We start from the raw sequence: 56,866 nt of genomic DNA on the forward strand, positions 1-56,866 counted from the left end.
CGTCATCGGCCATGCTCAATGGCATGCACAACGACGAGTACTTTCGGATCTCTAGCCCGGGCCGAGGGCACGCCGGCCCAGGCCAAGGTCGCACATCGGGCGGGGCGGATCGCCTGCGCTCGCTGCTCGCCGCGCAGGACTACTTCGTCGCCACCGCCACGGAGCTGTCCGCCGCGGCGAGCTCCCCCACCGAGGCCGCAGCGCTTGCGCTGATAATTGAGCAGGCCCACCGGCGCGCTTCCTACCTGCAGATCCTCGCCGCCCAAGGTGCCCGGAAGACCCTCGCGCATGAGCTGCCCCTCGAAACCCTGGAGCAGCTCTCCGCGGCGATCACCTCACCGGCCCCGTTCCTCGCAGGTGAGGTGGAGCTCCCGGCGGATCCCGCGACCACACCGACCGGACGGCTGCCCCATAAGGACACCGCCGACCTGCTGCAACACTTGTTGGGGACCGGCTACTTCGAGGCCCGCGATCGCGTCAAGGCCGCGGACGCGCTCCTCCCCCAGACGGATGTCAACGGGATCGGCCGCGCGGCGCGCTATCCGCAGCTTTCAGCCGATGCCCAGGCAGGGACGATCGATCCCAGGCATGCAATGCAGGCCGCGAGAAAGCTCGACAAGGCCGCGCCCGTCATCCGAAAACAGCCCGATCCCGCGCAGCTGTCCCGCATCCTGGAGTCCCAGGTCCTGGAGTCATTGCACACCCAGGGTCCGCAATCCACCGGCAAGTTGATCACCGCCTGGCAACGCACCCTCGAGGAGTCCGCCCCCGGCGAGCCCGATGCCGAAGAGATCGGCGCCAAGACCGGGATCTTCCTCACCCGGCGCACGGAACACTTCTCGTACTTCAGCCTCTGCATGCTCAATGTCGAGGCTGAAATCTTCCTGTCGCACTTCGCGAACGCCGACAACCCCCGCACCGCCGCCGGCAACCGCGAGGCTCTTGCCCGCGACGCTGCCAACCGCGCCGGGACTCCGGCGGCAAACGGCTCCGACAACGTTGGGGAGGACGACGACGCACCCCGCCTCCCCGCTTGGGCAGCCGACCCGACGACCCCGGTTGGCGAACGCCCCCGCGCCGCCTACACGGACCTCGGCATGGCGGCGGGCCAAGGACATACGTCGGCATCTTCAGCGCAGGGCCCACGGGCCGCAGAGCCCTCCGTTGACTGGCAACCGAACTCTCCGGGAGGCGACGGGCTCACACCGGCTCGGCGCCGCCTGCAGTCAATCCTCAACGTCCTGCGAAGAGTCGGGGAAAGCACCGGGAAGAACTGCAAGGGCCTTGCCCGGTCCACCTTGGTGGTCCATTGCCAACTCGAAACCCTCCTGGGTCTGGCCGAGCGGGCCGGCATCACTTCCCACGGACTGGATGTCAGTCCGGGCGAGCTCAGGCGACTGCTGTGCGATGCCGGCGTATTGCCCATCGTTTTCAACAGCAAAAGCCAGATCCTCGATCTTGGTCGCGAACAGCGCTACGTGCCCGAACACATTCGAGAAGCGGTTCTGGCCAGGGACGGCGGTTGCCTGGTTCCGGGATGCACGGTGCCGCCCGAACACTGCGAAATCTGCCATATAGATGCGTGGGAAGACGGCGGGGTCACCAGTGCAGAAAACTCCGGTCCGGCCTGCAGCGCCCACCACCATGATTTCCATTCCGGAAAGCTGGGTCTGGTCCGGGACGGCAATGGCTTGCCGGCGGTCTTGTTGCCCAAATATCTCGACCCAGAACAACTTCCGAGACGCAACGACCATTGGCAACGGAGACGGCAAACCATACCCACATTGTTCTAGGCGGCTCGACTGCTATGCCCCAGATCGGACGTGCATGGTTAACGCAAGAAAGGCCCTGCAGATCCGAAAATCCGCAGGGCCTTCATTGTGGAGATGGGGAGAATTGAACTCCCGTCCGATGTGGTGTTGCCAGGTCTTCTCCGGGCGCAGTTTGCGTTGGAATTTCTCTGCCCCAGTCGTCATGCAAACAAGCGGCTGGTCCGGGCACAGTTACCTAAATTATGCGAGTTGTTCCGGTAACACTAACTTCCCGCAGTGGCTATCTAAATGACGTAAGGAACAGGGGCGATAGCATCCCCTGGCTTACGGACTGTCTGGCTGCTTAGGCAGCGAGAGCGAAGTCAGTGCGCTTTGAGTCGGCACTTATTGTTTTGCAAAGAGCGTTTACGAGATAACTTTGCATCCTCGGCCCGCTTCACATGTCGCGACTCACACCGTCGAAACCGATCATCCCCGTATTTTGTTGTCAACGGGCAACTTGCGTCACCCCAACCACACGGATTAACCGCGTGCATCTAGTCTAACGCACAATCGCCCCACGTCTATTCCCCGTCGGCTTCCGCCCAATCGGTGCAGGCAGACGGTGAATTTCGGCCTAGGCAGCGAGCAGTTACTCGCGCGCTCCTCGATTGCGTTCCCGCATGGTGCGCAGGGCCTCGCGGTTGTCCTGCTTCTCACGCAGGCTCTGGCGCTTGTCGTATTCCTTCTTGCCGCGCGCCACACCGATTTCGATCTTGGCGCGCCCGTTCTTGAAATACAGGCTCAGCGGAACGATTGTGAGACCGGATTCGTTGATCTTGCGTTCGATCTTCAGTAGCTCCTGGCGATGCAGGAGCAGCTTGCGACGCCGTCTTGCTGCGTGGTTTGTCCACGAGCCATTGAGGTATTCCGGAATGTAGACGTTCTCCACGTACAACTCATTGCGGTAGAACTGGCCGAATCCATCAACCAGCGATGCCTTGCCCTCACGTAGGGACTTCACCTCGGTGCCGCTAAGCACCATTCCGGCTTCGTAGGTATCGAGAATCTCGAAATCATGTCGGGCCTTGCGGTTGCTGGCAACAATCTTCTGTTCCGGGTCTTTTTTAGACACGTGGTCAACTCCTCTCCGCGAGTGGTTTCGCCACTTGGCGAGCTTATAGCTTACCGCTAGAGAAGTCCCAATGGGTTGACGGCCGCACCGTTGACAATGGTTTCAAAGTGCATGTGGCAACCGGTGGAGTTGCCCGTCGTGCCGACATACCCGATCAACTGGCCCTGATTCACGTTCTGGCCGACTCCGACCACGACGCGTTGCATGTGGTGGTAGTTTGTGGCCAGTGCCCTGCCCTTGACCACGCCATGGCTGATGGTGACCTTGTTTCCGGAGCTTCCGCCCCAACCGGCCATCCAGACTTCGCCGTCCGCGGCGGCAAACACCGGCGAGCCGCATTGACCGCCGAAGCCCCAGTCGACCCCGGCGTGTACGTAGCCACCCCGCCCGCCGTAGTCGATGGTTCCGGCGGGGGTTGGCCGCCAGCCAAAGCCCGAGGTCTGCCGTCCACCGGAAACCGGCTTGACAAGGCCCCAGGAACTGCGCTCCGGCACGGCCTGCGGCGCAGGGGCTACATACTTGGGCTTGACGTACGTGTTCTTTTTCTTCTGGCGCGCGGCTTCTTCCCTGGCTTCCTTCGCCCGGGCCGCTTCCTCACGTTCCCACTTGGCCTTCGCTTCAGCAATACGCTTGCGCTCGGCCTCCGCCGCCTTGCGCTTGCGCTCGGCTTCCTCGCGGATCAAGCGCTCTTGACGTTCCTTGATCTGCCCGTTGATCTTTACCTGGTTCGCTTCCTCGGCGCGCAGTTTCTGCTGGATACGCGGACGCTGGGCCAGCAGTTCGGCGCTCAAGGCATCGGTCTGGGAGATGATCCCATCGAGCTGCTTCTTCTTGGACTCGGCATCATCTCGGGCAACTTGCTCACGCGCCAGTGCCGCATCGGCGGCGGCCTTGAGATCGGTGATCTCGGCTTCCACCGCAGCCAGTCGCAATTTCGCATTGGCGTCTGTCGCCGACTGTTCTGACAAGGCATCGAGAGCGGCATTCTGTGACCGCATGGCCTGGTCGGCAAGATCCATGCCGGCCGCCAGATTGCCGTCGGATGTGGCGTTCAACAGGAGGGAAAGATCGGAGGAAACACCTCCGCGCTTATAGGCTTCCGTTGCTATCTGCCCGATGATTTCCTTGGAATCCTCGAGCTTCGCCTTGCCCTCGGCAATCTTCACGTTTAGCTGGTCGCGCGTTTCGCGGGCCGCCTGGACCCTTCGGGCAAGATCGGCTGCCTCATCGGCTGCCCGGCGCACCCTGCCCTGGGCATCGGCCAAGGCTTGTTCTGCACCGGGAAGCTGTGCCTGCAACCCACGAAGCTTGGCATCGGTGACCTTGATGTCGTCGTCCAGGACCTCCAGGTCCTCGGATAGGTGGTCGATGTTCTGTTCAACCTGAACCTTGCGGTCATCTAGCTCATCGGCGTGGGCGCCTACGCCTCCGGAAACCAAGAGTGCGATCGACAACGCACCCACCGTTCCCGAACGCGCCATTCGGCACCATACTGCTTTGGCTAACATAAATGTCCTTTGAGTCTTCGGTGGTGAACTGAATCTTTCATAAGTAAGTGACGCACTAAACCTTCAAGTACCGCCGTAAGGTTACCAACGACGATACACCAGCCAAAACCACACCCAGCAGAATCAGCCACGGCGCGACCAGGAAAACTTCTCCAGTGGATATGAAGGCCGTGTCCTTGTATTCAAGGGCAAGCTTGTCATCGATGAGGAACCTCACCGCCGCCCACAGGACGCCGCAGGCTAGCAGCGCACCGATCAGTGCCGAGATGACGCCCTCCAAGACGAATGGCAATTGGAGCGATGACTTCGACGCGCCGACCAGGCGCATGATGCCTGTTTCGCGGCGGCGCAAATAGGCCGACAAACGAATCGTCGTGCCAACCAACAACACCGCACACAGGATCATGACCCCGGCAATACCGATGGCAACGAAGGAAGCGATGTTGATGATGGAGAAGATCTTTTCGAGCAGCTCCCGCTGGTCAACCACCACGTCGACGCCGTCCATCGACGAGAAGAGTTCCTTGATGATCTGGTATTTTTCCGGATCAACCAGGGAAACCCGGAACGATTCCGGAAGTTGGTCAGCGGTCACGGTTTCACTCATCGAAGAGTTCTCGAACTGTTCCCGGAAATGGGTGAGGGCTTGGTCCTTCGATTCATATTCGAAGTTGTCCACGTACGGCTTGACTGCCGCCGAACCGAGCATTGAATCGATTTCGCCACGTTGGTCGGCCGTTACCGCGCCCTCTGCGCAATTGGTGCCTTCGTTGTGTTCACCGCATAGGTAAATGGCTACCTGGACCTTGTCGTACCAGTAGCCCTTCATTTGCGTGATCTGCATCTGCATGAGTGCAGCGGTGCCCACGAACGTCAACGATATGAACGTAACCAAGACGACTGAAACCACCATGGAGAGGTTTCGGCGGAGGCCAGTGCCTACTTCGCCGAGAATAAATCCGAGTTTCATGGCATATCGTCCTCAGTGTCAAACGGCGCGAAGGCCTGGCTACGGTCCGAGGGTTTGTGCCAAGTGCTGTGGTCTGCCTGGCGCAATTCGCGTGTGCCGTCCTGATTGATCACGGGGATCATCGAGGTGTATTCGCCGGCGCTTTCGTCGCGCATGATTTTGCCCAGGGAAAGTTCAACGACGCGCCGACGCATCGAGTTAACGATTCCGTCATCGTGCGTGGCCATGAGGACCGTGGTGCCGTTTTGGTTGATCCGGTCCAAGACGTTCATGATTCCGACGCTCGTGGCCGGGTCAAGGTTGCCGGTCGGCTCGTCGGCGAGCAGGATTTGTGGCTTGTTGGCAATGGCACGGGCAATGGCCACACGCTGCTGTTCGCCGCCGGAAAGCTCATCCGGTTGGCGCTTTTCCTTGCCTTCCAGCCCCACGAGCTTCAATACCTCCGGGACGTGGTCACGGATTGCGCTTCGGCTCTCCCCCACTACCTGCATGGCAAAGGCAACGTTTTCAAAAACATTCTTCTGCGGCAGCAGGCGGAAATCCTGGAATACGACGCCGATGCCGCGACGCAACTTGGGTACACGCCACGAGGGAATGCGGGCAACGTTTTGCCCTGCAACGTGAACGGATCCTCCGGTGGCGACTATTTCGCGCAAGATCAGCCGGAGGAAGGTGGATTTGCCGGAGCCCGAGGCACCAACAAGAAACGCGAAGTCACCACGGTCAATTTCAATGCTTACGTCGTCGAGGCCAGGGCGCGCGTTTTCCGAGCCAAGGCGTGACTTTTGGTCATAGACCATCGTGACGTTTTCGAATCTAATCATCGCAGCTCTGCCCGCGGGATCGCCGGCGCATGATCCAGGCACGGGACTTTGTTGAAGGAAGTTGCAAAGCCAGCTCTTGCACTCTATCGGGCCGGGTGGCGCGCAGTCGGCACAAAAAGCGGGTGTGTCACGAATCTGTGAGCCAGGTGAACGCCCGCTGCGTGACAGACACCGGGTGCGGGGGCATCGCCCGGCGCGACAATCACCCGTGGGGCAGGACGTCGGGCGGAGCCTCGACCGAACTGTCGATTGGCCTCTGGTTTTTCGGTCCCGGCGATGGTCTTCGGAACTCTTGACTAGGACAGCAGCGGAGCGTCCGTAGCGTCGCGGACCTGTTCCGGCGTGACACCGGGGGCGCACTCAACCAGTCGTAGACCGGCATCTGTGACGTCTATTACTGCAAGATCCGTAATGATGCGCTGCACCACCCCGCGGCCGGTCAAGGGCAAGGTGCACTCGCGGACGATCTTTGCACTGCCGTCCTTGGCGACGTGCTCCATCAGGACGATGACACGCTTGGCTCCGTGGACAAGGTCCATGGCGCCGCCGGGGCCCTTGACCATTTTCCCGGGGATCATCCAATTGGCGAGGTCCCCGCCCTCGGAAACTTGCATTGCGCCGAGGATCGCAGCATCGATCTTGCCGCCGCGTATCATCGCAAAACTCGTGGCGGAATCGAAGTAGCTGGCGCCGGGAAGCACCGTCACGGTTTCCTTCCCCGCGTTGATCAAGTCTGGGTCGACATCCGTCTCGGCGGGATAAGGGCCGACACCAAGGATCCCGTTTTCCGATTGCAGCACCAGCGTACGGTCGGCCGGAACATAGTTTGGTACGAGCGTCGGCAGGCCGATGCCGAGATTTACATAGGCGCCATCGGGCAGTTCCAGTGCGGCCCGGGCCGCCATTTCATTGCGTGACCAAGGCATTGCCTAGCCTTCCTTAACGTGTGAGGTGTCGTTGGATCCAGCTGCGGCCGCCTGGACCGTCCGCTTTTCAATGGGCTTTTCGATGTCTGGCCCGACCTCCACCACACGGTGCACGAAGACCCCGGGCAGGTGGATGGCATCGGGGTCAAGCTCGCCGGGCTCCACCAGTTGCTCCACTTCGGCGATGCAGATCTTTCCCGCCATCGCGGCTACCGGGGAGAATTGCCGCGCGGCCTTGTTGAATACCAAATTTCCGTGGCGATCCCCGAATGCGGCGTGAACCAATGCGTAGTCGGCGACGATGGCTTCCTCCAGCACGAAGGTCCCCAGTTCTCCGCCGGGCGCGAAGTCACGCTGGTCCTTGGGTTGGGAGGCCTGCACGATCTCTCCGTTGGGGCCATATCGTTGTGGCAATCCGCCCTCGGCCACCTGGGTTCCGACGCCGGTGCGCGTGTAGAAGGCAGCAATGCCAGCCCCGCCCGCACGCAGCTTTTCGGCCAGCGTTCCCTGCGGGGTGAGTTCCAGTTCCAATTCGCCGCTGAGGTAGCGGCGCGCAAATTCCTTGTTTTCGCCGACGTAGGATGAAGTCATCTTCGATATCCGCCCAGCCCGCAGCAAGATGCCCAGCCCGTGTTCGTCGGTTCCGCAGTTGTTCGAAACCACCTTCAAATCGCCCACTCCGGTCTGCAGCAACGCCTGAATCAGTACGTTGGGGTTGCCCGAAAGCCCAAATCCCCCCACCGCGATGGACGCCGACTCGGGAATGTCCGCCACGGCCGCGCTGGCCGATTCGTAGGTCTTGTCTAGCATTCCTGCACTCCTGGGATTGCGGGTGGATGATGAGGCGAAACCACGGTCTGCCTGCACCAGGCATTTCGCATGGCGGTCTTTCGCCACCGGCCTGCGAGTACCTCGTAGCCACATCGTAGGACGTCCCGGCCAGAAATTCACCCATCGGGGCGCAACCGCTCCCCCAACGGGCCACGAAACCGCTTTCGCCCGCTGCCCACGGTACGAACGGCTAGCTGGATAATGCGCCGTCGTGTTCTGGAAATGCGGAAGGAGGTCCCGCGGGCACGTGGTGAAACGTGTCTGCGGAACCTCCCTGAGCTGCACTGCGCCCCTACGTCAACACTGGCGCTACGGGCCTGCCAGACCCAAGCTTGCGTGTGCCTAGGACTGTGGACGGCGCTGTGCAGCCCGCCACCGGATCCCGGCATCAATGAAATCGTCAAGTTCGCCGTCGAATACGGCGGAAGTGTTTCCGACCTCGTGTTCGGTGCGCAGGTCCTTGACCATTTGGTAGGGGTTAAGCACGTAGGAGCGCATTTGGTCGCCCCACGAGGCTTTAACGTCGCCTGCCATTTCCTTCTTTTGCGCATCCTGCTCGGCCTTCTTCACCAGGAGCAACCGTGACTGCAGCACGCGCAGTGCGGCAGCACGGTTCTGGATCTGCGACTTTTCGTTCTGCATCGACACCACGATGCCGGTGGGTATGTGGGTCATGCGCACGGCCGAGTCGGTGGTGTTCACGGATTGTCCACCCGGGCCCGAGGAACGATACACATCGACGCGGATCTCGTTTTCCGGGATCTCTATGGAGTCGTTCTGTTCAATCAGCGGAATGACCTCGACAGCCGCAAAGGACGTCTGGCGGCGGCCTTGGTTGTCGAAGGGCGAGATGCGCACCAGTCGGTGGGTACCGGCCTCGACCGACAACGTTCCGAACGCGTAAGGCGCGTTGATTTCGAATGTGGCGGATTTCAGGCCCGCTTCTTCGGCGTAGGACGTGTCCATGACCCGCGTCGGGTAGCCGTGCTTTTCGGCCCACCGCATATACATGCGCATAAGCATTTCGGCGAAGTCCGCGGCATCCACGCCGCCCGCCCCGGCCCGGATCGTGACGACTGCCTCACGTGAGTCGAATTCACCGGAAAGCAGGGTCACCACTTCCAGGTTGGCCAATGCCTTGCGCACCGACTTGAGCTCGGTTTCGGCCTCTTGCATGGCTTCGGCGTCACCCTCCATTTCGGCGAGCTCGACAAGCACCTCCAAGTCATCGATGCGAGTGCGGATGCTCGTGAGTCGCTCCAGCTCCGATTGGCGGTGAGAGAGCTTGGAAGTGACCACCTGCGCGGCGGCCGGATTGTCCCAAAGATCGGGAACACCGGCTTCCTCGGAGAGCATCGCAATGTCCGCACGGATGCGCGGCACATCGGAGACCTCTTCAATGGAGGCGTAGGTGGAGCGCAGTGATTTGATTTCGGCAGAAAAGTCAGTTGAAGCCATGGTAGTTTCCAGCCTACGACATTTACGGCGCCCGCTTTGCGTCGGCCCACGTTTCTGCCCGACGGATCCACGACCAACGGCTCCCCTGGAACACCCGACGCCAACCGGCGAGCGCGGATCAACGCGTCGGTCCCCGAATGCAGCTTGGGCCGGTTGCCCACCGGATTTCAGCGCGAGAGCAGCGTGCGGGCATAGGAATCGACATGGATGGACACCCCGCGCGGAACCACCCAGCCGATGATGGGCGGATGCACCACGGCGCCGAGGCGCACGTGCGCGGTCACCGCATCGGGTTCCACGCCAGCGCTGATGATGTGCAGGTTCGAAAACCCTGCACCGGCGTTGATGTCCGCGAGGTACTTTTCGGCGGCGTTCCGCACCTCGGAGGGCTGCAATCGGAGCGTGGCGACGCTCTCGCCTCCAGCCGTGAGCTCGAAGTTGTCGGCTGCCGCGGCGACGGCCCCGTCTGCCACCGACAGGAGCTTGTGTGCCTGCACGTTGACCGCCGTGGCAGCCAACACCACGCTGATGGCCAGCATCGCGATGGCGATCATCCCGATGATCAGGATCATTGTCTGCCCGGTTTCCTTGCCTGAAGAGGCAGGGGCGCCGGGCGAGGCACCGGTGGCCGCGGGGCGTGGCAGGTCTCCGCTGCTGCTAACCATATCGATCGACCCGCTGGGTTGCGTTCGAGCCCACGTTTCCGGTGCGCCAGCTCCATCCCTGAGGGAGCAGTGGAAGGACGGTCTCTATGGATACCCGGACCGTCACGGTGCTTCCCGCCGAGAGACAGGTCCCCTGGCAGCTGTAGCTAAAATTCGTGCGTCCGGGCCCGATCTGCATGTTGGCGGCCGCCCGTTGGACGGCGTCTGCGGCCCGGGCCCGGCCCTGTCCCTCGCTTTGTGCCGTCACGAATACCTTGGCGGCGTGGTCCGCCGCTCCGACCGCCGCGTAGCTCGCGGCCTGGACCTGCGCGGCACCCACGACCAGATAGACCAGTGGCACCAGGAGCAGGACCACCAGAAAGATGAATTCGATGATTGAAGACCCGGACTGTGGCCCATGTTGCTCGCGTCCGGCCTGGCGGTTGCCCGGCTTCACGTCGCCCCGCGGCAGACTAGCCATAGCGCACCGATTCCCCGTGCACCACGAACTCCCCGGCGAACGGAATCATGCCAATGAGCGGAATCCCCGCCCGAACTGTAATCCGAACACCGGGGGTTCCACCGACACTGATGGCTGTGGCCTGCACGTTGGAAGCGAAGCGGTCGCTCAGAGCCCCGCGGATGATGTCCTGGGTGCGTCCCACCCCGTCGCCGGGACCGCGGTCTGCCAACGTGCCGTATCGGGCACCTGCGGCCGCGGCGTCCATCAGGGTGTTCCTTACGTGAAGCGCGAGCGTGAGCTGCAGGATCGCCAGGAACACGGCAATGAGCAGCGCGGAGACCATCACGAATTCGGCAACAGCCGACCCTCGCTGGCCATCCCCCGCGCCGTCCCTCGGAGCCACGACGAACCCTGGCATGCCGGTAGTCTCTAGCCCAGGCCCGCAACCCGGTTGATCGCCTGGTTGAACAGCTCCTCCAGCCGGGGTCCGGCGATGGCCAGCAGAGCGGCAACCAGCAGCGCGCTCATCAAAGTGATCATTACCCACCCCGGCACGTCGCCGCGCTCGTTGCGCTTCACGCGTCCGGCCAATGCCGTGGCGCGGGCTCCTGCCCATACGCCCATGCCGAACATCAACAATCCAAACTGCCGTGCGATCCTCATGTTGCTTCTCCTTGCCGGTTTGTTCCCTCGCCGTTCGCCGACGCGAGAGCCTGCTGCTGCATGCCTGAAGTTTGTTCCGGTCCGTGCCTGGTCATGCCCGGCGGCCGGCGGACCCGGACTGACCCTATTCGGGTGCCACTGCGTATGTCGTGGTTTGCGCCTCCCGTTAGTAGTTCATGTCGATCAGCGAGAGCCCCGGGTACACCGCGAAAACGATGGTCAAAGGCAGGATGCCGAAAACTATGGGTACCATCATGCCAATTTCCTTTTTTCCCGCGGTTTCCATCAGCTCCCTCTTGGCTGCATCACGCACATCCTGGGCCTGGGCCCGCATGACCGCGGCGATAGGGGTCCCGCGTTCACTGGCCACGGTGATGGCGTCGACGAAGCGTGTCATCGCCGTGAGCTGGATCCGGTCGGACATGTCAGCAAGTGCCCCGGCCAGGGTCGAACCGGCGCGGACGTGGGCAAGCGTGAGCGCGAATTCCTCGCTCAGTGCGCCCCGGGAGGTGCGGGCCACCCGCTCGATCGACCCCACCGTGCTTTCCCCCGCGGCCACCGCCAGCGCCATGAGCTCGGCGATCGTGGGGAACTGATTCAGTATCCGCTTGCTGCGCCGGGTGGTCTGCTCCCCCAGATACCAGTCACGCAGCAGGTAGCCACCCACCGCGCAAAAGACCAGGACCACCAGCGCCAACATAGGGTTGAAGCGCCCGGCCACGATGTTCAGGCCGATCAGGGCGGCGCCGAGCAATGTCAGCCCGGCCGACCACAAGAGCTGCTGCGCCCGGAAATCCAGCACGCCGATCCGCAGTCCGGCCCGCGCAAGGCGCCGCGCCAGCGCCTCGTTGCTAGGATTCAGTCGCTGTGACATCCGGGCCACGTCGGCCAGGGCCGGGCCGACGATGCGACCGAGCGGCCCGAAGGGGGTTTGCGCCGCGAGCGGCTCGACGAGGATCCGGGAACCGTTCCTGCCTGCCCGCAGGTGCGGGGCCACGCGTTGGGCGAAGGTCACCGGGCGCATCGCCGGGATGCGGACGAGCACGAGCCATAGCCCGCTGCCCAGGCACAGCCCCAACACCAGGGACAGGATCGTGGTGGTGCTCATCGAAATACCCGTTCTTCCTCGGGCAGGCGTCCGATGCGCATCATTGCCCGATAGCAAATGAACGACACCACCAGTCCCCCGACGAGCACCAGCATCCCGGTGACCGTCGAGTAGGCGTAGACGGCCGCGGGCTGGCTGGCCAGGAGCAGCAGGATGACCCACGGGGCGGCGATGGCCAGCCGGGCCGCCGACACCGTCCAGGACTGCCGGGCCTCGAGTTCCCCGCGCGTGCGGGCCGAATCGCGCAGGAAGGAGCTGAGAGTGCCGAGCATTTCCCCCAGGTCGGTGCCCCCGACCTCGCGGGTGATGCGCAGCGCCTCGACGATCTTGTCGGCTACCGGGTCGGCCAGGCGCGCCGCGAGGCGCTCGAGGGAGTCGTTGAAGCGAGCGGTCGCCCGGTAGTCCAGCCCGAAGTCGGTAAAGGCCGGGCGCAGCGCTTCCGGCCCCTGCTGGCCCAGCTGGGTCAACGCCTCCGGCAGCGACATCCCTGCCCGGATCGCCGAGCGCAGGTGGTCGACGACGTCTGGCCACTGCTCGCGCAGGTTCGCCGCGCGCTTGGTGGCCTGGTGCGCCACGAGCACCCACGGAGCACCTGTCCCGAACCCGGCGAAGGTCAGCGCAATCAACGGCGCGCCTGTAAGGATTAGGACGATCAGCCCGACGATGACACCGGCGGTGATCGAGGCGGAAATGAATCCTCCCCGGGTGACCTTGTCCAGGCCCGCACGCAGCAACAGGATTTCGATCCGCCCGTTGGCGGCCCGGTTTCCCGCCCCCGCCACCGCGGTGAAGGAACGGTAGACCAGCAACAGACCGAAGCCGAGGGTCAGACCCAGGAAAATGCTCATGCCACCAGCCGCCCCAGCTCCGCGACGTCGATGCCGGCGTCGAGCAACTTTGGGTGCGCCAGGTCGGCGGCGGGCTGAAGTTCAAGCACTCCTTCGACGTGTTCAAACAGCGTCGTGGTCTCGATCGCACCGTTTTCCACGCGGCGCCCCAGCGCCATGATCTCCCCGACGAAGCGCCTACCCGCGGCATCGCGCCGGCAATGGACCACCAGGTCGATGCACGCGGCGACGGTTGGAACCACGAAGGCCGAGGAAATGTTTTCCCCGGCCAGCAGCGGCAGCGTGCAGATCTTCGTCAGCGCGTCGTGCGCCGAGTTGGCGTGGACCGTTGCCAGCCCGGGGATTCCGGCGTTCAGGGCGATCAGCATGTCCAGGGATTCGGCCTCCCGCACCTCTCCGATGATCAGGCGGTCCGGGCGCATGCGCAGTGCCTCCTTGACCAGCCGCCGCATGTTGATCTCGCCGTGCCCCTCCAGGTTCTGTTGCCGGGTCTGCAGGCCCACCACGTCGCGCAGGTTGATCTTGAGTTCGAAGATTTCCTCGATGGTGACCACGCGCTCGCGACTGCCGATCGAGGAGGCCAGGCAGTTGAGCATCGTCGTCTTCCCCGCCTGGGTGGCGCCTGAAACCAGCACGTTCAGCCCGGCGCCGACCGCGGTGTCCAGGTACAGCGCCGCCTGCCGGGACATCGAGCCGAGCTCCACCAAGTGGTCGAGCCGGGTGGCCCGCGCAATGAACTTGCGGATGTTCACGGCCCAGTGCCTGCGGGTGATGTCGGGGATGACCACGTGGAGTCGCGAGCCGTCGGGCAGCTGGCAGTCAACGAACGGCTGGGAAAGGTCAAGGCGCCGCCCGGACGACTTGAGCATGCGCTCGACAAGTGCCGGGATCTCGGCCTCGGGGAGCCTGATTGAGGTTAGTTCCGAGGTTCCTCCGCGGGCAGCAAAAACTTCGTTCGGGCCATTGATCCAGATTTCCTCGACGTCGGGGTCATCGATCAGCGGTTGAAGTGCGCCGAGTCCGGCTACTGCATCCATGACCCTGCGTCGGGCGATGCCCAATTCCCCCAGTGCCGGCAGAACCCCGAGCAGGGATCGTTCATCGTAGTCGCGGACGACCTCGTCAACCAGCCGCCGGACCTCGCCCACCTGCGTGGTCGGGTCAAGCCCGTGCCTGCGGATGAGTTCGCGTACCTCATCCTCGACTATCGCCAGTCCGTCAGCCATCGTGCTTCCCTACCGTGAACCGCGCCCGGTGGTCACCGGGTGAGGCGCCGTTCGCCAAGGCATGCGGGGAGGCGATGCTGGGGGTGGCCTTGCGGCGCGCCCCCGGATGGCTCGTGAGCGGCGATATCCAGTTAGTTGCTTGACGCAATACCGCGACCATACCCGCGCGCCGGGCATGCTTCAAGGTTCCTGCCAAATATGTGGATAAACGGCCAGGGCCCGCACCCGTTCCGTCCACAGCCGGGCACGGAACCGGCGCCGGTGCGCCGCCGGAAACCCTAGATTGGGAGCGGATCCGGGGTACGCCGGGGACCCCGGCAGCCGGTGATGGCCGGAGCGCTCCGGCACAGGCGCAACTACCAACGTCGGCAGTAATAAGGCGGTGCACGTGGCAGGGAAACTCTTCATCCGGCTGTCCTCCCCGGCCCTTGCCCAACCGGTGCTCCTGGAGCTGTCAGGCGCCGAGGAGATCGGAGGGGCACGGCTGGCCACTGCACTGGCCCACCATTGGCCGGGTATTGTCTGGCATCTGGCCGGGCGGGCTCTCGAGGACGTGGCCCGGCTGCCTGCCAAGGGCAGGCTATTGCTTTGCGATTCACCGGTGGATCCGGACCCGCACGACCGCCGGGTCGGCGGCGGCAACGATCCCGCCATGCTCGTGGTGATGCGCGGTCCGGATCCCGGCGGGATGCTGTCGCTGCGCCGCGGCGTCTACGCGCTGGGTCGCGGCGACGTCGATTTGTCCGTCGGTGATCTGGGGCTCTCTCGCCGACACGCCCTGCTGCGGGTGACCGACACCTCCATCGTGCTCAGTGACGAGGGATCGGCCAACGGGGTCTGGTTCGCCCAGACGCCGATCCTCGAACGGCGCCTGCTCATCGGGGATACCTTCAGCGCCGGGGAAAGCTGCTTTGCGGTGCTTCCGGCACGCGGGCTGGTTCCGGGCCCGGCACGGTGGCCATTGGATCCGGTCCCGATTGCCGAGGAGGAACCGGGAAGCCGGCTGGCGATGTTGCTGGTCGGGGCCCTTGCGCCGCTGGGCTTGGGCCTGGGACTGTTCCTGATGACGCGCAGCGTGTTCTTCCTGGCCTTCTCCGCGATTTCGCTTCTCACCGGCGGGTTGCCCGCCCTGCTGGTCCTTCGGGCCAAATCCCGTTTCCGGCGTGCCTGGGCCCGTGCCACGGCGGAAGATGCGAAACGGCGCGAGGACCTCGCCCCGCCCCTGGGCGCGGTGGCGGCCGGGCTGGCCGACGGTGTTGCAGTGAATGGGGAGGGATTCCCTGCGCTGGTCATCGGGCATGCCCGCCTTGCGGCATGGCTACGCACCGGTCCGGGCGCCGATCCGCCAGTCCCAAGGCCCGTGGGCCGAACCAACCACGAGGCCGCCGAACGTCGCATCGGCAGGCGGCGCAATGGGAAGCCATCAAGTGCCCGCGGCACCGGTTCCGACGGGCGGCCCACGGAGCCCGTGGACCTGGGGATCTTGCCCGACTCCCCGGTTCAGGTGCTCCTGCACGCCGGGGCCAACGTGTGGTTCCAGGGGCAGGAGTCCAGTTGGGGCCCGGTGCTGCGTGGCGTCCTGGTTCGATGGCTGCCGCTGCTGGGTGCGGGCTCGCTGCAGGTCGTGGTGCTGGGGCAGGCCGGATTCCTGCCGGCCGAATTCGCGATGCTTCCGGGAGTCGCGGTGCAGCCAGGTGACGCGCCGCTGGACTCCTTCACGCGCCCGACGGTCGTACTGTGCACCGAGCCGGGTGCGAGACGGCAGGCCCACCCGGCGCCGCAGGGATCCGCTGACGCAGGCTTGGCCGTGTGGTTCCACTGCGGCGGCCCGGCCCCGGCCGGCGATGGAACCGAGGTGCACATCGACTGCCAATCCCGCCGTCTGGTCCTGCAGCCTTCGGGCCGGGAGCAAAATCCATGGCTGCAGCCTGCACCACCTGCCCGCGACAATCCGCGGCGTGGCGCCACGCGCGCGGCGGGCAGGACTTCAACGCGGGGAGGCGCGTCGACGGAGTACCCGGTGCCGGCGGGCCGCCCCGGGCGGGGCGGATCCCCGGGAAACGGGGGCCGCGACCATGACCTTCCCGTGGCCCTGGAAGGGATCGGATTCGAGACCTTGGCGCGCGCTGTCCGGCGGCTGTTGCCGATGGAAACCGCAGCGGCGGATCCCGGCCGGGATCCGCTCCTCTCAGGCACGCCGCGCACAGTCCCCCGCACCGATGCCGTCATTGGCGACACAGCCGAGGGACGGCTGCGCCTGGATCTCGATGCGGACGGGCCGCACCTGCTGGTCGCCGGAACCACCGGCTCGGGAAAATCCGAGTTGCTCCGTTCCCTGGTGCTGGGATTGGCCGCGGGAACCGGACCGGATGCGCTGGCGTTCATGCTCGTCGACTTCAAGGGCGGTGCGACGCTGGCCCCGCTGTGCGGGCTGCCCCACGTCCAGAATTTCGTTTCCGACCTCGATGCCGCCGCCGGGGAACGGATCCTGGACCTGCTGGGGCACGAACTGCATCGGCGCGAGGCCTTCCTGTCGGACCATTCGGCCACCGACCACCGCGACTACCTGCGCTCACGCACCGCCACCGATCCGCCGCTGCCCAGGCTCGTGGTGCTGATCGATGAATTCCGCGTCTTTGCCACCGAGCTTCCCGAGGCGCTGGAGAAGGTGGTCCGCATCGCCACCGTTGGCCGTTCGCTGGGGATCCATCTGGTACTCAGCACGCAGCGGCCGGCCGGGACGATCAGCGCGCCGCTGCGTGCCAACATCGGATCGGTCATCGCGCTGCGCACCATCGGCGAATCGGAGTCCAACGACCTGATCGGCTCGGCCGCGGCGGCCCGGCTGGACGCGTCGACGCCGGGCATGGCGTATTTTCGGCGCGGCGGCGAAACCCCGGTGAAGTTCCGCGCCCGCGTCAACGCCCGCCCCAGCATCCCTGCCCGCCTGCGGGGATTCGGTGCAAGCCTGGGCGGTGTGCTGTTCGGCGAGGATTTGCCGGCCGATGGACATTCCGCGGCAGCCCCAGACGCTGCGTCAGGAGAAGACGCCGGGCAGGCCGGGATCGATGGGGAATTGGCCGCGCAGGTGGACTGCATCCGCGACCGGCAGCGCGACATCGAACCCGCCCCGAACCCGTTTTCCGCGGCGCTCCCGCAACGCCTTCCCGCCATCCCGCGTTCGGTGCTCCGGCAGGTGCCGGGGGAACAGGGCGTGGTCGGGATGCTGGATCGCCCGCACCTGCCGCAGGCCTGCCCCCTGGTCTTCGACCCCCAGGCCACGGCCCGGCTCATGGTCTGCGGGCTGCCGGGCTCCGGCATCGAGCAGGTGCCCGAGCTGCTGGTCCACGCCGTGAACCGCGGGGCATTCCGGATGCCGGCCCTGGTGCTGGACGGCAACGGGACCTTGGGAGCGCTGCGCGGCAATCCGGCGGTGTCCGGCTACTTCGGTCCCGGTGACCCATGGCGCATCACCGAGCTGATGCTACAGCTCGGGGACCCCGGGTGCGTCCAGCCGCTGCTCCTGGTGGTGTGCGGGCTCGGCGGGTGGGCCCAGGCGCTGGACGGCAACGCGTTTCTGGGCCTCGAGGCGTTGCTTGCAGGTTTTGCCCGCACGGCACCTGGGCTGGGACGCGCCTTGGTGGTGTGCGGGGACCGGGACCTGACAAGTTCGCGGGCGGCTTCGCTGTGCGAGACCCGATGGTTTTTTCCGCGCGGAGCCGGCCCGGAGGTGCTCATGGGGTGGCCACAGCTGCGCAAGGTCTCCTCCCACGTGGGCAGGGGCGTTCTGCTGGCACCCGACGGCCCCTCGCGCGGCACCGAATTCCAGTTGCTCGACGGTGCAGAGTCCATGCCGCTGCCTCCCGGGCCTGTGGCCGAGAACTGGTTGCGCTCGCTGCCGCTGCCCAAGGTCTTGTCTTCGGAGGACCTGGCAACCGGTGACTCAGTGCCGGTGGAGGGGCACCGTGGTGCCCCGGGGATGCCGCCAGCATTGGCAGTCGGGGTCTGTGGCCCGGACAACCGGACCTTCCTGTGGTCCCCCGGCCCCTGCGGGTTGGTCATTGGGCACGAAGGGGCAGGCAAGAGGACGCTCCTGGAGCACCTCGCCGCGCTGGAAGGTCCGGGGACGGGGCACACTGTGCTTCTGGGTCTGGACGACGAGTTGCCGACACAGGCCGAGGAATTCCTCGTACGGCACCCGCTGGCGGCGCGCGTGCTGGTGGACCGAGCCGACCTGCGCGCCGCCCAGGCCACACGGGCCGCCGAGGTACTACTGGGCGCCCGTCTCCAGGTGATCCTCAGCGCCGAACCGGCCGCCCGCCTGCTTTTTGAACTGGGACTCTCGGCTGTGCTGCGGGACCAGCGCTCGTTCCTGGTGCTCGACCCGCAATTCGGTGCGGATGCCGATCCCAGCGGGTTCAGGCTCCCTGCCTCCGCCACGAGCGTGCGCGGACGTGCCGTGGCCATGGATCGCGGAACGATCCGACAGATCCAGTGCGTGAACATCACACGCTAATCCAACCGTGTTGGGCCGTTCCGTCCCTGGATTGCGTCGCGGGTCAGCTCTCGGGCGGTGCGTCCGGTGCCGGGCGATCGCCCAGGAACGCGGTGGTGCGGGGGTCGAAGAGCAGCACGACGACGAGCGCCGCGGGAACCAGCCACAGCCACGCCATCAGCGCATCGCCACTTTGGAAGTAGGGAATGGCCAGGATGATCTGGAAGACCTGCCACATCAGGGCGGCCGCCCGCGTCCAGGCCCGTGCCCTGAAGAAGTGGTGCGCCACCAACAGTTGCCAGGCACCTGCGGCGGCGATCAACACGAGCATGAAGATGCGCGCCCCCATGCCCAAGGCGCCGGCCTGGCCCAGCGCCATGGCATAGGTCAGTGCGTAGAAGAGGACGGCGAGTCCTTCAAGGACCAGAAGCCCCGAAATGAGCAGCACCGAGATTGGTCGGCGTTGGACCGCGGGGCGGTCGGGCTTTGACGCTGGCTGGTTCATCACGACACAAATCTAGTACGGGCACCATCCCTGAGGCGAAAGCGGAGGCATGGTCCGGTGTGACAAATGACCATACAACGAGCCAAAAAATACCCTTGTCACGGCCGGGGAAACCTGTTAGCCGGAGTCAAAATTCGGGCGCTTGTGACCAAGCACTCAAGGATGCGGAGGTATTTGCAACACAGGACTCTTGTTTACGTGAACGTAACATGAAAACCTTGTTAGGCAGTCGTTCGGGTATGGCAATTTTCCCGCCGGACTGCTTTTGCCCCGGCTTTTATGCTGGGCGATCCCCCTCACTTTTCCTACACCCAAGGAGCATCAACAAGCATGGATTGGCGTAGCCGCGCGGCCTGTCTGGACAAGGACCCGGAACTTTTCTTCCCGGTAGGAAACACCGGACCGGCCCTGCTCCAGATTGAAGAAGCCAAGAGTGTCTGCCGGCGGTGCCCCGTCGTGGACACCTGCTTGGCCTGGGCCATCGAATCCGGCCAGGATGCAGGTGTTTGGGGCGGCATGAGCGAAGACGAGCGCCGGGCGCTCAAGCGCCGGGCAGCACGGGCTCGTCGAGCCTCCTAGGTAGATCGGTGCCTTACCGCACCTCGAGGTGAGGGGTCGGTTCCACGGGAACCGGCCCCTCACCTGTATTTTGGCTTCAAGCCGGGCAACACGGGCAGCGCAAGAACCTCACGGTCCCCGTGTTGCGGACTCCACCCATCCCCCAACCACTGGTTACGATCGATAAGTGACAGAGCCACACACCGACCCCCGCATAGGCACGACGCTTGATGAACGCTATCGGCTCGATGCCCGCATCGCCGACGGCGGCATGTCCACCGTGTACCGCGCCATGGACGTGAGGCTGCACCGCACCGTCGCCGTGAAGATCCTGCATGCGCACCTGGCCTCGGACCCGGTCGTCCTGGAGCGATTCGCCTCCGAGGCGATCATCGCTGCCGGGCTCACCCACGACAACATCGTGGGGATCCGCGACCACCATGTCTCGGGCACCACCGCCTATCTGGTGATGGAATTCGTGCGCGGGCTGAACCTGCGCGAGTCCCTCGCGGAGCGCGGCCGCTACACCCCGCGCCAGGCGCTGGTGGTGCTGCAGGCCATTTGCACCGGGCTATCGGTGGCGCACGAGGAAGGCATCGTGCACCGCGACATGAAGCCGGCCAACGTGCTGATTTCCGACGAGGGCCGTATCAAGGTCGCCGACTTCGGGCTGGCCCGGGCAGCTTCGGCTCACACCAATGCCACCAACTTCTTCGGCACCGCCGCGTACATCTCCCCCGAGCTGGCCAAGGGCGAACCGTCCGATGAGCGCAGTGACATCTACGCCGTCGGGATCATCGCCTACGAACTGCTCACCGGGCGCCAGCCCTTCACCGCCGAGAGCGCCTACGGGCTGGCCTTCAAGCACATCAACGACGATGTCCCGCCACCGTCCGCGCTCGTGCCCGGGCTCTCCCCGGAGCTCGACGAGCTGGTGTCATATTGCACCAACAAGGATCCGGAGGATCGGCCGCAGAACGCATCGTTCCTGCTCAGCGACCTGAAGCAGATCCACGATTCGCTCTCCAAGGACCAGCTCGATCTGGGCTCCGAAACCCTGGGTGGGCTCAAGGACCTGATTCCGCCGGCAACCACCGCCCACACCACCGTGCACGACCGTCTGGCCCTCGCGCAGGAGTACCGTGATTCGGCCGCGGCCGGACGAGCCTCCGGCGACACCACGGTGGCACTGCCCCCAGGGTCCGGCGACGGGGACCTTCCCTCGACCGAGGATCCCACGCGGGCCCTGGGACTTGATGAGCAAAGCACCACCGTGCTGGGGGCCGGTCCGGACCACACCCAGGTTCTGTCGGGCGCCTCCGATGCCGCCGTGCAAGCGGACAGCGGCCACACCCAGGCACTGCAGGTGCAGCCCCAGCGGCCTGTCTCCGCAAGGCAGGCCAAGAAAACTGCCAAGGCGGCCGAGCTTGCCTGGCGCAGGGACGCGCAAATACCGACCCGGCAGTTGGCCCCCAAGTCCCCGGCCCGGCGCAAGTGGCTCATCGGGATCCTGCTGACCCTGTTGGCTGCACTCGTTGCGGCCGTCAGCATCTTCTTCGGCATGGGGCCCGGAGCCCCGTTCACCATCCCCACGCTGACCGGCGTCCATGGCAGCGAGGCGGTGCAGCGGCTGGCGGCCACCGGCGTGCAGGCCGGCACCCGCGAGGTATTCGACGAAAAACTTGAGCGCGGCCTCGTGGTTGGAAGTGAACCCGCCGCAGGGGAAACGATCCGCCGATTTCAAGGTCTCCAACTTCTTGTTTCCAAGGGTCCCGAACTCTTCTCCGTCCCGAACCTGACCGGCCGCACGCAGGCCGCGGCGGAAAAGGACCTGAAGGCCGCGAACCTGGCCACCGGCAAGGTCACGAAGAAGTACTCCGAGGAAGTCGACGAGGGCGTGGTGCTGGGCCATGACCCGGAGACCGGGAAAAAACTTCGGCGCGGCAGCAAGATCGCACTTGTCGTGTCCCGGGGGCCCGCTCCGGTGGATGTTCCCTCGCTGGCCGGGCTCACCGCCAAGCAGGCGGAGGACGAATTGAAGCAGGCCGGGCTGAAGGGCAAGTCCTCCGGCAATGAATACAGCACCACGGTTCCCTCCGGGCAGGTCATGTCCCAGACGCCTGCCGGCGGGCAGGCCGAGCGCGGCACAACGGTTCAATACGTCGTCTCGCGCGGTCCGCGGATGGTCAAGGTGCCCAACATGCAGGGCAAGCAGCTCGATGAGGCCCTCCGGGAACTGGACTCCCTGGGCTTCGAGGTAGAGGTCGAGGAGTTCCTCGGCGGCTTCTTCGGGACCGTGCGTTCGCAGAGCCCGGCCGGCGGCAGTGCGCCCGAGGGTTCGACGATCAGGCTGGTCGTGGTCTAGCACCGGGCCCGGCCGGCCGTGCTCCGGGAATCATGCCGGTCCATGGCACGATCAACGCCCGCAGAAAACGGCAACGGCCGGGTTCCATCCCCTGTGTCTCAGGGGAAGGAACCCGGCCGTTGCCTTGTGGCCGGTCGGCAGGCGTGGCTAGCCGCGGACCCCGCGCTTGGCCAGGGCGCCGGAGACCAGGAAGGCCATTTCCAGGGACTGCTTGTGGTTCAGGCGCGGGTCGCAGACCGATTCGTACAGGTCGTCGAACTGTTCCTGGCGGATCGGGTCGGCGCCTCCCAGGCACTCGGCCACGTCGTCGCCGGTCATTTCCACATGCAGGCCGCCCGGGAAGGTGCCCAGCGAGTCGTGGACCTCGAAGAAGCCGCGGACCTCGTCCATGACGTCGTCGAACTTGCGGGTCTTGTAGCCGTTTTCGCTGGTCACGGTGTTGCCGTGCATCGGGTCGGTGACCCAGAGGACCTGGGCTCCGGAGGCGGTGACCTTTTCGACCAGGTTCGGCAGCTTCTCACGGATGTTCTTCGCGCCCATGCGGGTGATGAAGGTCAGGCGACCCGGCTCGCGGTTCGGGTCAAGCTTCTCGATGAGCGCCAGGGCGTCCTCCGGCGAGGTGCTCGGGCCGAGCTTGACGCCGATCGGGTTGCGCACCCGGGAAAGGAAGTCGACGTGCGCGCCGTCGAGCTGGCGGGTGCGCTCACCGATCCACAGGAAGTGGCCGGAGGTGTCGTAGGGCAGCTCGGTGCGCGAGTCGGTGCGGGTCAGCGCACGCTCGTAGTCAAGCAGCAGGGCCTCGTGGGAGGCGAAGAACTCGGTGCGCTTGAGCGCCTCGAAGTCGGCGCCGCAGGCGGACATGAAGCGCACGGCGCGGTCGATCTCGCCGGCAAGCTGCTCGTAGGCGGTGTGCGCCGGGTTGGCCATGAAGCCGGCGTTCCAGGAGTGCACGGAGCGCAGGTCGGCAAAGCCGCCCTGGGTGAACGCGCGGATCAGGTTCAGCGTGGCCGAGGAGGTGTTGTAGGCCTCCACCATGCGGCGCGGGTCGTGGGCGCGGGATTCGGGGGTGAACTCGTAGCCGTTGACGATGTCGCCGCGGAATGCCGGCAGGGTCACCCCGTCGCGAGTCTCGTCGTTGGAGGAACGCGGCTTGGCGAACTGCCCGGCCATGCGCCCCATCTTGATGACCGGCATCGAGGCGCCGTAGGTCAGCACGACCGCCATCTGCAGGATGGTCTTCACGCGGGCGGAGATCTTGTCGGCGGTCGCCCCGTCGAAGGTCTCGGCGCAGTCGCCGCCCTGCAACAGGAAGGCCCGCCCCTGGGCCGCCTCGGCCAGCCGCTCGCGCAGCACATCGACCTCCCCGGCAAAGACCAGCGGGGGCCGGGAACCGAGCTCGGACACCGACTTGGCATAGTGCGGGTGCTCGCTCCACGTCGGCTGCTGGGCGATGGGCAGGGTGCGCCAAATGTCCAGTGCGGGGTCGGCGGCGGGACCGGCCGGTGAACGTCCGGGCATTGAGGAAGTCGAAGATAGCTGAGTCACCCTCTAAGGGTAAACCGCTGCGGGGCCCGCCGGGGATTCCAGGCGTAATCCGCGGTCGCATCGGGTTCACAGTGCGCCGGGGCCCGGGGGCGAAACCGGCTACTTCGGGTGTTTCCCGGCCTCGCGGCGCTCGGCATCCAGCTGCGCCTTGACGGTGGCGGCGTAGGTGTCGGCGTATTCCTGCCCGGAGAGCCGCATGATCGCGTACATGATCTCGTCGACCACCGAGCGCTGCACGAAGCGGTCCTCGCTCATCCCCGCGTAGCGGGAGAAATCGAGCGGTTCGCCGATGATCATGCCCACGCGGCGGATGTTCGGGAGGCGCTTGCCGATGGGCTGGACCTTGTCGGTGCCGATCATGGCGATCGGGATGACCGGCACCCCGGCTTCCAGGGCCAGCTTGGCGACCCCGAGCTTGCCGCGGTACAGGCGCCCGTCCGGGCTGCGGGTGCCCTCGGGGTAGATGCCCAGCAAGCTTCCGTCCGCCAACGCCTGGGCGCCCGCCCCCAGGGAGTGCGCGCTGGCCGCCCCGCCGGAGCGGTCCATCGGGATCTGGTTGATCATGCGGAAGAACCAGGCGGTGATCCGTCCCTTGGGGCCCTTGCCGGTGAAGTAGTCCATCTTCGCCAGGAAGATCACCGGGCGGCTCACGGCCACCGGCAGGAAGATCGAGTCGGAGACCGAGAGGTGGTTGCTGGCCAGGATCGCGCCGCCCGATTCGGGAATGTTTTCCAGCCCCTTGACCCAGGGGCGGAACAACACGTTGACGAGCGGCCCGACGATGAACCTCTTCATGAATTGGTAGAACATGCTTGAAGTGCCTTCCGGGCCGAGGATGCTGCGGGCTTCCACCGAGTCCAGCGCGTGCGGTGCCCGGAACGTGCCCGGAGACCTGGTGTTGATCACCTGGTTCTCAGTTAGGCTCTAACTGTAGGCAAAACTACGCCATCGGTCATACTCGGCGCGACGCGGTGCAGGTGGGATCCGTCGCCCCGTTCCCCTCACGATCCACGCAGGAGCACGCACCCCCATGCCAGAGACACCCACGGCCACCGACCCCAACGCACCGTTCCACCACGCCGGGAGCAACGGCGCGGCGGTCCTGGTGCTCCACGGCTTCACCGCCGGCCCCGCCGGGCTGCTGCCCTGGGCCCGGGCCTTCGCCGGGGCCGGATACACCGTCAGCCTGCCGCTTTTGCCCGGACACGGCACGCGTTGGCAGGACCTGGCTGCCACGAAGCACACCGAGATCATCGATGCGGTGCGCCGCGAGCATGCGGCTCTGGCGGCCACCCACTCGCGCGTCTTCGTCGCCGGGCTCTCCATGGGCGGCGCGCTGGCCCTGCACCTGGCCTCGACGCACGCAGTGGCGGGGCTCGCGCTGGTCAACCCGGGGCTGACCCTGGCCTCGCCGCTGGCTCCGTTCACCGGGGTGCTGCGCCACCTGTCCCCGACCGTCGCGGCGATCGCCAACGACATCGCCAAGCCCGGGGGCGACGAGCACGCCTACGACCGCACGCCGGTGGCCGGGGTGCACGAGCTGCGCAAGCTCTTCCGGGACACCATCAGGCGGCTGCCGCAGGTCACGGCCCCGGTCGTGGTGTTCCGCTCGGACACCGACCACGTGGTGCCCGAATCGAGCCTCGAGGCGCTGCGCGCGGGACTCGATGCGGGTGTCCACCTTGAGGTGAACCGGTTGACGCGCAGCCTCCACGTGGCCACGCTTGACTATGAGGCGGAGAAGATTTTCGCCCGTTCCATCGAGTTCTTCCAGGAAGTGGACGGCAACAGGCCATGACCAACCCCATGCACGAGCCGGCCGAATCCGGCGACTCCGACGATTCCGTGTGGGAGGACCTGGTCCGCCGGCTGGAGGCGGCACCCGACACCCCCGCGGCCCAGGGTTCCCACGGCTCCCCCGCGCCCGCGGGGCCCGGCGCCAATGCCCCGCGGGGCGTGGACCCGGAACTCTTCCGGATGCACCCGGCGCTGGGCGGACCCCGCGACCACGAGCTGGCGGACGAGGACGAGGGCGCGTTCGTCCCCGAGGATCCGCCGGCCCTGGGTTCGGGAAACCCGCTGCTGACCCTGGCCTGGTCGTGCGCCGCCGGTGCCCCGATCGCGCTGCTGCTGTTGGCTATTTTCTGGCGGCGGGCACCGATGCCGCTGTGGATCGGGTTGGTCGTGGTGGCCGTGGCCGCCGCGGTGTTCCTCTTCGCCCGGTTGCCGCGCCACCGGCATGAAGACGACGACGGCGCGCGCGTCTAGTTGCCCCCGAATTTGTTGCGAAGCGGGGAAAATCCCCGTAAGTTACTAACGAGTAAGCAATGTGTGACCCGAGACACTACTATGGGTGACATGGGGGAAGAGGGGTTGGCGGGCACGCACAACACCGCCCCGGAACCGAAGGAGCTCCAAATGCAGGAATTAACAGTCCCTCCGCTGGTGGAGAACCCGCCGCAGACCAACATCACCGACCTTCTCCTGCGCCACGCCCGGTCCGCGGCCGACCCGGCGCTGCTGTCCAAGCCGGGACCCAACGGGACCTGGATCGACATCCCGGCTTCGGAGTTCGCCGCCGAGGCCTCGGCCCTGGCCAAGGGGTTCATCGCCTCCGGCATCGCACCCGGGGCACGCATCGGGCTGATGGCCCGCACCCGCTACGAATGGACGCTGGTGGACTTCGCCATCTGGTTCGCCGGCTGCGTCACGGTTCCGGTCTACGAGACCTCCTCCCCCAGCCAGGTCGCCTGGATCCTGGGAGACTCCCACGCGGTTGCCGCGGTCGTCGAGGCGCCGCGCCACGAGACCGTCGTGCGCCAGGCCGCCCACCAGGAGGGCCTGGACGCGCTGGAACATGTGTGGCAGATGGACGGCAACGGACTCGACGCGCTGCGCGAGGCAGGCAGGAGCGTCGATGACGCGGTCCTGGAGGAGCGTCGCTCGGCCGCCGGCCTGGACTCGCTGGCCACCATCATCTACACCTCCGGAACCACCGGGCGGCCCAAGGGCTGCGAATTGACGCACTCGAACTTCGTCCAGCTCAGCGACAACGCCGCCGCCGCGCTTCCCTCGGTCGTCTATCCGGGCGCGGCAACGATCATGTTCCTGCCGCTGGCCCACGTCTTCGCCAGGTACATCTCGGTGCTCGCCGTGGCCGGCGGGGTCAAGGTGGCCCACACCGCCGACGTGAAAAACCTGCTGCCGGACCTGCAGTCCTTCCAGCCGAACTTCATCCTCGCGGTGCCGCGCGTCTTCGAGAAGGTCTACAACTCCTCGATGCTCAAGGCCGAGGACGCCGGCAAGGGCAAGATCTTCCACGCCGGCGCCGACACCGCCATCGCCTTCTCCCGCGCCGAGCAGGACGGCAAGGTCCCGCTGGGCCTCAAGCTCAAGCACAAGCTCTTCGACGTGCTGCTGTACGGCAAGATCCGCGCGGCCATGGGCGGGAAGGTCGTGCACGCGGTCTCCGGCGGCGCCCCGCTGGGCGAACGGCTCGGGCACTTCTTCCACGGCATCGGGCTCACGGTCCTGGAGGGCTACGGCCTGACCGAGACCACCGCGCCGATCACGGTGAACACCCCCACGCAGCTGAAGATCGGCACCGTGGGCCGCCCGCTGCCGGGCAACGGCGTGCGGATCGCGGAGGACGGCGAGATCCTGGCCAAGGGCTTCTGCGTCATGCGCGGCTACTACAACCGCCCGGACCTGGAGGCGGAGACCTTCGCCGACGGCTGGTTCCGCACCGGGGACATCGGCGAGCTGGATGCCGATGGCTTCCTGCGCATCACCGGGCGCAAAAAGGAAATCATCGTCACCGCCAGCGGCAAGAACGTGATCCCGGCACTGCTGGAGGACCAGATCCGCGCCGACGCCCTGGTCTCCCAGTGCGTCGTCGTCGGGGACGCCCGCCCGTTCATCGCCGCGCTGATCACCCTGGACGCGGATGCGCTTCCGGGCTGGCTGGCCCGCCACCAGCTGCCCGCCGGCACGACAGTCGCCCAGGCCGCGGAACTTCCGCAGGTCCGCGATGCCGTCGCCGCACTGGTGGAGAAGGCCAACACCGCCGTGTCGCGCGCCGAGGCCATCAAGGAGTTCCGGATCGTGCCCACCGACTTCACCGAGGACTCCGGGCACCTGACCCCCTCGCTGAAGATCAAGCGGGCCCAGGTGCTCAAGGACTACGAGGCGGTGCTCGAGGAGATCTATTCGGGGGCCAAGCCGCGCGCCTAGCGCAGGATCCACACCACGAGACGCGTGGGGCGGGCACCGAGTTGGTGCCAGCCCCACGCGTTCCTGCTTAATCCGGCACCGGGTGCCGGGGCGAAGGTCCTGCGCTACAGCGGGTCGCCCGCGCGGGCGGGCACCCCGAGGCCCAGCAGCGCGTTCTCCACGACCTCGCTCAGCGCCGGGTGGATCCAGAAGGGCCCGCGGGCCATGGCGTTCACGTCCAGTTCCGAGTACATGGCCTGGATCAACGGCTGGATGAGCAGCGAGGCCTCGTGCCCCATGATGTGCGCGCCCAGTAGCAGGCCGGTGTCCTTGTGGGCCAGCAGCTTTACGATGCCCTCGGAGTCCTCCATGGCCCAGCCGTAGGCCGTGGACCCGTAGGGCTGGATGACCGAGAGCACCGCGTCGTCCCCGTGTTCGGCCCGGGCCTGGGCCTCGGTGGCGCCGACGTAGGCGATCTGCGGGTTGCTGAACACCGCCGCCGGCACGGCGCGCCGGTCCATGGGCCGCATATCCTCCGGGTTTTCCAGGTTGTGGATGAGAACCCGCGCCTCCCGGTTGGCCACGTGCTTGAGCTGCTCGGTGTTCGCCGCGTCGCCCAGCCCGAAGATGCCCTCCACCGGTTCGCCGGCGGCCAGGATGCGCTGGTATTCGTCCACCACGAGCGAGCCGTCCGCCCGCAGGTCGAAGCCGAGCTCAGTGACGCCGAGCCCGTCGGTGTTCGGGGTGCGCCCGGTGGCCACCAGCACCACGTCGGCCTCCAGCTCCAGGGGGTCTCCGTCGCGCTCGAGGCGGACCGTCAGGACGTCCCCCTCCTTGTCGATGCCCTGCAGCGCCGCGTTGAGCTCCACGCCCCAGCGCTTGGAGGCGGCCTGCGTGAAGGCGGCGGAAATGTCGGCGTCCTGCCGGCGCATCAGGGCGCCGGAGCGGTTGACCTGGGTGACCTCGCTGCCCAGCGCGGAGAAGACCGCGGCGAACTCGCTGGCGATGTAGCCGCCGCCCAGGATCACCAGGCGCTTGGGCAACTGGTCGAGGCGCATGACGGTGTCGGAGGTGTGCACGCCGGGCAGGTCGATGCCCGGGACCTGCGGCAGCGCGGGGCGCGAGCCGGCGGCGATGACGATCCTGTCCGCGGTGATGCTTTGGCCGCTGGCGGTGAGCAGCTCGTTGCGCGAGGCAAACCGGACGTGCTCGGTGTAGAGCGTGACGTTTTCCAGCTCGTTGGCGCGGTAGTTCTTGCCGGCCTCGGAGATGGCGTCGATGCGCCCGAAGATCCGCTCCCGCATGGCCGCCCAGTCGGCCCCGTCGAACGTCATCGACACGCCCAGCGACTTGGCCTCGGCGGCGGATGCGGCCAGCTGCGCCGGGTAGACGAACATCTTGGTGGGGATGCAGCCGACGTTCAGGCAGGTGCCGCCGAAGGTGCCGGCATCGATGATCGCCACCTTGCGCCCGTCCCAGTGCTCGGTGATCAGCGAGTTGCCGGATCCGGATCCGATGATTGCCAGGTCGTAATGTGCCATGGGGTGCTTAGCTCTCCTGAAGGATGGTGGATAGTTCGTCGACAAGTTGGTCAATGGCCGCCCGTGCCGCCCGCCGCGGGGCGCGCGCACCTGTCGCGGGGATGCTCAGGGCCGCGTCAAAGGGAAGCAGGGTCACAGGCCGGTCGACGTCTGCCGGGAGCTGCAGCTCCCCGCCGTCCGCGGTGCCGAGGTTAACAACAATGAGAGTGCGTGCCTGCATTCCCTGTCGGTTGTTGGCCTCCAGCCAGCGCAGCTTCTCGCCCAGTGCCGCGGTGATGGCGGGGTCCGCCGGGCAGACGAGCACCAGGGCGTCGGTGTCGCCGAGCATCCCGGAGAACGCGGCGCGGGCAAAGCCGGGACCTGCGGTCCGAATTTTCCACCCCTTGCCCTCGGTCCGGCGCTCCAGTGCGGCGCCCAGGGTCTTGGCGCCCGCATGCTCCTCGAGGGAGAGAAGCGTGATGACCTTGTGGTCCCGGGCGACGGGAGCCGGTGCGGCTGGCGGGGAGGCGGCATCGGCCGATGCCGGAGCGGAATCCTCCGGCGTGCCTTCTGCCGGTGTCGTGCCCGCGGTTTCCATGGCGGCGGCGTCCGGAACGGCGTCGGCATCGGGGCGGCCTGCTGCCGCATCGGCCGGGGCGTCGGATTCCTGCGCGGGGAGCTCCCTTGCTTCGCCGGCCGGAGTTTCGGCCGTCGGGGCGTCGCGCTCCGGCCCCTCGCCGGCGGCGGCAGCGGTCCGGGCGCCTGCTGTTGCCGGCTCCCCGGCCGGTTCCGGCACAGGTTTTTCGGTGGTTTCCCGGGGTGCCGGGTTGGCTGCGGGGTTCGGGGCCGCGTTGCCGGCGGATCCGGGATCCGGCGTCGCCGTCCGTGCCAGCCGCGCGAGTAATCGTGCAATAAAGCCTGACCGATTGATGGCCATGGGACCTCACTCCTTCCAACGGCGGCCCGGTCTCGGTCCGCCGCATGCTCTTTGCCGCTGGTGCATCCACTGGCCATTGGCACCCTAACACGCAAGCGAGGATGGACCCGGCCCAGGCCCCGGCATCGGGGCGGGCGGGTCCATCCTCGCGCGCATTTCATGGTTGTTTGCGGTGTCGGCCCGCCGCGGCGGGCCGACACCCGGTGGCTATGCCGGGTCGATGACCACCAGCAGGTCCCCGCCCTGCACCTGGGCGGTGCCGGCGATCGCCAGGCGGGCCACGGTGCCGGCGACCGTGGAGGTGATCCCGGCCTCCATCTTCATGGCCTCGATGGTGGCAACGGTGCCGCCGAGCTCGATGCGGTCGCCCACCGCCACCTGGGCGGTGACGGCGCCGGCGAACGGGGCCGCGATGTGCCCGGGGTTGGCCGAGTCGGCCTTCTCCGCGGCAACCACCGTGGACTCCACCGACTCGTCGCGCACCATCAGCTGGCGGGACTGGCCGTTGAGCGTGACCGTCACGGTGCGCAGGCCCTTCTCGTCGGGCTCGGAGATCGACTGCAGGATCACCAGCAGGCGCACCCCCTTGCCCAGGGACACCACGTGCTCGCGGCCCTTGACCAGGCCGTAGAGGTAGTCGCGGGTGTGCAGGACCGAGAGGTCTCCGTAGTTCTCCAGGCTCGCCGCGTAGTCACGCGTCGGACCGGCAAAGAGCAGGCGGTTCAGCGTGGCGCGGCGGGTCTCGGAGTCTGCCTCCAGCGCGGCTGAGTCCTCGGCCGAGAGCTCCTCGACGTGCGGGCGCACGACGCGGCCCTCGAGGGCCTTGGAACGGAACGGCTCGGGCCAGCCTCCCGGGGGGTCGCCCAGTTCCCCGGAGAGGAACTGGATGACCGAATCCGGGATGTCGAAGGACTTCGGGTCCTTCTCGAACTCGGCCGGGTCAACGCCCATGCCCACCAGCTGCAGGGCGAGGTCGCCGACCACCTTGGAGGACGGGGTGACCTTGACCAGGCGGCCCAGGATGGAGTTGGCCGCGGTGTACATGTCCTCGATGGCCTCGAAGCGCTCGCCCAGGCCCAGTGCGATGGCCTGCTGGCGCAGGTTGGAGAGCTGGCCACCGGGGATCTCGTGGCGGTAAACGCGTCCGGTCGGGGCGGCAAGCCCGGATTCGAACGGCGAGTACATGGCGCGCACCGATTCCCAGTAGGGTTCCAGCGACGCGGCGGCCTCCAGGGAGATCCCGGTGTCGCGCTCGGTGTTCTCCAGGGCGGCGACCAGCGCGGATGCCGATGGCTGGGAGGTGGTCCCGGACATCGATGCCGCAGCAACGTCCACCGCGTCGACCCCGGCGTTGATGGCAGCCATCAACGTGGCCGACTGGCCCCCGGCGGTGTCGTGGGTGTGCAGGTGCACCGGCAGGTCGAAGCGCTCGCGCAGGGCGGTGACCAGCTTCGCTGCCGCGGCGGGGCGCAGCAGCCCGGCCATGTCCTTGATCGCCAGGATGTGCGCCCCGGCGTCGACGATCTGTTGCGCCAGGTCCAGGTAGTAGTCCAGCGTGTAGAGGTCCTCGGCCGGGTCCAGCAGGTTGCCGGTGTAGCACAGGGCCACCTCGGCGACCGCGGTGCCGGTCTCCCGGACGGCCTTGATGGCCGGGGCCATCTGCGAGACGTCGTTCAGCGCATCGAAGATGCGGAAGATGTCGATGCCGGTGGCGGCAGCTTCCTTCACGAACGCGTCGGTGACCTCGGTCGGGTACGGGGTGTAGCCCACGGTGTTGCGTCCGCGCAGCAGCATCTGCAGCGGGATGTTCGGCAGCTCGGCACGCAGCAGCGCCAGGCGCTGCCACGGGTCCTCGCCCAGGAAGCGCAGCGACACGTCGTACGTCGCCCCGCCCCAGACCTCCATGGAGAACAGCTGCGGCATCACGTGGGCGTAGGCCGGGGCCGCGGCCAGCAGGTCGCGGGTGCGCACGCGGGTTGCCAGCAGCGACTGGTGGGCGTCGCGGAAGGTGGTGTCGGTGACCGCTACCGCGGTGGAGTCGCGCAGCGCCTTGGCGAAGCCCTCCGGGCCCAGTTCCAGCAGGCGCTGGCGCCAGCCGGCGGGCGGTGCCTGGTCCGAGGGGCCGTCAAACGGGCTGCGCTCCGGCTCGGCGGACTTGTCCCCCGGGAAGGCCGGAAGCTTCTTGCGCGGGTCGATGCCCTCGACTCGTTCGCCGTTGGGCTGGTTGACCGTGACGTCGGCCAGGAAGGCCAGCGCCTTGGTGCCGCGGTCCTGGGACTTCTTTCCGGCCAGCAGTTCCGGGTGCTTGTCGATGAAGTCGGTGGCGGCCTCGCCGGCGAGGAACGCCGGGTCGTCGAGCACGTTCATCAGGAACGGGATGTTGGTGGTCACGCCGCGGACGCGGAACTCGGCCAGGGCACGGCGGGCACGGGCCACCGCGGTGGCGAAGTCGCGGCCGCGGCAGGTGAGCTTGACCAGCATCGAGTCGAAGTGCGGGGAAACCTCGGCGCCGGTGTAGATGGTGCCGCCGTCCAGGCGCACGCCGGAGCCGCCGGCGGAACGGTAGACGGTGATGGTCCCGACATCCGGGCGGAACCCGTTGGCCGGGTCCTCGGTGGTGATGCGCGACTGCAGGGCGACGCCGCGGATCTGCAGCTCGTCCTGGCGGATGCCCAGGTCTTCCAGGGTTTCGCCGGCGGCAATGCGCATCTGCGCCTGCACCAGGTCGACGTCGGTGATTTCCTCGGTGACCGTGTGCTCGACCTGGATGCGCGGGTTCATCTCGATGAACACGTGCTGTCCGGCGCGCTCGCCCACGGTGTCGACCAGGAACTCCACGGTTCCGGCGTTCTGGTAGTTCAGCGCCTTGGCGAACTTCACCGCATCCGCGTAGAGCGCCTGGCGGATGTTCTCGTCCAGGTTCGGGGCCGGGGCGATCTCGATGACCTTCTGGTGGCGGCGCTGCAGCGAGCAGTCGCGCTCAAAGAGGTGAACGATGTTGCCGTGCTCATCGGCCAGGATCTGGACTTCGATGTGGCGCGGGCGCAGCACGGCCTGCTCCAGGAACACCGTGGGGTCGCCGAAGGCGCTTCCGGCTTCGCGCATGGCTGCCGAGAGCGATTCGGCAAGCTGGTCGCGGGTGTCGACGCGGCGCATGCCACGGCCGCCGCCGCCGGCAACCGCCTTGACGAAGATCGGGAAGCCGATCTTGTCGGCCTCGGCGGTCAGGTATTCAAGGTCGTCGCTGGGGTCCGAGGACTGCAGCACCGGGATGCCGGCCTCCCGTGCGGCACGCAGCGCGGCAACCTTGTTGCCCGCCAGTTCCAGCACCTCCGCGGCCGGGCCAATGAACTTGATGCCCGCTTCTGCCGCGGCACGCGACAGGTCGGGGTTCTCCGACAGGAATCCGTAGCCCGGGTAGATGGCATCCGCGCCGGCTTCCTTGGCGACGCGGATCACCTCGTCCACGTCCAGGTAGGCGCGGACCGGGTGGCCCTCCTCGCCGATCCGGTAGGCCTCGTCGGACTTCTGGCGGTGGATCGAGTTGCGATCCTCGTAGGGGTAAACGGCGACAGTCTTCGCGCCCAGCTCATAGCCGGCACGGAAGGCGCGAATTGCGATCTCGCCGCGATTGGCTACCAAGATCTTCTTAAACATGGCGCTCCTGCGAAATGACATAGGGATGAATGACGCGCACGAATTTCAGGGTTTGAACTCGTGTTTTAGGTGCCGGACGTGTGTGGTGCGGCACCCAACGACACACACTACCGTGACCGGGCACACGCACCGCAAAAGATTGCGGCGGTCACGAAACACTGGTGTCAGGCGGTCGTAGGGACCGGTGGCGGCAAAGGATCCAGAAGCCGATTATGATGTTGAGGGAACCAATCGTTTAGTCGCGAGCAACTAACAGTAGAAAAGGGCGTGGTCCGTTCCGTGCAGGTAGTGAGCATTAGCAGCCTTAAAGGTGGCGTAGGGAAGACCTCCGTTACATTGGGGCTCGCTTCGGCCGCCCTCGCCGCTGGTATCCCCACACTCGTGATCGACCTGGACCCGCACGCCGATGCCAGCACCGGCCTGGGCGTGCGCGCCGACGGCAAGCTGACCATCGGGCGGATGCTGAAGGCCTCGCGCAAGGCGAACCTGTCCGACAACATCGTCTCCAGCTCCTGGCAGGCCAAGGCCGTCTCCAAGCGATCGCTGACCCGCGTTCCCGTGCTCGACGTGGCCGTCGGCGACGCCTACACCGGCGTCTACGACCGCCCCGACCTGCGCGCCCGCGATTTGCGCCGACTCACCCAGTTGCTCTCCAAGACCTCCGGTTACGCGCTGGTGCTCATCGACTGCCCGCCCTCGCTCAATGGACTGACCCGGATGGCCTGGAGCGCCAGCGACCGCATCCTGCTGGTTGCCGAACCCTCGCTGTTCTCCGTGGCCGGCACCGAGCGCACGCAGCGTGCCCTGGAAATGTTCCGCAAGGAGTACGCACCGGACCTCGGCCGCATCGACGTGGTCGCCAACCGGGTGCGCAAGGATTCGGACGAGCACCGCTTCCGCCTGACCGAAATGCGTTCCATGTTCGGCACCTCGGTGCTGAGCCCCGAGCTTCCCGAGTTCGCGGACTGGCAGCAAATCCAGGGCGCCGCATACTCCGTGCACCAGTGGCCGGGCCGGCCGGCGCAAAAGACGGCCGGGCTGTTCGACGAGTTGCTGCGCAACATCACCGACACCGCAGCGAAACCCGGACGCAGCTAGCCGGGACTTCCTCCCCGCGGCACCGGATCCAGGTCCCAAAACGCAAAACCGCTCCTTCAGTCGTTCCGGCAATGCCGGAGGACGAAGGGGCGGTTTTTTTGGTTGGCCGGTCCCACCGCGGCGGCGCGGCCATCGTGGCGGAGCAGAAAAAAGACGGGGCCGGATGCCACCTGCGCACGGGCGCATCGGTGGCATCCGGCCCCATCAATAAAAGATCGGGAGCGGGCCGGTTCCTAGCTGGCGGAGCGCTTCGCGGCGCGACGCAGGGCCAATTCGTCCCCCGGGAAATCGGTGGCACGCTCGCTGGGAAGCTGCGACAGAGACCCCTCAACCTCACGCCACACGCGGCCAACGGCAATGCCGAAGACGCCCTGGCCACCCTGGACCAGGTCGATCACCTCGTCCGCGGAGGTGCACTCGTACACCGAGGCGCCGTCGCTCATCAACGTGATCTGGGCGAGGTCCTCCACCCCGCGTTCGCGAAGGTGACCAACAGCGGTCCGGATCTGCTGCAGGGACACCCCGGTATCCAAGAGCCGCTTGACGACCTTGAGCACCAGGATGTCGCGGAACCCGTAGAGTCGCTGGGATCCCGAGCCCTTGGCCCCTCGGACGGCAGGTTCGACCAGGCCGGTGCGTGCCCAGTAGTCGAGCTGGCGGTAGGTGATGCCTGCCGCCTTGCAGACGATGGGACCGCGGTACCCGGCGTCTTCATCGAGCACCGGCAGGTCCTCGGTGAACAGGAGTCCTTGGGTATTGCGAAGGGACGCGGCGTGCGTAGGCGAGGCCGCGTGTTGGTCGTCCGTGGGATTCATTGGAATCTCCTTGCTCAAGCATCCCCGTGAGGGAAAGAAGGCTGCCGGGCGTGGAACGACTCCGTTGCGAGTGAAACCGAAATCCGCGGATGGCAATCCTTGGGAAACTTATGCTTCGACGGTACGACTACATTGGGGCTGCGTCAAAGACCTTCAAGCTTAACTTGAGGCGTGTCGCGGACGGTCGTCTATTTATCGAAGTCTTCGGGCTCGACCTCGTTGAGGAATTCGCGGAACTCACGCACCTGGTCCTCCTCCCCCTCGGCGACCTCGGCGTCCTCCGAGACCATCACCGAGGCCTCGTCGAGCACGTGCTCGTCACACAGGATCGGACACTGCGCGCGGAGCGCCAGAGCGATGGCGTCGGAGGACCGCGCGTCGACCCGAACGTCGTCGGCAAAGACCAGCTCCGCGGTGAAGACGGCGTTGAGGACCGAGACGATCTCCACGCGCACCAGCGGCGCATGCAGTGCCTGCAGGGTCGAAATCATCAGGTCGTGGGTTAGCGGACGCGGCGGGACGATGCCCTGCTGGAACATCGCGATGGCCGACGCCTCGGGGGCACCGATCCAAATCGGCAGGTGGCGTTGGGTGTTGGCTTCCTTGAGCAGGACTAGCGGCTGGTTGGAGGGAAGTTCGATGCGAACTCCGACAACTTCAAGTTCGTGCATGGTTCGCTCCTTAACTCGGGTCGCTGCAACCTGCAGCAACCGTGTTTCCGGCCTAGTGATCCAACTTGGCGATGGCGCCGTTGACCAGGGCACCATGCAGTGCCATGCAGGCATCGCTGATTTCGCGGGCGGTTTCGGCAGCCCTGGCACGCGAGGCAACATCCCCGCGACTCATGTGCGGGGCCACGACGCGTTCAACCAGTCCCACTTCGCGGTCAGCCGCCGCGCGGAAGGCCCGCAGGTGGCGCGGCTCGATGCCGTGCGCCGCAAGCGCCGCGGAGGCGGCGGCAATTTTTTGTGCATGCTCGTCGAAGCGATCGTTTTCCGGCGCGATCATGCCGAAGGCCAGCAGGTCGTTGACCAGCTCCGGGCTGGCACCGCACAGGCCCTGCAGTTCCGCCTTGGTCACCGGGCGGGTGCGGGCAACCAGGTCCTGGGTCATCTGCTCGCTGATGCTTCGCGGGGCCAGAGTGTGTCCGCCGGGCAGCTGGTCGGGCCGGTCTCCCCGGTCGACCGCGTCAAGGTAGTCCTTGATGACCTTCAGCGGCAGGTATTGGTCCCGTTGCAGGCCCAGGATAAAGCGCAAGCGACCGACGTCGTCGGGCAGGTACTTGCGGTACCCCGCCGAAGTGCGTTGCGGGGTCAGCAGCCCTTTTTCCTCGAGGAAGCGGATTTTCGACGCTGTGACCTGTGGGAATTCATCATGAAGCTCCGAAAGGACCTCGCCGATATTGAGCGCCACGGCGCGCTGGGTATCGCCGGCAACTACTGCCAGTCGCGGGTTTCGGGCTGCCTGATTCACTACGTTGTCCTGCTTAGTCGCGGGTGTTGGCCGGGTTGTTGGGCAACGCGTTGTAGAAGGTCAGCCGGAACTTGCCGATCTGGACTTCCGAGCCGTTGGCCAGGCGCACCGAGTCGACCCGGTCGTTGTTGACGTAGGTTCCGTTCAGCGAACCGCTGTCGACAACGCTGAAGCCGTCGGCGTCGCGAATGAACTTGGCGTGCTTGCGTGAAACCGTGACGTCGTCGAGGAAGACGGCAGCGTCCGGGTGGCGTCCTGCCTGGGTCACGTCCTGATCCAGCAGGAAGCGCGCGCCCTGGTTCGGCCCTGAGTGTGCAATCAACAATGCGGAACCGTGTGGCAGGGCGGAGACGGCCGCGCGTTCTTCAACGCTCAGGCCATAGAAGACAACAGGTTCACGCGTCACCGGTGGCAATGCAATTCCCGTTGTTTCGGTAGACGACTCGTGCTGCTGGTTAGGCACCTGAGCTTCAGCCATTTCCGGTCCTCCAAAAATATTTCTCATAATTCCCTTTGGACGTTGTCCAACCCCAAATTGAGGCAATCGTCCTATCACCAGATTAGCCTACTAGCCACCACTAAGTTTTCGTGAATATCCAACCAGTTAATCTCCACTGTTGAGCTGTCAGCGTGGGAGGATGCAAACATGCCTGATTTCGAAAACACAGACCAGTCACCCACGGACGCGTCCCGCCGGTCCGATTCGAAGCCCCGCTGGGGCCTGCGCATTGGGCTGGGTGTCGCCGCGCTCATCCTGCTGGCAATTGTCTACCTAGTCATCCGTCTGTTCCTGCCCGTTTGGTGGGCCACCAATATCGCGAACCAGACCCAGGGTTCAATTACCAGCGGGATCATCCTTGGCCTCGTATACGGCTTCATCTTCACCTTCGTCCCGCTGCTCGTGGTCTGGCAGGCCCGGTACAAGAAGGTGTCGTGGCCGTGGAAGGCCGTCATCGTCGTGGTTGCCGTCCTGCTGGCGATCCCGAACCTGTTGACGCTGAGCATCTACGCAAATTCGTCCAGCTCGGCCGCCAAGGCCAGGTCCATGATCGACATCAGCGCCACATGGTTCCCGTCCTGGTCCATCGGTGGCGCGGCCGCCGCCTTGGTGCTTTTCCTGGGCATTGCGGCGTTCTGGCAGCTGTGGCATGCGCGGGGCAAGAAGATGAAGGCCATGAAATCAGAAGCAAAGGTCCAGGCGGAGCTGCGGGAAACCCGGGCCATGGAATCGGGCCAGGCCGGCACTCAGGCCCCGGCCTGGTCGCCGCGGGAGGACACCGAGGACCCGAAGCCCACCAACTGACCGCCGGCGCCGCCAGCCACCATCCAGGGGCGCCCCACCAAGCCGTCCCCGCCCATCCGGCGGGTACCGCCTGGAGGGGCGCCCTTGGCGTTTGCCGGCCGATGGGTCGATGACCGAGGCAAGGCGTCCCCGGCCGGGCACGCCGGTCCACTCGCGGCCGGGCGAAATCCATCCGGTGGCTGGGTGCTGGCCCTGAGCGGCGGGCAACGGCGATCTGCAGTCATACGCGGAAACCAGTGCCTGGCCCCGGAACATGGAAAAACCCCGGCAGATCAACGCTACTTCGTTGATCTGCCGGGGTTTTAACCGGTCGGGCTAGCGGGATTCGAACCCACGGCCTCCTGACCCCCAGTCAGGCGCGCTACCAAGCTGCGCCATAGCCCGGTTGCTTTCGCAGCCGTTCTCCCTCACTCTCGTGAAGGTGCCGTCTGCGAAAAGCTCCGTGATTACCCTACCCTATTTTTTGGGCTACTTCGAACGCTGGCGCTTTTCGCGCACTCGCATCGAGACTTCAATGGGGGTTCCCTCGAAGCCAAAGGTCTCGCGAAGCCTGCGGGTAATGAACCGGCGGTACCCCGGATCCAGGAAACCTGTGGTGAACAGCACAAATCGCGGCGGACGCGAGGAGGCCTGGGTGCCGAAGAGAATACGCGGCTGCTTGCCTCCGCGCAGGGGGTGCGGGTGCGCCGCCACGAGCTCGCCCAGGAAGGTGTTGAGCTTGCCGGTGGAGATGCGCTTGTCCCAGGATTCCAGGGCCGTGTGCAGGGCGGGAACGAGCTTGTCCTTGTGCCATCCGGTCTTGGCCGAGATGTTCACGCGCGGGGCCCACTCGACGTGTGCCAGGTCGGTTTCGATCTCGCGCTCCAGGTAGCGGCGGCGGTCATCGTCCATCAGGTCCCACTTGTTGAACGCGAGCACCAGGGCGCGGCCCGAATCGATGGTCATCTGCAGGATGCGGACATCCTGCTCGGAGAGGACCTCGTCGACGGCCAGCAGCACGACGGCGACCTCGGCCTTTTCCAGGGCGGCCTGGGTGCGCAGCGACGCGTAGTAGTCGGAGCCCTGGGCCATGTGCTGGCGGCGGCGGATGCCTGCGGTGTCAACGAAGCGCCAGACCTCGTCTCCGAGTTCGACGAGTTCGTCGACCGGGTCGCGGGTGGTGCCGGCAAGGGTGTCCACGACCACGCGCTCGGAGCCGGCCATCTTGTTCAGCAGCGAGGACTTGCCGACGTTCGGGCGGCCGACCAGCGCAATGCGGCGCGGGCCGCCGCGCGGGATGATCCCGCCGAAGGCGGAGTACTCGGGAAGCTTGGAGACCACGGCGTCAAGCAGGTCCGCTGCGCCGCGGCCGTGCAGTGCCGAGACCGGCCAGGGCTGGCCGAAGCCAAGGCCCCAGAGGAAGGAGGCGTCGGCTTCCTGGTTCGCGTCGTCGACCTTGTTGGCGACCAGCAGCACCGGCTTCTTCTTCCGGCGCAGCATCTTCACCACTGCCTCGTCGGTGGCGGTGGCGCCGACGCGGGAGTCAACAACGAAGAGGATGACGTCGGCGATGTCCGCTGCGACCTCGGCCTGCTCGGCCACGCGGGCGTGGATGCCCTTGGCGTCGTGTTCCCAGCCGCCGGTGTCGACCACGGTGAAGTTGCGCCCGGCCCATTCGGCCTGGTACGAGACGCGGTCGCGGGTCACGCCCGGAACGTCCTCCACGACCGCCTCGCGGCGGCCCAGGATGCGGTTGACCAGCGTGGACTTGCCCACGTTGGGGCGCCCGATGATGGCCAGCACCGGCGGGATGACCTCGTCGGCGTCGTCGTCGAAGTCATCGCCCAGGTGTGCCAGCAGTTCGGCGTCCTCGGGGTCAAGTTCGTAGTCATCGAGGCCGGCCAGCAGCGCGGTGGCGCGTGCGTCGGCATCCTCGTCGCTGATTTCGGCCAGGCGGTCGGCGATGTGGTCCTCGTTGTTGAACGGGACGTACTCGGCGCCCTCGTCCGGAAGCAGGCTCTCACTCATGGTGTGGTTCCTTTGCGTTGCGTGCCTCCACCAAACGCGGAAGCCGGTATCAATTCAAGCATGTACCCCGCCTCGGCGTGCAGCTTTTGCTGCGCACCGACGCGGGGCGGTGATCCGCCGGCGGCGGATCGGGAGGTTGTATTAGTCGGCCTGGGCCTTGATGGCCTCGAGCACGGCCGTCACCGTTTGCTCGAAATCCATTTCCGAGGAGTCCACGGTGGCCACCCCGTCGGCGGCGACGTGGAAGTTCACCACGGTCGAGTCCTTGGCGTCGCGGGCGAGCACCTGGGCCTCGAGTTGGGCGTTGGACTGGGTTCCGCCCAGCTGCAGGCCGCGGCGGCGCAGGCGCGCCTCCTCCGAGGCCGTGAGCAGGATGCGGGCGTCGGCGTCCGGGGCCACCACGGTGGTGATGTCCCGGCCCTCTGCCACGATGCGGTCGTGCGCGGCGATGATGGCCCGCTGCCGGGCAACCAGTTCGGCGCGGGCTTCCAGGTTGGTGGCCACCGCCGAGACCGCCTCGGAGACGAAGGGCTCGCGGATCGCCTCGGTGACGTCGGTGCCGTGGATGGTGATGCGTTCCACGTCCGGGTCGGTGGAGATGAACAGGTCGGCTGCCCTGACCGCCGCGGCGACTGCCTCGGCGTCGGAAAGGTCAGTGCCTGCATCCAGCGCATGCCAGGTCACCGCGCGGTACATCGCCCCGGTGTCAAGGTAGGCGGCGCCCAGTCGGCGGGCGGTCTCCTTGGAAACCGAGGACTTTCCGCTGCCGGAGGGGCCGTCGACTGCGACCGTGATTTTCTGCATTACTGCACAACCTTCCATCCAAGTGCGCTGAGCACCGTGATCAATTCTTCCCGGCGTCCGGGGATGACGGAGATGTCAACCAGCCCGACCTGGTGCCCGGCGGAGTGTTCCATCCGCAGGTCCTCCATGTTGATGCCGGCGTTCCCGACGTCGGCCAGCAGCCTGGCCACCTGGCCGGGCTTGTCCTTGACCGCGACGGTGACCAGCGCAAATGCCTGCGGCGGGGCGCCGTGCTTGCCCGGGATCCGGGCCTGCCCGGCGTTCCCCTCCCCCATCAGCTCGGCGAGGTCAAGCAGCGCGCCGGGGGCGGTGGGCTCCTCGAGCGTGCCGATGAGCCGGTCCAGGTCCTCGCGCATGCCGCGCAGGATGGGGACCAGGGAACCTGCATTGTGGCTGAGGATCTGGATCCACAGCTTCGGGTCCGAGGCGGCGATCCGGGTGGTGTCGCGCAGCCCGTTGCCGGCAAGCGCCAGCGAGTGCCCCGGTGCGTTCAGCAGCCGGGAGGCAATCAGCGAGGAGGCCACCTGCGGGAAATGCGAGATCAGCGCGACCGAGGCGTCGTGCTCGGCCGCGTTCATGCGCGCGACGGTGGCACCCAGGTCGATGGCAAGCGCCTCGGCGGTCTTCACCGAGTCGCCGCGCGAACCGGCATGGGCGCAGACGACCCACGGCATGGAGGTGAACAGCTCGCCGCGCGCGGATGCCGGGCCGGAACGCTCGCGTCCGGCCATCGGGTGCGTGCCCACGTAGCGGCCCAGGTGCGCCTCGGTGATGCGCGGATCCTTCCGCACTGCATCAAGGATCGAGCCCTTGACTGAGGCGATGTCCACCACGGTGGACATCGGGAAGTCGACCAGGGCCTGCGCCACGACAGCGGCGGTGACGTCCGGCGGGGCGCCGACGACGACCAGCTCGGGTGCCAGCGGGCGCCCGGGGACGTGAATGGTGCCCGCGCCGATGTCCTGCGCGACGGTTTGTGCGCTGGGCGAGGGGTCGGCAAGCCAGACGTTCAGTCCGCGCTGGCTCAACCCCAGCCCGACGCTGGTGCCCAGCAGCCCGGTGCCGATGACCAGAATCGGTCCGGCAAGGTGCGTGGTGGGCATGTGGCTACATCCCCACCATTGCCAGCAGGTGCCCGACTTCCTGGTTGCCCAGCGGGCGGATGGTGCCCTGCTTCTGGTCGCCGAGGCGGATCGGGCCGACCTGGACGCGGACCAGGCGGGTCACCGGGTGTCCGACCTCCTCGAAGAGGCGGCGCACGATGCGGTTGCGGCCCGAGTGCAGGATGACCTCCACGAGCACGTGGCCCGGGGTGGAGTCGATCAGGCGGAAGGAGTCGACCGACTGCCAGCCGTCCTCAAGCTTGATGCCCTTCTTCATCTGCGCGCCGATGCCGGCGGCCATCGGGCCGCGGACCTGCACCAGGTAGGTCTTGGGTACCTCGAAGGACGGGTGGGCGAGCCGGTTGGCTGCCTCCCCGTCGTTGGTCAGGATCAGCAGTCCCTCGGTCTGGTAGTCCAGGCGCCCGACGTGGAAGAGGCGCGACTGGCCCTGCTTGCGGATGAAGTCGGAGATGCACTTGCGGCCCTCGGGGTCTTCCATGGTGGAGACGACGTTGCGCGGCTTGTTGAAGACGAAGTACTTCATGTCGGCGTTCAGCTGCAGGCGCATGCCGTCCACGTGCACGGTGTCGCGCTCGGGGTCGATGCGGATGCCCGGTTCGGTGATGAGCACGCCGTTGACCTCGACGCGGCCGTTGGCGATCATTTCCTCACAGACGCGGCGCGAGGCCACCCCCGCGTTGGCCATGACCTTCTGCAGGCGCACGCCCTCGAGGTCCGAGTGCGCGGCGGCAGCCTGTGCCCGCTGGGTGGGCCGGGTGCGCTCGGCGTTGACCGGGCCAAGGTTCTTGCCGAAGCGTTCCTTGCCGAAGGCCTGGGGGCCGGTGTACTTCTTCTTGCCCGGGGCACCTGACTTCTTGCCCTGCTTGGGTCCGCCGTGCGCCTTTGACCAGGAACCGGTCGAGGACTCGGAACCGGATTCGGAGCCCGAACGCGGGTTTGACGAGCGTGGATTTTGGTTGGAACGGCCAGCACCGGTTGCTCCTCGGCCGCGGCCGTTGCCGGAGCCGGAGCCTTGTGGGCGCTGGTTGCCGCGGCCTGGGCGGGATCCCTGGTTCATGATCTGTCCTTATGTTGTTTCGTGGTTCGCCTATTGCCAGGGCGAATCAACGTCGTATTCGTCGATGTCACCCACTCCGGGAAGATGCGGGGAGAGCCTGGGCAGCTCGGAAACGCTGCCCAATCCCAATCTTTCCAGAAAGTACGAGGTGGTCTGATACAACGTGGCACCACTTTCACCATCGTCGGGTGCTTCGTGGATCAGCCCGCGCGTCAGGAGCGTGCGCACCACAGAATCGACGTTGACCCCGCGAATCGCCGCGATCCTTCCGCGGGACACCGGTTGCCGGTAGGCGATCACTGCCAAGGTTTCCAGCGCTGCCTGGGTAAGTCTTGCCGTTTGGCCGTCGATGACGAAGCGTGAAACGAAGGGAGCAAATTCACGTCGGGAGAAGATGCGCCAGCCGCCGGCCAATTCACGCAGCTCAAAACCGCGTGGTGTATCCCCACCATCATACTGTGCCCGCAGCCTTTCAAGGGCCGCTGTGACGCGTTCCTCACTGACCTCCAGCACCTGTGCCAGGTGGCCGGCGGCGATGGGCTCGTCGATGACCATCAGCACCGCCTCGATGCCTGCCTCCAGCCCCCCGGGCAGTGCGTCGACTGCCGCCTCCGCGGCCCCCGGCACCTGCCCCGCGACGGATTCGGCTGTGTGGTTCATGGGTTTTCCCCCTGTATGGCTTGCGCAGAAGTGGTGGATGTCTCGGGCGGTTCGGCGGCCGCGGGTTCGTATTCCTCTTCCAGCGCGGCCGGATCCCAGTCGGCGTCGGGTTCAAGCCAACGCACGTTCAGCGCATCCAGCGGTGCATCCTGGGAAAAGGCGATGACCTGTTCGCGGTACATTTCCAGCAGCGCGAGGAAGCGGGCGACGACCTCCAGGTGGCTGGCTGCGTCCGCGATTAGTGCGGCGAAGCTCAGGGAGCGGTGTTCCTTCAGCAGGGCCGCCAGGATCCCCGCCTGTTCGCGCACCGAGACCGTGCCGCCGTGCAGGTGCCCGGTCCCGACCTCGGTGGGTGCCGCCGCCTTGGGCGCCAGGGCGGTTGCTGCCAGCTGCGCCAGCGCCTCGGGGGTGGTCTTGAACACCAGCTCCGGGAGCAGCGCGGCGAAGTGCGCCTCCAGGCCCGCCTGGCGCGGGAAGCTGGTGGCCTCCTCGTGCAGCTTCCCGGCGATCCAGCCGGCTGCGTGCTTGAAGGCCTTGTACTGCAGCAGCCGGGCAAAGAGCAGGTCGCGGGCCTCGAGCAGGGCCATGTCCTCGTCGTTTTCGATGTCGCTGCCCGGCAGCAGGCGCGCGGCCTTGAGGTCAAGCAGCGTCGAGGCGATGACCAGGAACTCGGTGGTCTCGTCCAGTGCCTTGGAGCCGGCGCGGCCCCGGAGCAGCTTCAGGTAGGCGATGAACTCGTCGGTGACCTCGGCCATGGCGACCTGGGTGATGTCCATCTCGCGCTTGGCGATCAACGAGAGCAAGAGGTCAAAGGGGCCGGAAAAGTTTTCCAGCGAAACCCGAAAGCCACCGGCCGAATCGTCTGTGACGATTCTGCCGGTGGCGGTGTTTTCGGCGGCGGGTGCCGTCATTACGGGGCGCCGCCGCGGGAGATCAGTTCCCTCGCGAGCTGGCGGTAGGCCTCGGCGCCGGGGTGTGCGGCCGCATAGGTGGTGATGGGCTCGGCCGCGACATTGGCGTCGGCGAACTTGATGGTCCGGCGGATGACCGTTTCGAAGACGGTGTCCCCGAAGGCCTCGACCAGCCGGCCGACGACCTCGCGGCCGTGCAGCGTGCGCGGGTCGTACATGGTGGCCAGCACGCCGTCGATGGCCAGGGCCGGGTTCAGCCGGTCCTGGACCTTCTCGATGGTCTCCACCAGCAGGGCCACGGCGCGCAGCGCGAAGAACTCGGCGGTCAGCGGGATGATGACGCCGTGTGCGGCGGTCAGCGCGTTGACGGTGAGCAGGCCCAGCGAGGGCTGGCAGTCGATGAGCACGATGTCGTAGTCGTCGGTGACCGAGCGCAGCGCGCGTTCCAGGACCTGTTCGCGGGCAACCTCGTTGACCAGCTGCACCTCGGCGGCGGAGAGGTCGATGTTGGCCGGCAGCAGGTCCACGTTCTCGACGTCGGTGGTCAGGATGGCGTCGCGGATCTCGGTCTTGCGGTCCATCAACACGTTGTAGACGGTGACGTCGAGCTCGTGCGGGTTGGTGCCGAAGCCGGCGGACAGGGCGCCCTGCGGGTCGAAGTCGACCAGCAGCACCTTGCGCCCGTACTCGGCCAGGGCCGCGGCGAGGTTGATGGTGGAGGTCGTCTTGCCGACCCCGCCCTTTTGGTTGACCATGGCGATCACGCGGGCCGGGCCGTGGGAATCCAGTGGCAAGGGCTCGGGGAAAATCGTCATCGGGCGACCCGTGGGTCCCAAGGGGGTGGGTTCCTTGAGCAAACCCGCGCCTCGCGACTTGCTGCCCTGTTCCTCGCTCACGGTATGAACCACGCTTCCGTTCGTTGTGCGATCTGGTTGACTACTTGTTTCAAGGGTATAGGTTGCGCACCGGGCTTTGCCCAATCGGCGGCACGGCGAGCCTTTACCTTGAAGTTGAAGTCCAATGTTATGGGCGGGCCGGGAAACCGTGCCCCGCGGCGCCGTCCCCGGCCAACGGGGCACGGAGCGCCCGGCGGCATTAACGGCACCGGCCGCCGTGCTCGCGTGGGCGAGCGCGGCGGCCTGGCCGTTTGCGCGTCGGCTAGTGCTCGTTGGCTGTCAGCGAGAGCTCGTCGAAGGGACGGTCCCCGGCAAGCACCGCGCGGGCCTGCTCCATGTCGATTTCCCTGGTCCACTTGCCGATCAGCAGCGTGGCCACGGCATTGCCGGTGAAGTTGGTCAGCGCGCGGGCCTCGGACATGAACTTGTCGATGCCCACGATCACGCCCATGCCGTCAAGCAGTTCGGGGCGGTGCGACTGCAGGCCAGCGGCCAGCGTGGCCAGGCCCGCTCCGGTGACCCCGGCGGCGCCCTTGGAGGCGACGATCATGAAGACCAGCAGGGAGATCTGCTCGCCGATGTTCATCGGCATGCCCATGGCGGTGGAGACGAACAGCGCGCTCATGGTCAGGTAGATCGCGGTGCCGTCGAGGTTGAAGGAGTAGCCGGTGGGAACCGTGATGCCCACGACCGGCTTGGAGACGCCCACGTGCTCCATCTTGGCGATCAATCGCGGCAGGGCCGACTCCGAGGAGGAGGTGGAGAAGATCAGCAGGTACTCGCGGGCCAGGTACTTCAGCAGCGCGAAGATGTTCAGGCCGGTCACGGCGCGCAGCAGCGAGCCGAGGATCACCACGATGAACAGCGCGCAGGTGGCGTAGAAGGCACCCATGAGGATGGCCATGGAGCCGATGGCTGCCCAGCCGGTGGCGCCGACGACCGCGGCGATGGCGCCGAAGGCACCAAGGGGGGCGATCCACATGATCATCATCATCAGGCGGAAGACCACGGCCTGGATGTGGCGGATGGCCCCGAGCACCGGCTCGCCGCTCTTGCCCATGGACTGCAGGGCGAAGCCCACGAAGAGTGCCAGCACCAGGGTCGGCAGCACCGGGATGTCCCCCGGGATCAGTTCGAGCAGGAACTTGACGGTCGCGTTTTCGGTTCCGCCGGCGGCACCCTCGTAGGGCTGCAGCTTCAGGCCGGAGCCCGGGTGGACCAGGTTGCCGACGAACAGGCCGATGGCCAGGGCGAAGGTCGACATGGTGATGAAGTAGAGCAGCGCCAGTCCGCCCACCTTGCCGACGGTGGCGGCCTTGGCGATCGAGCCGATGCCCAGCACGATGGTGCAGAAGATCACCGGGGCGATGATCATCTTGATCAGCGCGACGAACCCGGTGCCCAGCGGCTTGAGCGCCTTGCCGAGGTCCGGGGCCAGCAGGCCGATGGCGGCACCGGCAACCACGGCGACGATCACCATGATGTACAGCCAGTGGGTGCGGTCCTTCTTGAGCGGTGGTTCCTGGTTCTCGATGGGGTCCTTTTCCAGGACTCCGCTAGCTGCCGGCGTCGTTGCCATGATGGCTCCTTCTGGGATGTTGCTGCGGTGGGGGCGGGCGCTTCGACGCGCCGTGAGCTCTTCATCCATGGTGGGGCCCGAAGTGATCGAGATCTCCCTTGTGTTCATAATGGTCATGGCGCGCTTGTTGACGTGCCACCCTTGGAGGTGCGCGATGTGCGCCGCCCGAGGACCGAGAGAAGTGGAGGCCGCCCATGCCACGAGCGGTTTTGGGATCCCCCGCCGCCACCCGGCGCGGCCGCGGGCCGTATTCGCTGGCCGCGCGCATCTTCGCCGCGCAGCTGGCCCTGGTGGCGCTGGTGGTGTCGGCGGTCAGCGGCGCCGGGTACCTCAACGCCCGCGCCCAGGCCCACGACTTTGCCGCCAAGCGCGTGCTCTCGGTGGCCGAGACCCTGTCCCACGACCCGTTCGTGATCGACGCGGTGCAGGGCCCGGATCCCTCGGCGCAGCTGCAGCCCTTTGCTGCACTGATCCTCCAGCACGCCCAGGTGGACTTCGTGACCATCATGGACACCGACCGGACCCGCTACACCCACCCCACCGCCGGCGAGATCGGCCGCAAGTACGTGGGCAGCGTCGAACGCGCCCTGGCCGGGGCCAGCGAGGTGGAAGACTACCCCGGCACCCTGGGCCCCTCGGTGCGCGCCATCTCCCCCGTCCGGGACGCCGGCGGCGAGGTGGTCGCCATGGTGTCGGTGGGCGTCACCTTGCAGTCCCTCAGCATCACCCAGGCCGCGATCATCCCGGCGACGCTGCTGGTGGGGCTGCTGGCGGTGGGGCTCGGCGGCGCGTTCACCTACGCGCTGGGCCGCTACCTGCGCCGCGCCACCCTGGGCTACGGCCCGGAGGAGCTGCGCCGGCTCTACGCCTACTACTTCTCCGCCCTGCACTCGCTGCGCGAGGGCCTGGTACTCATCGACGCCAGGGGCCGGCTGGTGCTCTACAACGACCAGGCCGCCCAGTTGCTGGGACTGCCCCCGGCCGGCTCGCTGCGCCCGCTGCCGGTGGTGCAGGTGGGGCTGCCGGAAACCGTTGCCGAGCTCTTTGCCTCGGGGAGGCGCGCCACCGACGAGATCCACCTGACGAACAACCGGGTGCTGGTGATCTCCCAGCAAAAGGCCGAGCAGCCGGATTCGGATCCCGGGGCGCGGGTGCGCTGGACGCTGCGCCGCAAGCAGGTGGAATCCTCGCTGGGCACCGTGGCAACGCTGCGCGACCACACCGAGGTCCAGGCGCTGACCGGGCAGCTCGAGTCGCTGACCACGCTCACCGAGGCGCTGCGCGCCCAGACCCACGAGCATGCCAACCGGCTGCACACCGTGGCCACGCTCATCGAGCTGGGCCGCGAGCGCGAGGCACTGGAGTTCGCGGTGGCCGACCGGCAGGAATCCCAGCGGCTGACCGACGAATTCGTGCAGGCCGTCGACGAGCCCTACCTGACCTCGCTGTTGGTGGGCAAGGCGGCGCAGGCCCACGAGCGCGGCATCACGCTGACCCTGTCCGCGTCCGGGCACCTGCCGGCCGGCGCCCTGGATGCCAGGGACCTCGTGACCATCACCGGGAACCTGCTGGACAACGCCTTCGATGCCGCGGCCGGGTCCGAGCAGCGCCGCGTCTGGGCCGATTTCGCCGCCGACGACGAATCGGTGGTGGTCTCGGTCGCCGATTCCGGGCCGGGCGTGGACCCGGATTTGCTCGACGAGTACTTCCGCCTGGGGGTATCCTCCAAGCCGGTGGCCCCGGGCAGCGGATCGCGCGGGCTGGGCCTGGCGCTGGTGCGCCAGGCGGTCGCGCGCCTGGGCGGGTCGCTGGAAGTGGATAATGATGCCGGGGCCATTTTCACCGTGACGCTGCCGCTCTCCCCCGGGCCGCGCCCACGCCCCTGAGCGCGCCGGGCCAGCCCGCCCGCCCCGATCACCCCCGACGACCTAGCCCCAGGAAGCACCGGTACATGGATCCGCACAGAGACCTCCGCGTTCTCGTGGTTGACGACGAGGCCACCACCGCCGCCGCGCACGCCAAGTTTGTCGCCCGCGTCCCCGGCTTCGAGGTGCACGCCATCGCGCACAGCGGCCAAGAGGCCTTCGCCGCCCTGGATACGGCGCAGGCGGCGGGCACCCCCATCGACCTGGTGCTGCTGGACATGAACCTGCCGGATTTGCACGGCCTGGACGTCGCGCGGCGGGTGCGCGGTCGCGGCAGCACCGTGGACATCATCGCGATCACCGCGATCAGGGACCTGACCGTGGTGCGCACCGCCATCTCCGCCGGCGTGACCCAGTACCTGATCAAGCCCTTCGGCTTCGCCGCGTTTTCCGAGAAGCTGGAAAACTACCGCAACTTCCGCCTCAACCTGCGCACCATTGGGTCCTCGGCCTCGCAGGAGTCGATCGACAACGCGTTTGCCGCGCTGCGCTCCGTGGGCCCGGCGCCGCTGCCCAAGGGGCTGATCGCCGAAACCCTCGGTGCCATCGCCGAGACCCTGCGCTCGGCGAGCGCAGCGCTCTCGGCCACCGAGGTCTCCGAACTCTTGGACCTCTCGCGGGTCACGGCCCGGCGCTACCTGGAGCACCTGGCCGAGACCAAGGCGGTTGCCAAGGCCCCTCGGCACGGGACCCGGGGCCGCCCGGAGTACGAATACACCTGGCGGCGCACCGACTGAGGCCGCGGCCGGCGCGCGGGGCCGCCCCGTTTCCCTGGATCAGCCCGCGGGCCGCAGGAACGGGATCAGGTCCTCGATCACCGCGGGGTCCTCGATGGTGGAGGGCACCGCGTACGGCTTGCCGTCGGCGATCTGCCGCATGGTCTTGCGCAGGATCTTGCCCGAGCGGGTTTTGGGCAGCGCCGCCACGATGCGGACCTCGCGGAAGTCCGCGACCGGGCCGATGTGCGCCCGCACCATCGCGACCAGTTCCCCGGCCAGCTCCTCCTCGGAGATCGCCGCCCCGCTCTTGAGCACCACGTACCCGCTGGGCCGCTGGCCCTTGAGTTCGTCGGCCACCCCGATGACCGCGCATTCGGCCACCGCCCGGTGGGAGCCCAGGACCTGTTCCATGGCGCCGGTGGAGAGCCGGTGCCCGGAGACGTTGATGACGTCGTCGGTCCTGCCCATCACAAAGAGGTAGCCGTCCGCGTCGAGGTAACCCGAGTCCCCCGTGGCGTAGTGGCCCGGGAAGTGCTCCAGGTAGGTCTCGATGAAGCGGGCGTCGTTGCCCCACAGCGTGGCCAGGGTGCCCGGGGGCAGCGGCAGCTTGATGGCGATGTTCCCCTCCTCGCCGGCCGCCACCTCGGCCCCGAGCCCGTCGAGGATCCGCACGTCGTAGCCCGGCACCGGGACCGTGGGCGATCCCGCCTTCATTTCCAGCACTTCAAGTCCCACGGGGTTGGCGGCGATGGGCCAGCCGGTCTCGGTCTGCCACCAGTTGTCCACCACCGGCACGCCGAGCTTTTCCCCGGCCCACACGTAGGTGTCCGGGTCCAGCCGCTCACCGGCCACGAAGAAGTTTTTCAGGCTGGACAGGTCGTACCCGGCCATGAGCTCGGCCGCGGGGTCGGCCTTGCGGATGGCGCGCAGCGCGGTCGGGGCGGTGAAGAACGTGTCCACCTTGTGGTCCGCGATCAGCCGCCAGAAGGCCCCGGCATCGGGGGTGCCCACCGGCTTGCCCTCGTAGAGCACGGTGGTGGCCCCGGCGATCAGCGGGCCGTAGACGATGTAGGAGTGACCGACCACCCAACCCACGTCGGAGGCCGTGAGCATGGTGGAGCCGGGTCCCACCCCGTAGATGTTGCGCATCGAGAAGTCCATCGCCACCGCGTAGCCGCCGGAATCGCGCACCACTCCCTTGGGCGCGCCGGTGGTGCCCGAGGTGTAGAGGATGTAGAGGGGGTGGGTGGCCGGCACCGGAACCGCGGCGGCGGGTTCGGCCACCGCGGCCAGCTCGTCCCAGTCGTGCCAGGCGGTGTCGGTGCCCGCGTACTCGCTTCGCTGGTGCGCGAAGCCCTCGCGGTGGGAAACGATGACGGTGGAAATCTTGTGGCTTGCCATGCCGATGGCCTCGGCGACGGCCGGAAGGTACTCGATGCGGCGCGAGGGTTCGATGCCGCCGGTGGCGGTGACGATGGCGGCGGGGGCGGCGTCGTCGATGCGGGCCGCCAACTCCTTGGGGGCGAAGCCGCCGAAGACCACCGAGTGGACCGCGCCGATGCGCGCGCAGGCCAGCATGGCGATGTGCGCCTGCGGGATCATCGGCAGGTAGATCAGCACCCGGTCCCCCGTGCCGATCCCCTGGTCCCGCAGCACGCCGGCGAAGGTCTCGACCTTGGCCAGCAGCTGGGCGTAGCTAAAGCGTTCCTTGATGCCCAGCACCGCGGAATCGTAGATCAGTGCGGTGCTCTCCCCGCGGCCCGCGGCCACGTGGCGGTCCAGGGCGTTGTGGCAAACGTTGAGGATCCCGTCGGGGTACCAGGCGTAAATCGGTGCGCGGCTGGCATCCAAACCCGTGGCAGGAGGCCGTTCCCAGTCGATTGTTGCCGCTTCCCTGAGCCAGAAGGCCGCGGGGTCGTTCTTGGCTTCGGCAAATCTCTGCGCGTATGTCGGTGCCATGCGAACCGTCCATCCATTCGTGTCGCGTGCTTGTTTCGGGCTTCACCGAGCATATGACTGTCGCCACACATTTTCAAGATCAATGTATACACAACCCCAAAGTTTTCGAACCAATTTCCATCGATTACGTGACTTCTCGGGTTTTCTGTATACAATTGGTGGCATGAGGGCAAGCGACAAGGCCTACGAGGCACTGCGAACCGACATCGTCGAATGGCGGTTGCGTCCCGGTGCCGTGCTGGGCGAAGTGGAACAGGCCGAACGCTTGGGTGTTTCACGGACCCCGCTGCGCGAGGCACTGGCGCGACTGGTCGCCGACGGCCTGGCTGTGCAGCAGCGCGGCCGCGGCACTGTCGTCTCCGACGTCTCCCACGAGCACGTCGATGACCTCTTTGCCTTGCGCCGGGCCCTTGAGGTCGAATCTGCCCGCATTGCCGCGCGAAACGCGGAGCCCGCGGTCTTTGCCGCGCTGCGCTCCCGCTTCATGGAAGCTGGACGCTCCACCGACCCGGAAACCCGCGAGGCCTACTACCGGCTCGCCGGCGAACTTGACCGTAGCATCGATGCGGCAGTGGCCAACCCCTATATCGAGCAGGCCCTGCGCTCCCTGCGGGTGCACCTGGCCAGGGTCCGCCGCCTGGCCCAGGACGACCCCGAACGCCTGGCAACCTCGGCCCTCGAACATGCAGCAATCGCAGAGGCCATCGCCGCACAAAACCCGGAGGTCGCCGCGGCGGCCACGCAGTTGCACCTTCACCACAGTCTTGAACACATCAAAAACCATGCCGGTTCCAGAGAGGACACCTAAATGATCAACCACCCAGTACGCGTCTACCGCAGTGAAGAAAACCTTGCCCGCGAGGACCAGCTCGCGCACAAGATCGCCACAGTCGCCGCCGACCCCGTAGCGGTCACCGCCGAGGTCACCGAGATGATCATCAACCGCATCATCGACAACGCCTCCGTTGCCATTGCCTCGCTGAACCGCGGCCCCATTGTCGCCGCCCGCGCCCAGGCCCTGACCCACGCCCCGTCCACCGGCGGCAAGGGCGCCTCCGTCTTCGGCATCACCGAGAAGGTCTCCCCCGAGTGGGCGGCCTGGGCCAACGGCGTGGCCGTGCGCGAGCTCGACTACCACGACACCTTCCTCTCCGCGGAGTACTCCCACCCGGGCGACAACATCCCGCCGATCCTGGCCGTCGCCCAGCACACCGGCGCCTCGGGCAAGGACCTGATCCGCGGCATCGCCACCGGCTACGAGATCCAGGTCGACCTGGTCAAGGCCATCTGCCTGCACAAGCACAAGATCGACCACGTGGCGCACCTGGGCCCGTCGGCCTCCGCCGGCATCGGCACCCTGCTGGGCCTGGATGTCGAGACCATCTTCCAGGCCGTCGGCCAGGGCCTGCACACCACCACCGCAACCCGCCAGTCGCGCAAGGGCGAAATCTCCACCTGGAAGGCCCACGCCCCGGCATTCGCCGGCAAGATGGCCGTCGAGGCGGCAGACCGCGCGATGCGCGGCCAGACCTCCCCGGTGCCGATCTACGAGGGCGAGGACGGCGTGATCGCCTGGATGCTCGATGGCAAGGACGCCGCCTACGAGGTGCCGCTGCCCGAGGCAGGCGAGGCCAAGCGCGCCATCCTTGACACCTACACCAAGGAGCACTCCGCCGAGTACCAGGCCCAGGCCTGGATCGATCTGGCCCGCAAGCTGAACCGCGAGCACCCGGAGGCAGCCGACGCCAAGAACGTCGCCTCGGTGCTCATCAAGACCAGCCACCACACCCACTACGTGATCGGCTCGGGCGCCAACGACCCGCAGAAGTACGATCCGACGGCATCGCGCGAGACCCTTGACCACTCGATCCCGTACATCTTCACCGTCGCCCTGCAGGACGGCACCTGGCACCACGTGGATTCGTACTCCCCGGAGCGCGCCGGCCGCCCCGACACCATCGAGCTGTGGAACAAGGTCACCACCGAGGAAGACCCGGAGTGGACCCGCCGCTACCACTCGCTGGACATCAACGAGAAGGCCTTCGGCGGGTCGGTGGAAATCACCCTGGCCGACGGCACCGTGATCACCGACCAGATCGCCGTCGCCGACGCCCACCCGCTCGGCGCCCGCCCGTTCGCCCGCGAGCAGTACATCAACAAGTTCCGCACCCTGGCCGCCGGATTGGTGGAGGACGACGAAATCGACCGCTTCATCGCCGCGGCCGAGAACCTGGAGAAGCTGGGAGCCGGAGAGCTCGATGCGCTGAACATCGTTGCGGCACCGGGCGTCATCGACCTCGCCGCCGCCCCGAAGGGATTGTTCTAATGTTGTACTCCAACGTCACCCCCGAGCAGAAGCGCGCGGCCCTGCGCGAGATGCTCGTTCCGGGCACCGCGCGCCAGTTCCCCGGGGCCTTCAACCCGCTCTCGGCCCGGTTGATCGAGGAAAAGGGCTTTGACGGCGTCTACATCTCCGGCGCCGTGCTGGCCAACGACCTGGGGCTGCCGGACATCGGGCTGACCACGCTCACCGAGGTGGCCACCCGCGCCGGGCAGATCGCCCGGATGACCGACCTGCCGGCCCTGGTCGATGCCGACACCGGCTTCGGCGAGCCCATGAACGTGGCCCGCACCATCCAGGAACTCGAGCATGCCGGGCTGGCCGGCTGCCACATCGAGGACCAGTTCAACCCCAAGCGCTGCGGCCACCTGGACGGCAAGAACGTCGTCGACCTGGACACCATGGTCAAGCGCATTGCCGCCGCAGCCGACGCGCGGCGCGACCCGAACTTCCTGATCATGGCGCGCACCGACGTGCGCGGCGTCGAGGGCCTGGGAGCCGTCGTCGACCGGGCCAAGGCACTGGTGGATGCCGGCGCCGATGCCATCTTCCCCGAGGCCATGAAGGACCTCTCCGAGTTCGAGGCGGTGTGCGCGGCCGTGGATGTCCCGGTGCTGGCGAACATGACGGAGTTCGGCAAGTCCGAGCTTTTCACCCGCCAACAGCTTGCGGCCACCGGCGTGGCCATGGTCATCTACCCGGTGACCCTGCTGCGCAGCGCCATGGGCGAGGCCGAGCGCGTGCTGGATGCGATTGCTGCCGACGGATCCCAGGAGTCTCGGGTAGATTCAATGTTGACGCGTGCGCGTCTGTACGAACTGGTTGACTACGAGGCGTACAACCGCTTTGACAACGGGATCTTCAATTTCCAGGTCCCGGATCTGGATATCCACACAAATAACGCGAATCTGTAGGAATCAGGAGCGAAGTGATGACTGAAACTGAGATCAAGAAGGGCCTCGCCGGGGTCGTTGTCGACTACACGGCCGTTTCCAAGGTCAACCCGGACACGAATTCGCTGCTTTACCGTGGATACCCGGTCCAGGACCTGGCGGCCGGCAAAAGCTTCGAGGAAGTGGCGCTGCTCCTGTGGAACGGCGAGCTGCCCAGCGAAATCGAGCTCACCGACTTCGTGGCCGCCGAGCGCGCCGGGCGCGCGCTGGCCTCCAACGTCAAGGCCGCCATCGACCTGCTGCCGCTGGATTGCCATCCAATGGACGTGGCCCGCACCGCGGTCTCGGTCGTTGGGGCAAACCACGCCCTGGCCGGGGATTCATCCCCGGAGGCCGAGCTGATCAAGGCCAAGGAACTCTTTGCCGCGTTCCCGGCGGTGGTCGCCTACGACCAGCGCCGCCGCCGCGGCCTGGGCGTCATCGAGCCGCGCGAGGACCTGGACTACTCGCAGAACTTCCTGTGGATGACCTTCGGCGAGGAGGCCGCCCCCGAGGTGGTCGACGCGTTCCGCGTGTCCATGGTGCTCTACGCGGAGCACTCCTTCAACGCCTCCACGTTCACCGCACGCGTGGTGACCTCCACGCTTTCGGACCTGCATTCGGCCGTCACCGCGGCCATCGGCGCGCTCAAGGGACCGCTGCACGGCGGAGCCAACGAGGCCGTCATGCACACCTTCCAGGAAATCGGTATCGACAAGAACGAGTCCCGGGAGGATGCCGCGGCACGCGCCAAGGCCTGGATGGAAGACGCCCTGGCAGCCAAGAAGAAGGTCATGGGCTTCGGGCACCGCGTCTACAAGCACGGCGACTCCCGCGTGCCGACCATGAAGGCCGCGCTGGACAAGATGATCGCCTATTACGGCCGCAGCGAGATGCTGGGGCTCTACGACGGCCTGGAGGCCGCGATGGACGAGGCCAAGGGCATCAAGCCCAACCTCGACTACCCGGCCGGCCCGACGTACCACCTGATGGGCTTCGACACCGACATGTTCACGCCGATCTTCATTGCCTCGCGCATCACCGGCTGGACCGCTCACGTGATGGAACAGCGCGCGGCCAACGCGTTGATCCGCCCGTTGTCCGAGTACAACGG

Annotated in this window: 48 protein-coding genes, 1 tRNA gene and 1 other RNA gene (1 of these 50 running past the window's edge); 15 read left to right on the forward strand and 35 right to left on the reverse strand. The window is 66.7% G+C overall.

The features are described 5' to 3' along the window. Nucleotides 1-23: 23 nt before the first annotated feature. Entirely contained in the window at nucleotides 24-1,793 is a 1,770-nt protein-coding gene (locus KRR55_RS15015) for an HNH endonuclease signature motif containing protein (RefSeq protein ID WP_217389924.1), read from the forward strand. A gap of 85 nt (nucleotides 1,794-1,878) precedes the next feature. On the opposite strand, the gene ssrA is transcribed toward KRR55_RS15015, so the two are convergent. From ssrA to KRR55_RS15090, 15 genes are all read right to left on the reverse strand, one after another. After that, nucleotides 1,879-2,248, reverse strand: a transfer-messenger RNA (tmRNA) gene (gene ssrA, locus KRR55_RS15020). Between the two features lie 155 nt (nucleotides 2,249-2,403). Beyond that, nucleotides 2,404-2,886, reverse strand: a complete 483-nt coding sequence (smpB, locus tag KRR55_RS15025; RefSeq protein ID WP_217389925.1) for an SsrA-binding protein SmpB — start codon at nucleotides 2,884-2,886, stop codon at nucleotides 2,404-2,406. Between the two features lie 56 nt (nucleotides 2,887-2,942). Then, entirely contained in the window at nucleotides 2,943-4,394 is a 1,452-nt protein-coding gene (locus KRR55_RS15030) for a peptidoglycan DD-metalloendopeptidase family protein (RefSeq protein ID WP_217389926.1), read from the reverse strand. Between the two features lie 55 nt (nucleotides 4,395-4,449). Then, complete coding sequence (gene ftsX / locus KRR55_RS15035; protein ID WP_217389927.1) at nucleotides 4,450-5,364, reverse strand: permease-like cell division protein FtsX; 915 nt, start codon at nucleotides 5,362-5,364, stop codon at nucleotides 4,450-4,452. After that, a complete protein-coding gene (gene ftsE / locus KRR55_RS15040; protein WP_217389928.1) occupies nucleotides 5,361-6,188 on the reverse strand; it encodes a cell division ATP-binding protein FtsE in 828 nt (275 codons plus the stop codon). Before ftsE ends, ftsX begins: the two co-directional genes overlap by 4 nt. A gap of 296 nt (nucleotides 6,189-6,484) precedes the next feature. Then, the gene (locus KRR55_RS15045) at nucleotides 6,485-7,114 is read right to left on the reverse strand and encodes a CoA transferase subunit B (protein WP_217389929.1); all 630 of its coding nucleotides are present in this window, start codon (nucleotides 7,112-7,114) and stop codon (nucleotides 6,485-6,487) included. A gap of 3 nt (nucleotides 7,115-7,117) precedes the next feature. Further along, the gene (locus tag KRR55_RS15050) at nucleotides 7,118-7,924 is read right to left on the reverse strand and encodes a CoA transferase subunit A (protein ID WP_217389930.1); all 807 of its coding nucleotides are present in this window, start codon (nucleotides 7,922-7,924) and stop codon (nucleotides 7,118-7,120) included. Between the two features lie 363 nt (nucleotides 7,925-8,287). Next, nucleotides 8,288-9,403: a peptide chain release factor 2 gene (gene prfB / locus KRR55_RS15055; RefSeq protein WP_217389931.1), complete on the reverse strand. Its 1,116-nt coding sequence runs from the start codon at nucleotides 9,401-9,403 to the stop codon at nucleotides 8,288-8,290. Nucleotides 9,404-9,570: 167 nt separating this feature from the next. Continuing rightward, entirely contained in the window at nucleotides 9,571-10,068 is a 498-nt protein-coding gene (locus KRR55_RS15060; RefSeq protein ID WP_217389932.1) for a hypothetical protein, read from the reverse strand. Continuing rightward, nucleotides 10,061-10,528: a hypothetical protein gene (locus KRR55_RS15065; RefSeq protein WP_217389933.1), complete on the reverse strand. Its 468-nt coding sequence runs from the start codon at nucleotides 10,526-10,528 to the stop codon at nucleotides 10,061-10,063. The genes KRR55_RS15060 and KRR55_RS15065 overlap by 8 nt, the downstream gene beginning before the upstream one ends. Beyond that, nucleotides 10,521-10,928 carry a TadE family protein gene (locus KRR55_RS15070; protein ID WP_217389934.1) on the reverse strand — a complete coding sequence of 136 codons (408 nt, stop codon included), beginning with the start codon at nucleotides 10,926-10,928 and terminating at the stop codon, nucleotides 10,521-10,523. The genes KRR55_RS15065 and KRR55_RS15070 overlap by 8 nt, the downstream gene beginning before the upstream one ends. A gap of 11 nt (nucleotides 10,929-10,939) precedes the next feature. Continuing rightward, a complete protein-coding gene (locus KRR55_RS15075) occupies nucleotides 10,940-11,134 on the reverse strand; it encodes a hypothetical protein (RefSeq protein WP_254456278.1) in 195 nt (64 codons plus the stop codon). Nucleotides 11,135-11,339: 205 nt separating this feature from the next. Beyond that, nucleotides 11,340-12,281, reverse strand: a complete 942-nt coding sequence (locus KRR55_RS15080) for a type II secretion system F family protein (protein WP_217389935.1) — start codon at nucleotides 12,279-12,281, stop codon at nucleotides 11,340-11,342. Next, entirely contained in the window at nucleotides 12,278-13,129 is an 852-nt protein-coding gene (locus KRR55_RS15085; protein WP_217389936.1) for a type II secretion system F family protein, read from the reverse strand. Before KRR55_RS15085 ends, KRR55_RS15080 begins: the two co-directional genes overlap by 4 nt. After that, complete coding sequence (locus KRR55_RS15090; RefSeq protein ID WP_217389937.1) at nucleotides 13,126-14,355, reverse strand: CpaF family protein; 1,230 nt, start codon at nucleotides 14,353-14,355, stop codon at nucleotides 13,126-13,128. Before KRR55_RS15090 ends, KRR55_RS15085 begins: the two co-directional genes overlap by 4 nt. 388 nt (nucleotides 14,356-14,743) lie before the next feature. Here KRR55_RS15090 and KRR55_RS15095 point away from each other — a divergent pair, with 388 nt between their 5' ends. Then, a complete protein-coding gene (locus KRR55_RS15095; protein WP_217389938.1) occupies nucleotides 14,744-18,871 on the forward strand; it encodes an FtsK/SpoIIIE domain-containing protein in 4,128 nt (1,375 codons plus the stop codon). 43 nt (nucleotides 18,872-18,914) lie between these two features. Here the strand turns inward: KRR55_RS15095 and KRR55_RS15100 are convergent, their stop codons facing one another. Then, on the reverse strand, nucleotides 18,915-19,358 hold the full coding sequence (locus tag KRR55_RS15100) for a hypothetical protein (protein WP_217389939.1): 444 nt from the start codon (nucleotides 19,356-19,358) through the stop codon (nucleotides 18,915-18,917). Nucleotides 19,359-19,685: 327 nt separating this feature from the next. Here KRR55_RS15100 and KRR55_RS15105 point away from each other — a divergent pair, with 327 nt between their 5' ends. Both KRR55_RS15105 and KRR55_RS15110 read left to right on the forward strand, forming a co-directional pair. After that, complete coding sequence (locus KRR55_RS15105) at nucleotides 19,686-19,934, forward strand: WhiB family transcriptional regulator (RefSeq protein ID WP_007271814.1); 249 nt, start codon at nucleotides 19,686-19,688, stop codon at nucleotides 19,932-19,934. A 166-nt stretch (nucleotides 19,935-20,100) separates the two neighbouring features. After that, nucleotides 20,101-22,278 (forward strand): protein kinase domain-containing protein, encoded by a 2,178-nt coding sequence (locus tag KRR55_RS15110; RefSeq protein WP_217389940.1) that lies wholly within the window; start codon nucleotides 20,101-20,103, stop codon nucleotides 22,276-22,278. A 147-nt stretch (nucleotides 22,279-22,425) separates the two neighbouring features. Here the strand turns inward: KRR55_RS15110 and KRR55_RS15115 are convergent, their stop codons facing one another. Both KRR55_RS15115 and KRR55_RS15120 read right to left on the reverse strand, forming a co-directional pair. Continuing rightward, nucleotides 22,426-23,796 (reverse strand): class II 3-deoxy-7-phosphoheptulonate synthase, encoded by a 1,371-nt coding sequence (locus KRR55_RS15115; protein ID WP_217389941.1) that lies wholly within the window; start codon nucleotides 23,794-23,796, stop codon nucleotides 22,426-22,428. Nucleotides 23,797-23,922: 126 nt separating this feature from the next. Next, entirely contained in the window at nucleotides 23,923-24,633 is a 711-nt protein-coding gene (locus KRR55_RS15120; RefSeq protein ID WP_217389991.1) for a lysophospholipid acyltransferase family protein, read from the reverse strand. Nucleotides 24,634-24,853: 220 nt separating this feature from the next. On the opposite strand from KRR55_RS15120, the gene KRR55_RS15125 reads away from it, so the two are divergent. From KRR55_RS15125 to KRR55_RS15135, 3 genes are all read left to right on the forward strand, one after another. Beyond that, the gene (locus KRR55_RS15125; protein WP_217389942.1) at nucleotides 24,854-25,621 is read left to right on the forward strand and encodes an alpha/beta hydrolase; all 768 of its coding nucleotides are present in this window, start codon (nucleotides 24,854-24,856) and stop codon (nucleotides 25,619-25,621) included. After that, nucleotides 25,618-26,091 (forward strand): hypothetical protein, encoded by a 474-nt coding sequence (locus KRR55_RS15130; RefSeq protein ID WP_217389943.1) that lies wholly within the window; start codon nucleotides 25,618-25,620, stop codon nucleotides 26,089-26,091. The genes KRR55_RS15125 and KRR55_RS15130 overlap by 4 nt, the downstream gene beginning before the upstream one ends. 150 nt (nucleotides 26,092-26,241) lie before the next feature. Further along, nucleotides 26,242-28,056 (forward strand): AMP-dependent synthetase/ligase, encoded by a 1,815-nt coding sequence (locus tag KRR55_RS15135; protein WP_217389944.1) that lies wholly within the window; start codon nucleotides 26,242-26,244, stop codon nucleotides 28,054-28,056. Between the two features lie 104 nt (nucleotides 28,057-28,160). On the opposite strand, the gene KRR55_RS15140 is transcribed toward KRR55_RS15135, so the two are convergent. From KRR55_RS15140 to KRR55_RS15150, 3 genes are all read right to left on the reverse strand, one after another. After that, the gene (locus KRR55_RS15140) at nucleotides 28,161-29,576 is read right to left on the reverse strand and encodes a mycothione reductase (RefSeq protein ID WP_217389945.1); all 1,416 of its coding nucleotides are present in this window, start codon (nucleotides 29,574-29,576) and stop codon (nucleotides 28,161-28,163) included. 7 nt (nucleotides 29,577-29,583) lie between these two features. After that, a complete protein-coding gene (locus KRR55_RS15145) occupies nucleotides 29,584-30,492 on the reverse strand; it encodes a hypothetical protein (RefSeq protein WP_217389946.1) in 909 nt (302 codons plus the stop codon). Between the two features lie 207 nt (nucleotides 30,493-30,699). Continuing rightward, nucleotides 30,700-34,149, reverse strand: a complete 3,450-nt coding sequence (locus tag KRR55_RS15150; RefSeq protein ID WP_217389947.1) for a pyruvate carboxylase — start codon at nucleotides 34,147-34,149, stop codon at nucleotides 30,700-30,702. 279 nt (nucleotides 34,150-34,428) lie between these two features. Between KRR55_RS15150 and KRR55_RS15155 the strand changes: the two genes are divergently transcribed. Then, nucleotides 34,429-35,247, forward strand: a complete 819-nt coding sequence (locus tag KRR55_RS15155; protein ID WP_336245136.1) for a ParA family protein — start codon at nucleotides 34,429-34,431, stop codon at nucleotides 35,245-35,247. Nucleotides 35,248-35,480: 233 nt separating this feature from the next. Here KRR55_RS15155 and KRR55_RS15160 read toward each other — a convergent pair whose 3' ends face one another. From KRR55_RS15160 to KRR55_RS15175, 4 genes are all read right to left on the reverse strand, one after another. Further along, a complete protein-coding gene (locus tag KRR55_RS15160) occupies nucleotides 35,481-36,062 on the reverse strand; it encodes a MerR family transcriptional regulator (protein ID WP_217389949.1) in 582 nt (193 codons plus the stop codon). A 188-nt stretch (nucleotides 36,063-36,250) separates the two neighbouring features. Beyond that, nucleotides 36,251-36,733 (reverse strand): bifunctional nuclease family protein, encoded by a 483-nt coding sequence (locus tag KRR55_RS15165; protein WP_217389950.1) that lies wholly within the window; start codon nucleotides 36,731-36,733, stop codon nucleotides 36,251-36,253. A 52-nt stretch (nucleotides 36,734-36,785) separates the two neighbouring features. Continuing rightward, nucleotides 36,786-37,508: a transcriptional regulator FtsR gene (gene ftsR, locus KRR55_RS15170; RefSeq protein ID WP_217389992.1), complete on the reverse strand. Its 723-nt coding sequence runs from the start codon at nucleotides 37,506-37,508 to the stop codon at nucleotides 36,786-36,788. A gap of 40 nt (nucleotides 37,509-37,548) precedes the next feature. Next, complete coding sequence (locus tag KRR55_RS15175; protein ID WP_217389993.1) at nucleotides 37,549-38,013, reverse strand: FHA domain-containing protein; 465 nt, start codon at nucleotides 38,011-38,013, stop codon at nucleotides 37,549-37,551. A 168-nt stretch (nucleotides 38,014-38,181) separates the two neighbouring features. Between KRR55_RS15175 and KRR55_RS15180 the strand changes: the two genes are divergently transcribed. Continuing rightward, a complete protein-coding gene (locus tag KRR55_RS15180; protein ID WP_217389951.1) occupies nucleotides 38,182-38,838 on the forward strand; it encodes a hypothetical protein in 657 nt (218 codons plus the stop codon). A 310-nt stretch (nucleotides 38,839-39,148) separates the two neighbouring features. Here KRR55_RS15180 and KRR55_RS15185 read toward each other — a convergent pair. From KRR55_RS15185 to KRR55_RS15225, 9 genes are all read right to left on the reverse strand, one after another. Next, a tRNA-Pro gene (locus tag KRR55_RS15185) sits at nucleotides 39,149-39,222 on the reverse strand. 84 nt (nucleotides 39,223-39,306) lie between these two features. Further along, nucleotides 39,307-40,845 carry a ribosome biogenesis GTPase Der gene (gene der, locus KRR55_RS15190; protein ID WP_217389952.1) on the reverse strand — a complete coding sequence of 513 codons (1,539 nt, stop codon included), beginning with the start codon at nucleotides 40,843-40,845 and terminating at the stop codon, nucleotides 39,307-39,309. 141 nt (nucleotides 40,846-40,986) lie between these two features. Further along, nucleotides 40,987-41,649: a (d)CMP kinase gene (gene cmk / locus KRR55_RS15195; protein WP_217389953.1), complete on the reverse strand. Its 663-nt coding sequence runs from the start codon at nucleotides 41,647-41,649 to the stop codon at nucleotides 40,987-40,989. After that, on the reverse strand, nucleotides 41,649-42,752 hold the full coding sequence (locus KRR55_RS15200; protein ID WP_217389954.1) for a prephenate dehydrogenase: 1,104 nt from the start codon (nucleotides 42,750-42,752) through the stop codon (nucleotides 41,649-41,651). Before KRR55_RS15200 ends, cmk begins: the two co-directional genes overlap by 1 nt. A 4-nt stretch (nucleotides 42,753-42,756) precedes the next feature. Beyond that, nucleotides 42,757-43,830, reverse strand: a complete 1,074-nt coding sequence (locus tag KRR55_RS15205; RefSeq protein WP_217389955.1) for a pseudouridine synthase — start codon at nucleotides 43,828-43,830, stop codon at nucleotides 42,757-42,759. 30 nt (nucleotides 43,831-43,860) lie between these two features. Beyond that, nucleotides 43,861-44,490, reverse strand: coding sequence for an SMC-Scp complex subunit ScpB (gene scpB, locus KRR55_RS15210; protein WP_217389956.1), 630 nt, complete (start codon nucleotides 44,488-44,490; stop codon nucleotides 43,861-43,863). After that, complete coding sequence (locus tag KRR55_RS15215) at nucleotides 44,487-45,401, reverse strand: segregation and condensation protein A (protein WP_217389957.1); 915 nt, start codon at nucleotides 45,399-45,401, stop codon at nucleotides 44,487-44,489. Before KRR55_RS15215 ends, scpB begins: the two co-directional genes overlap by 4 nt. Next, on the reverse strand, nucleotides 45,401-46,297 hold the full coding sequence (locus KRR55_RS15220; RefSeq protein WP_336245137.1) for a ParA family protein: 897 nt from the start codon (nucleotides 46,295-46,297) through the stop codon (nucleotides 45,401-45,403). Before KRR55_RS15220 ends, KRR55_RS15215 begins: the two co-directional genes overlap by 1 nt. 262 nt (nucleotides 46,298-46,559) lie before the next feature. Further along, the gene (locus tag KRR55_RS15225) at nucleotides 46,560-47,876 is read right to left on the reverse strand and encodes a cation:dicarboxylate symporter family transporter (RefSeq protein WP_254456252.1); all 1,317 of its coding nucleotides are present in this window, start codon (nucleotides 47,874-47,876) and stop codon (nucleotides 46,560-46,562) included. A gap of 194 nt (nucleotides 47,877-48,070) precedes the next feature. Between KRR55_RS15225 and KRR55_RS15230 the strand changes: the two genes are divergently transcribed. Next, nucleotides 48,071-49,762, forward strand: a complete 1,692-nt coding sequence (locus tag KRR55_RS15230; protein WP_217389958.1) for a sensor histidine kinase — start codon at nucleotides 48,071-48,073, stop codon at nucleotides 49,760-49,762. A 65-nt stretch (nucleotides 49,763-49,827) separates the two neighbouring features. Then, a complete protein-coding gene (locus KRR55_RS15235; protein ID WP_217389959.1) occupies nucleotides 49,828-50,538 on the forward strand; it encodes a response regulator in 711 nt (236 codons plus the stop codon). A gap of 39 nt (nucleotides 50,539-50,577) precedes the next feature. Here KRR55_RS15235 and KRR55_RS15240 read toward each other — a convergent pair whose 3' ends face one another. Further along, nucleotides 50,578-52,479 (reverse strand): AMP-binding protein, encoded by a 1,902-nt coding sequence (locus tag KRR55_RS15240; protein WP_217389960.1) that lies wholly within the window; start codon nucleotides 52,477-52,479, stop codon nucleotides 50,578-50,580. A gap of 163 nt (nucleotides 52,480-52,642) precedes the next feature. Here KRR55_RS15240 and KRR55_RS15245 point away from each other — a divergent pair, with 163 nt between their 5' ends. The 4 genes in view from KRR55_RS15245 to KRR55_RS15260 are tightly spaced (at most 17 nt apart) and all read left to right on the forward strand, a layout consistent with a single transcriptional unit that may run on beyond the window. Then, nucleotides 52,643-53,287: a GntR family transcriptional regulator gene (locus KRR55_RS15245; protein WP_217389961.1), complete on the forward strand. Its 645-nt coding sequence runs from the start codon at nucleotides 52,643-52,645 to the stop codon at nucleotides 53,285-53,287. After that, complete coding sequence (locus KRR55_RS15250) at nucleotides 53,288-54,805, forward strand: MmgE/PrpD family protein (protein WP_217389962.1); 1,518 nt, start codon at nucleotides 53,288-53,290, stop codon at nucleotides 54,803-54,805. Next, nucleotides 54,805-55,734 carry a methylisocitrate lyase gene (gene prpB / locus KRR55_RS15255; protein WP_217389963.1) on the forward strand — a complete coding sequence of 310 codons (930 nt, stop codon included), beginning with the start codon at nucleotides 54,805-54,807 and terminating at the stop codon, nucleotides 55,732-55,734. The genes KRR55_RS15250 and prpB overlap by 1 nt, the downstream gene beginning before the upstream one ends. 17 nt (nucleotides 55,735-55,751) lie before the next feature. Further along, nucleotides 55,752-56,866, forward strand: the 5' portion of a protein-coding gene (locus KRR55_RS15260; protein ID WP_217389964.1) for a bifunctional 2-methylcitrate synthase/citrate synthase. 22 nt of this gene lie beyond the right edge of the window; only the first 1,115 of its 1,137 coding nucleotides appear in the window; the start codon lies at nucleotides 55,752-55,754; the stop codon falls past the right edge of the window.

The sequence above is a fragment of the Paeniglutamicibacter quisquiliarum genome (genome assembly GCF_019084045.1).
Classification (GTDB): domain Bacteria; phylum Actinomycetota; class Actinomycetes; order Actinomycetales; family Micrococcaceae; genus Paeniglutamicibacter; species Paeniglutamicibacter quisquiliarum.

Excerpts from the sequence above, each read along its gene's own strand:
- KRR55_RS15230 (WP_217389958.1), top strand. The coding sequence starts at position 48,071 with ATGCCACGAGCGGTTTTGGGATCCCCCGCCGCCACCCGGCGCGGCCGC.
- ftsE (WP_217389928.1), bottom strand. The coding sequence starts at position 6,188 with ATGATTAGATTCGAAAACGTCACGATGGTCTATGACCAAAAGTCACGC.
- der (WP_217389952.1), bottom strand. The coding sequence starts at position 40,845 with ATGAGTGAGAGCCTGCTTCCGGACGAGGGCGCCGAGTACGTCCCGTTC.
- KRR55_RS15060 (WP_217389932.1), bottom strand. The coding sequence starts at position 10,068 with ATGGTTAGCAGCAGCGGAGACCTGCCACGCCCCGCGGCCACCGGTGCC.
- KRR55_RS15115 (WP_217389941.1), bottom strand. The coding sequence starts at position 23,796 with ATGCCCGGACGTTCACCGGCCGGTCCCGCCGCCGACCCCGCACTGGAC.
- KRR55_RS15160 (WP_217389949.1), bottom strand. The coding sequence starts at position 36,062 with ATGAATCCCACGGACGACCAACACGCGGCCTCGCCTACGCACGCCGCG.
- prfB (WP_217389931.1), bottom strand. The coding sequence starts at position 9,403 with ATGGCTTCAACTGACTTTTCTGCCGAAATCAAATCACTGCGCTCCACC.
- KRR55_RS15075 (WP_254456278.1), bottom strand. The coding sequence starts at position 11,134 with ATGGGCGTATGGGCAGGAGCCCGCGCCACGGCATTGGCCGGACGCGTG.
- KRR55_RS15080 (WP_217389935.1), bottom strand. The coding sequence starts at position 12,281 with ATGAGCACCACCACGATCCTGTCCCTGGTGTTGGGGCTGTGCCTGGGC.
- KRR55_RS15245 (WP_217389961.1), top strand. The coding sequence starts at position 52,643 with ATGAGGGCAAGCGACAAGGCCTACGAGGCACTGCGAACCGACATCGTC.
- KRR55_RS15135 (WP_217389944.1), top strand. The coding sequence starts at position 26,242 with ATGCAGGAATTAACAGTCCCTCCGCTGGTGGAGAACCCGCCGCAGACC.
- KRR55_RS15250 (WP_217389962.1), top strand. The coding sequence starts at position 53,288 with ATGATCAACCACCCAGTACGCGTCTACCGCAGTGAAGAAAACCTTGCC.
- KRR55_RS15090 (WP_217389937.1), bottom strand. The coding sequence starts at position 14,355 with ATGGCTGACGGACTGGCGATAGTCGAGGATGAGGTACGCGAACTCATC.
- KRR55_RS15065 (WP_217389933.1), bottom strand. The coding sequence starts at position 10,528 with ATGGCTAGTCTGCCGCGGGGCGACGTGAAGCCGGGCAACCGCCAGGCC.
- KRR55_RS15180 (WP_217389951.1), top strand. The coding sequence starts at position 38,182 with ATGCCTGATTTCGAAAACACAGACCAGTCACCCACGGACGCGTCCCGC.
- KRR55_RS15165 (WP_217389950.1), bottom strand. The coding sequence starts at position 36,733 with ATGCACGAACTTGAAGTTGTCGGAGTTCGCATCGAACTTCCCTCCAAC.
- KRR55_RS15235 (WP_217389959.1), top strand. The coding sequence starts at position 49,828 with ATGGATCCGCACAGAGACCTCCGCGTTCTCGTGGTTGACGACGAGGCC.
- KRR55_RS15045 (WP_217389929.1), bottom strand. The coding sequence starts at position 7,114 with ATGCCTTGGTCACGCAATGAAATGGCGGCCCGGGCCGCACTGGAACTG.
- KRR55_RS15130 (WP_217389943.1), top strand. The coding sequence starts at position 25,618 with ATGACCAACCCCATGCACGAGCCGGCCGAATCCGGCGACTCCGACGAT.
- KRR55_RS15150 (WP_217389947.1), bottom strand. The coding sequence starts at position 34,149 with ATGTTTAAGAAGATCTTGGTAGCCAATCGCGGCGAGATCGCAATTCGC.
- prpB (WP_217389963.1), top strand. The coding sequence starts at position 54,805 with ATGTTGTACTCCAACGTCACCCCCGAGCAGAAGCGCGCGGCCCTGCGC.
- KRR55_RS15240 (WP_217389960.1), bottom strand. The coding sequence starts at position 52,479 with ATGGCACCGACATACGCGCAGAGATTTGCCGAAGCCAAGAACGACCCC.
- KRR55_RS15140 (WP_217389945.1), bottom strand. The coding sequence starts at position 29,576 with ATGGCACATTACGACCTGGCAATCATCGGATCCGGATCCGGCAACTCG.
- KRR55_RS15050 (WP_217389930.1), bottom strand. The coding sequence starts at position 7,924 with ATGCTAGACAAGACCTACGAATCGGCCAGCGCGGCCGTGGCGGACATT.
- KRR55_RS15015 (WP_217389924.1), top strand. The coding sequence starts at position 24 with ATGCACAACGACGAGTACTTTCGGATCTCTAGCCCGGGCCGAGGGCAC.
- KRR55_RS15125 (WP_217389942.1), top strand. The coding sequence starts at position 24,854 with ATGCCAGAGACACCCACGGCCACCGACCCCAACGCACCGTTCCACCAC.
- KRR55_RS15030 (WP_217389926.1), bottom strand. The coding sequence starts at position 4,394 with ATGTTAGCCAAAGCAGTATGGTGCCGAATGGCGCGTTCGGGAACGGTG.
- KRR55_RS15225 (WP_254456252.1), bottom strand. The coding sequence starts at position 47,876 with ATGGCAACGACGCCGGCAGCTAGCGGAGTCCTGGAAAAGGACCCCATC.
- KRR55_RS15120 (WP_217389991.1), bottom strand. The coding sequence starts at position 24,633 with ATGTTCTACCAATTCATGAAGAGGTTCATCGTCGGGCCGCTCGTCAAC.
- KRR55_RS15105 (WP_007271814.1), top strand. The coding sequence starts at position 19,686 with ATGGATTGGCGTAGCCGCGCGGCCTGTCTGGACAAGGACCCGGAACTT.
- KRR55_RS15200 (WP_217389954.1), bottom strand. The coding sequence starts at position 42,752 with ATGCCCACCACGCACCTTGCCGGACCGATTCTGGTCATCGGCACCGGG.
- KRR55_RS15085 (WP_217389936.1), bottom strand. The coding sequence starts at position 13,129 with ATGAGCATTTTCCTGGGTCTGACCCTCGGCTTCGGTCTGTTGCTGGTC.
- KRR55_RS15205 (WP_217389955.1), bottom strand. The coding sequence starts at position 43,830 with ATGAACCAGGGATCCCGCCCAGGCCGCGGCAACCAGCGCCCACAAGGC.
- KRR55_RS15215 (WP_217389957.1), bottom strand. The coding sequence starts at position 45,401 with ATGACGGCACCCGCCGCCGAAAACACCGCCACCGGCAGAATCGTCACA.
- ftsX (WP_217389927.1), bottom strand. The coding sequence starts at position 5,364 with ATGAAACTCGGATTTATTCTCGGCGAAGTAGGCACTGGCCTCCGCCGA.
- KRR55_RS15145 (WP_217389946.1), bottom strand. The coding sequence starts at position 30,492 with ATGGCCATCAATCGGTCAGGCTTTATTGCACGATTACTCGCGCGGCTG.
- scpB (WP_217389956.1), bottom strand. The coding sequence starts at position 44,490 with ATGAACCACACAGCCGAATCCGTCGCGGGGCAGGTGCCGGGGGCCGCG.
- KRR55_RS15070 (WP_217389934.1), bottom strand. The coding sequence starts at position 10,928 with ATGCCAGGGTTCGTCGTGGCTCCGAGGGACGGCGCGGGGGATGGCCAG.
- KRR55_RS15175 (WP_217389993.1), bottom strand. The coding sequence starts at position 38,013 with ATGGCTGAAGCTCAGGTGCCTAACCAGCAGCACGAGTCGTCTACCGAA.
- cmk (WP_217389953.1), bottom strand. The coding sequence starts at position 41,649 with ATGCAGAAAATCACGGTCGCAGTCGACGGCCCCTCCGGCAGCGGAAAG.